Raw genomic sequence first — 56,523 nt, 5'->3', positions numbered from 1 at the left:
GGACGGCAGTGACGACGTGGCGGTGAGCCATGACCTCTCCTTCGGTGCTCGACAGATGGTGCGTCGGCGCCCGCACCGTCCAGCGTCCTCCCAGCACACGGCATACGACAAGGGTTTGGGTGCAACAGCAGGCCCAGTGGGGATGATGAGGACATGAGCAGCGACGCGGCGCAGGGATTCCGGACCGAGCACGACTCGATGGGCGAGGTGCAGGTGCCCGCTGACGCGCTGTGGGGCGCGCAGACGGCGCGCGCCGTCGAGAACTTCCCCATCAGCGGGCAGCCGGTGCCGCCAGGCGTGATCCACGCGCTCGCCCGGCTCAAGGCCGCGGCCGCCGACGTCAACGCCGAGCTCGGCGTCATCGACGCGGACCTCGCCGCCGCCATCGCCGCGGCGGCGGGCGAGGTGGCGGACGGCGAGCACGACGACGAGTTCCCCATCGACGTCTTCCAGACCGGCTCCGGCACGTCGACGAACATGAACGTCAACGAGGTCGTCGCCCGGCTCGCTCACCTCGCGAGCGACCTCGAGGTGCACCCCAACGACCACGTCAACGCCGGCCAGTCGAGCAACGACACCTTCCCGAGCGCGCTGCGCATCGCGGCGACCTCGGCCGCGGTGCTCGAGCTCGTGCCGGCGCTCGAGCACCTCGCGCTCGCCCTGGCCCGCAAGGAGTCCGAGCTCGCCGACGTCGTCAAGGCCGGCCGCACCCACCTCATGGACGCGGTGCCCGTGACGCTCGGTCAGGAGTTCGGCGGCTACCGGCGACAGGTCGAGCTCGGCGCCAGCCGGGTGCGCACCGCGGCCGAGGCGACGAGCGAGCTGCCCCTCGGCGGCACGGCCGCAGGCACGGGCCTCAACGCAGCGCCGGGCTTCGCGCGCAAGGTGATCGAGCGCGTCTCGGGCATCACCGGCATCCCGTTCCGCGAGGCGGCGAACCACTTCGAGGCGCAGTCGGCGCAGGACGCCGTCGTCGAGCTGTCGGGCGCGCTCAAAGTCGTGGCCGTGAGCCTGACGAAGATCTGCAACGACCTGCGCTGGATGAGCTCCGGGCCGCGCACCGGCCTCGGCGAGATCCACCTGCCCGACCTGCAGCCCGGCTCGAGCATCATGCCGGGCAAGGTCAACCCCGTCGTGCCCGAGGCGACCCTCATGGCCTGCGCCCAGGTCATCGGCAACGACGTCGTCATCACGACGGCGGGGGCCGCCGGCAACTTCGAGCTCAACGTCATGCTGCCGGTCATGGCCAAGAACGTCCTCGAGTCGATCCGGCTCCTCGCCTCGACGAGCCGGCTGCTCGCCGACCGGTGCATCGACGGCATCACCGCCGAGGTCGAGCACGCCCGCGCGCTGGCCGAGGGCTCGCCGTCGATCGTCACGCCCCTCAACCGCTACATCGGCTACGAAGCCGCAGCCGCAGTGGTCAAGCAGGCGGTCAAGGAGCGCCGGAGCATCCGCGAAGTCGTCATCGAGCAGGGCCACGTCGCGGACGGCAGGCTGACCGAGCAGCAGCTCGACGAGGCGCTCGACGTCCTGTCGATGACCCGGCCAGCGGCCGAGTCCTGACGCACCGTCGACCCGGCGGTCCTGACCAGCGGTCGGTCAGGACCGCTGGTCAGCCGAGGAACTGGCTCGCGGTGAGGACGGCGCCCTGCGGGTCGCGGACCACGACGGTGCGCGTCCAGTCGCTGTCACCCGTGCGCACGACGGAGCCACCGAGGCGAACGACGCGGTCGGCGGCCTCGTCACGGTCGGCCACCGTGAAGGTGACGTGCCACCCGGGCTCGTCGCCCGGAGCGACCGGCACGACCCAGCCGATGGCGTCGGCGAACCCGGGCGGTGCGCCGGCGTCCGCCTGCCGCTCCCGGATGTCCGGGTCCAGCGTCGCAGCCAGGTGGTCGCCGTAGCCCGGCACCTGGATCATCGTGGCGAAGCCGACGTCGGCGAACACCCAGCCGAACGCCTGCTCGTAGAAGCGCCGAGTGACCTCGGGCTCGTCGGTCTGCAGGTCGCTGAAGTTCCACGCCCCGGGCACGTTGGCCACCTGCGCGCCGAGGCGCCGGCGCGCCTCCCACAGCCGCAGCTCTAGCCCCTGCGGGTCGCGGACGACGACGGACCGTCCGCCCTCCCCCGCCGGGGTGGGCAGCTGCACCACCGCTCCCCCGAGCTGCTCGACGCGCTCGACCATGGCGTCCGCGTCGTCGACGGCGACGTAGGTGTGCCATCGCGCCGGGCCGCCGGCGGGGACGCCGACCGGCACCGTGGCGGGGCCGCCGAGACCGCAGACGTCCAGCCCGTCCAACTGGGCGATGACGTAGCGGAACGGCACACCCGACGGGGTCGCCTCGCTGAACGTCCAGCCGAAGAGGCCTCCGTAGAAGTCCAGCGCCGCGTCGAGGTCGCCCTGCTCGGTGTCGACCCACGAGGTGACGCCCTCGGGATAGGTCCTCGGCTGTGCCACGGCGGCCTCCTGGGTCTCGCGTCTCCCCCCACGGTAGGCCGGTTCGTCGCCTCTCGGGTCTGGTGTCGGACGATGACCCTCGACGACGCCGACGACCACCTGCGGAGGCTCGACGGAGTGCCATCTCTCGGGTGACGCCGACGCGATCAGGGACGCCCTGCGGCTCGCACGGGAACGACAGCGGACGGCACGCCGGGACGCCTGAGGGCGCACCCGGCATACGTCATCGGGCAGACGGCTCAGGAGCCGAGGACGCCGTCCAGGTAGGGGTTGGCGAAGCGCCGCTCCGGGTCGACGCGGTCGCGCACGGCGAGGAAGTCGTCGAAGCGCGGGTAGACGGTGCGGAGGTAGTCGGCGCCACGGGTGTGGATCTTGCCCCAGTGCGGTCGGCCGCCGTGGTTGACCGCGATCGCCTCGAAGGCGTCGAAGTAGGCGCCCCGCTCCTGGCGGTGGTACCTGTGGATCGCGACGTAGCAGCTCTGCCGCTCGTACGCCGTCGAGAGCCACACGTCGTCGGCGGCCGCCACGCGGCACTCGACGGGGAAGGAGATCCGCTCGTCGTGCGAGTCGACCCACTGGCGCAGCTCGAGCAGCACCTCGGAGAGGCTCGCGCGGGGGAAGGCCCACTCGGACTCCATGAAGCGCACCTCGCGCGCCGTGACGAAGACCCTGTGCGAGCTGTCGGTGTACTGCCGCTCGCTGAGGGCACGCGACGCGACGGCGTTGATGGTCCGCGTCGAGCGCGGCACCCGGGTCGCGACGCGGTTGGTCAGCTCGAAGAAACGGTTGCTCAGCAGGTCGTCGTCGAGCTTCTCGCGCCACGCCGGCAGGGGGCGTCTGGTCGTGCCCTCCGGGACGCGGTTGTTGCGCTTGGTCAGGACCCGGTCGGTGTGCGGGAACCAGTAGAACTCGAAGTGGTCGTTGGCCTCGGCCGAGACGTCCGCGTGGGCGAGCACCTCCGACAGCGTCTCGGGGCGCTCGACGGCGTGGAGCAGGAAGGCGGGAACGACCGCCACGGTGATCTCGGTGACGATGCCGAGGGCGCCGAGCCCCAGCCGGGCGGCCTGGAAGAGCTCGGGCTCGTGCGTCGGGGAGCACTCGACGACGGACCCGTCGGCCAGCACGATGCGCAGGCCGCGGACGCCGGCGGACAGTCCCGTCAGGCGCAGGCCGGTGCCGTGCGTGCCGGTGCCGATGGCACCCGCAAGGCTCTGCCGGTCGATGTCGCCGAGGTTGGGCAGCGCGCAGCCGAAGGCGGCCAGCTCCTCGTTGAGGACGTGGAGCGGCGTGCCCGCGCGGACGGTCGCCTCACCCCGCGTCGAGTCGATCGACGTGACGCCGGTCAGGGCGCCGAGACGCAGCTGCACGCCGTCGGTGACGGCGACACCGGTGAACGAGTGCCCGGCGCCGATCGCCTTGACCCGCAGGCCTCGTGCGGCCGCTCGGGTGACCTCCTCGACGACCTCAGCCTCGCTGCGGGGTGTCGCCACCCGTGCGAGCTTCGCGGACTCGGTGCCGGCCCAGTTGGACCAGTCGACGCTGCGCACGACGCGACCCGCCACACCACTAGCGCTGTCAGCCAAAACACTGCCCTTCCCCACGATAGGTCGCGGCCCGCCCGACGACCCGGTCGCCTCCGTCGCTGCTGACGAGCGCGAACTCCGTGAAGCGCTCTGCCAGCTCCCCTGCCTTGGCGTGCCGGAACCATATCCGATCTCCCAGTGAGAGCCGGTCGGCGCCGGACCCCTCGAGGGGCGTCTGCACCTCGCCGGCGCCTTCGCGCCGGATGAGCGAGAGGTCCTGCTCGGCGAGCGGGCTGGGCACCCGGGACCAGCCGGGCGGCCCGGACGCGACGTAGCCGCCGCCGTATGCCGTCACCATCCCTTCGCCTGGCCGCCGCACGACCGGGGCGGCGAAGTAGGCGGCCGGGCGCAGCGACAGCGCGTCGTAGCGGTCGAAGAGGGTGGGGGCGAACAGGCCCGATCCCGCGGCCAGCTCGGTGAGGGACGTGTCGAGGTGCGTGACGTGCAGGCTGCCGGTGCCGCCGCCGTTGACGACCTCGAGGTCGGCGAGAGCCCGCGCTGCGGCCACCACCTCGGCGCGACGCGTGCGCAGCTCTCCGTCGGAGATCTTCTTCATCTTCCGCATTGCCGGCCCCGAGTCGGGCAGGCCGGCGATCTGGGCGTCGTAGAACATCAGCCCCGCGACGACGAGGCCCCGCTCCTGGGCGCGACGGATGACGGCCTCCACGTCGGCCGGCGTGCGCGTCGGTGACCGGCGCACCCCCATGTGGGCCGGGCCGACGCGCAGTGAGGCATCGACGTCGATCGCGACGCGCAGGCCCTCGTGGCCCGGGACCTCTCGGGCGATGAAGTCGACGTGCTCGACGCTGTCGATCATGACGATGACGGCGCGCGTCAGGGCGGAGTCGGCAGCGAGCTCGGTCAGGGCCGGCACGTCGACGCTCGGGTAGGCGACAAGGAGGTCGTCGTGGCCGTCGCGGGCCCACCACAGGGCCTCGCGCACGGCGTAGCACATGAGCCCCTCGAAGCCGCCCCGCCCGAGGGCCCGCTCGATGAGCGGACGGCTGCGCAGCGACTTGGTCGCGATGCGGATCGGCATGCCGGCAGCGAGCTGGACCAGGGTGGCGGCATTGGCGTCGAAGGCGTCGAGGTCGACGACGGCGAGCGGGCCCGGCAGGTCGGCGGTCGCCGCCGAGAGACGCGCCGCGACAGGCGGCGACAGGCGACGATGCATGCCCTGCACCCTACCGAGCGTCACCCCCGAGGCAACCGTCCGCGGTCCCCCGTCCCACCTGCCGTGCAGACCGAGAAGTCCGAGGCGGAGCGCTCACTCGACGCCCAACTCCACACGAGTGGCCCCGCCGTCACAGGCGGTCGTGTGACGACGCGGCCACTCGAGTGAGCGGTCCGTCCCAGCCGCACCACCAGACGGGGCGAGACAGGTGAGACCGAGCGCTCACTCGACGCTCGATTGCACTCGAGTGAGCGGTCCGTCCCAGCCGCACCACCAGACGGGGCGGGACAGGTGAGGCGGAGCGCTCACTCGATGTGGCAGGAAGACCAGGCGTGTGACGACGGGGCCACTCGACGCGGGGTCGGGGGGTCAACCGACGCGGTCGACGACGCTCATCGCGAGCGCCTGCAGGGCCGTCTTGGCGTCGCTGTCGGGCAGCGGGTCGAGCAGGCCCTGCGCCTCGCGGGCGACGGCATACGTCTCCTCGCGGGCCTGCGCCAGGGCCGGGTGCGCGCGGAGCAGGCCGAGGGCCTCGGTCAGCGGGGCGTCGTCGGTGAGGTCGCCGTCAAGGAGCTCGAGCAGCCGCGCGTCCGTCGCGTCGGAGGGGTCGGCCTGGGCCCGGAAGCGCAGCACGGCGAGCGTGTCGACGCCCTCGCGCAGGTCGGTGCCGGGGATCTTGCCGCTGTCGTCGGCCTCGGACGCGATGTCGATGAGGTCGTCGGCGAGCTGGAAGGCGATGCCGACCTTCTCGCCGTAGGACCGCATGATCTCGACCGTCTCGGGAGAGCCGCCGCTGAACATGACGCCGTAGCGTCCGGCCGTCGCGATGAGCACGCCCGTCTTGTCGGCGAGCACCCCGAGGTAGTAGTCGACGGGGTCGACGTCGTCGGGGCAGGCCCGGTCGTCGCGGATCTGGCCGGAGCACAGACGCACGAAGGTCTGTGCCTGGATGAGCACCGCCTCGGCGCCGAGACCGGCGACGAGCTCGGACGCCTTGCCGAAGAGGAGGTCGCCGACGAGGATCGCCGTCGAGTTGTCGTATGCCGTGTTGACCGAGGGCACGCCGCGCCGCACCGTCGCCTCGTCCATGACGTCGTCGTGGTACAGCGAGGCGAGGTGGGTCAGCTCGACACCGGCAGCGGCGCTGACGACGTCGTCGTTGATCCCGTCACCGAGCTCCGCGGCGAGGAGAGTCAGCAGCGGCCGGAACCGCTTGCCGCCCGCCTCGACGAGGTGCGCCGACGCACCCGCGATGAACGGGTCGTCGTGGTCGACGACCTGCTCGAGCAGGGCGTCGACCCGGGCGAGCCCGTCGCGCAGGCGCTCCGACAGCTCCGCGGTGGCCCCGGGGATCCCGAGGACCGGCGGGGTGGCGTGCGTCGTCATCGAGTCCCGTGACCGTGCTGACGCGTGCGAGCCGTCATCGGACGAACTGCGACGCGCGGTCGGCGAGGTCGAGCAGGGCCGACGGCAGGACGCCGAGGGCCAGGGTGATCAGCGTGCCGATGGCGATCGAGAACGTCGTCGACACCGACGGCGTCACGACCTCGACGCCGTCGTCGGGGGCGTCGCTGAAGAACATCAGGACGATGACCCGGGCGTAGACGAACACCGTGATCGCGCTGCAGAGCACGCCGACGACCGCGAGCACCGTGCCCGTGGCGCCGCCCGTGCCAACGGCCGCCGAGAACACGCCGAACTTCGAGACGAAGCCCGAGGTCAGCGGGATGCCGGCGAAGGCGAGCATGAGGAAGGCGAACGCCGCGGCGACGACCGGGTAGCGCTTGCCGAGCCCGGCCCACTGGGACAGGTGCGTGGCCTCGGCGCCGTTCTGGCGCACGAGCGACACGATGGCGAACGCCGCGATCGTCGAGAAGCCGTAGGCGACGAGGTAGAAGAGCACCGCGCCGACGGCCTTGCGGTCGAAGGCGAGCACGCCGACGAGGATGAAGCCCGCGTGCGCGATCGAGGAGTAGGCGAGCAGGCGCTTCATGTCGGTCTGCGTGACCGACAGCACCGCGCCGACGACCATCGTCAGCAGCGCGACGAGGACGAGCGCGTTGGTCCACTCCCAGCGGCCGGTGTCGAGGCCGACGTAGGCCAGGCGCAGGATCGCGCCGAACGCAGCGGCCTTGGTGCACGCCGCCATGAAGCCGGTGACCGGCGTCGGGGCGCCCTGGTAGACGTCGGGAGTCCACGCGTGGAACGGCACCGCACCGACCTTGAAGAGCAGGCCGACGAAGACGAGGAACGCACCGGGCAGGAGCAGGCCGTTCATGGCCAGCGGGCCGGCGGCGATCGCCTTGGACAGGTCACCGAAGTAGACCGAGCCGGCGTAGCCGTAGAGCAGGGCCGTGCCGAAGAGGAAGAACGCCGAGCTGAACGCGCCGAGCAGGAAGTACTTCAGCGAGGCCTCCTGCGACAGGAGACGACGACGGCGCGCGAGGCCCGAGAGGATGTAGAGCGGCAGCGAGAGCACCTCGAGCGCGACGAACATGCCGATGAGGTCGTTCGTCGTCGGGAAGAGCATCATGCCGAAGATCGCGAACATCGTCAGCGGGAAGACCTCGGAGGTCAGCGCACCCGCACGGGCCGCAGCGGTCTCGACGGCCGAGCCCGGCGTCGACGCACCGCTGGGGGTGAACGCGTCGGGACCGACGCCACCGAAGCGCTCGGCCATCGTCAGGACGCCGAGGACACCCATGAGCAGGATCGTGCCCTGCATGAACAGGGCCGGGCCGTCGATGGCGAGGGCGAAGAGCTGGCGGTTGGTCGAGCCGTCCGTCAGGCCCATCGTCAGGCCCTGGTGCTTGGCCGCGACGATGATCGACGCGGCTGCCGCGAGCAGGCCCACGACCGAGAGCGTCACCTGGATGGCGTGGCGCCGCTCGCGCGAGGCGAACGCCTCGACGAGGACACCGATGAGCGCCGTGCCGAAGACGATGAGCAACGGCAGGATCGCGAGGTAGTCGACGTTCGACTGCTGGAACGCTGCGGGAAGCGTGGGCAGCGCCAGCGGAGCGACGGCGGTCACTTCGAGCTCCCTTCGGCCACGGTGCCGGCCGGGTTGAGGTTCGGAATGGCTTTCTGGACGTGCGACAGGGTCTGGTCGACGGCCGGGTTGATCACGTTGAGCGCGAGGTTCGGCAGGAAGCCGAGCACGAGGAACGCAGCGATCAGGGGCGCGGCGACGAGCTTCTCGCGCGTCGTCAGGTCACGCACGGCGGTGAGACCGCGGCGGGCCGGCTCGTCGAGCCGGTCGTGCTCACGCTCGCTCACGAGGCCCTCGGGCTTCGGGCCGGTCATGACCTTCTTGTACATGAGCAGGATGTAGAGCGCGGCGAGGATGATGCCGGCCGTCGCGATGACGGCGGCCACCGGCTGTGTCGGGAAGCTGCCCACGAGGACGGTGAACTCCGAGACGAAGCTCGCCAGGCCCGGCAGGCCGAGGCCCGAGAGGCCCGCGATGAGGAAGATGCCCGCGAGGGCCGGCGTGATCCGCTGCCACCCACCGAAGTCGGGGATGCGCTTGCTCCCGCGACGGCGTACGAGCATCGCCGCGAAGAGGAAGAGCGCCGCGGTCGAGAAACCGTGGTTGACCATGTAGAGCGTGGAGCCCGCGTGGCCGACGTTGGTGAAGGCGAAGATGCCCAGCACGATGAAGCCGAAGTGGCTGACCGAGGTGTAGGACACCAGGCGCATCATGTCGGTCTGGCCGATGGCGAGCAGCGCACCGTAGATGACGGAGATCACCGCGAGGGCCACGACGACGGGCGTCGCCCACTCGCTGGCCTCCGGGAAGAGCTGGAGGCAGAAGCGGATCATCCCGAACGTGCCGACCTTGTCGAGCACACCGACGAGCAGCGTCGCCGTGGCGGGCGAGGACTCGGTGGCGGCGTCGGGCAGCCAGGTGTGGAACGGCACCATCGGCGCCTTGACCGCGAAGGCGAAGAAGAAGCCGACGAAGAGCAGGCGCTCGGTGGTCGGGTCCATCTGCAGGCCGGTGAGACGCTCGATGAGGAAGCCGTCGCTGCCGCCGGGGCCCTGGAGGTACAGGGCGATGACGGCGACGAGCATGATGAGCCCGCCGGCCAGCGAGAAGAGCAGGAACTTCATCGCGGCGTACTGCCGGCGCGGACCGCCGAAGCGACCGATGAGGAAGTAGACCGGGATGAGCATGGCCTCGAAGAAGACGTAGAAGAGGAACACGTCGGTGGCGGCGAACACCCCGACCATGAACGTCTCGAGCACGAGGATCAGCGCGAAGTAGGACTTGACGCGCTGGCCGCCGCGGGGGCCGGCCTCCTCGGGCACGTCGTGCCAGGCGGCGAGCAGGCAGATCGGCGTCAGGACGAGCGCCATGAGGATGAGCACGAGCGCGATGCCGTCGACGCCGAGGGCGTAGGAGACACCGAACTGAGGGATCCACGAGTGCTGCTCACCGAGCTGGAACTGCTTGCTCGAGGCGCGGTCGAACTGCGTCGCGGCGATGATGCCGACGACGAGCGTGACGAGCGAGAAGCCGATCGCCATCCGCTTGGCGTTCTCGGCGCTCCCCGGCACGAAGGCGACGACGAGCGCCCCGACGAGCGGGATGAGGCCGAGGATCGTCAGCCAGGGGACGGTGGACATTGCGGTCATCAGGACATCACCCAAAGAGCACCGAGGATGGCGACGACACCAGCGAGCATCGTCAGGGCATAGGAGCGCGCGAAGCCGTTCTGCAGCTTGCGCAGGCGGGAGCTCGTCCCGCCGACGAGGGCGGCGAGGCCACCGGCCGCACCGTCCACGCCCTTGCTGTCGGCGAAGACGAGCGAGCGCGTGAGGTGGATGCCGGGTCGCATGAGGAGGGCCTCGTTGACCTGGTCCTGGTAGAGGTCCTTGCGGGCGGCCTGCGTGAGCAGCGAGCCCGCCGGGGCCTTGGCCGGGACGTCGTCGCGCCAGTAGCGCAGCCAGGCCAGGGCGATACCGGCCGCGACGAGGACCAGGGTCAGCACGACGAGCAGCCACGGCGGCAGCACGGGGTGGGCGCCCTCCGGCTCGGCCCCGGTGACCGGCTCGAGCCAGGTCGTGATGCCGCCGGTGGCGCCGAGCACGAGGCCGAGGAAGGCCGACCCGACCGCGAGGATCATCATCGGCACCGTCATGAGCAGGCCGGACTCGTGGGGGTGGACGTCGTCGGTCCAGCGCTTCTTGCCGTGGAAGGTCATGAAGAACAGGCGCGACATGTAGAAGGCCGTGATGCCCGCGCCGATGAGGGCGGCGAGACCGAAGACCCACGGGCGCCAGCCCTCGCCGATGAAGGCGGCCTCGATGATCTTGTCCTTGGACCAGTAGCCCGAGAACGGGGGGACACCGAGGATGGCCAGCCAGCCGAGGCCGAAGGTGGCCCAGGTGATCTTCATGGCCCCGGACAGGCCGCCGAAGCGGCGCATGTCGACCTGGTCGTTCATGCCGTGCATGACCGAGCCGGCGCCGAGGAACATCCCGGCCTTGAAGAAGCCGTGCGTCAGCAGGTGGAAGATCGCGAAGGCGTAGCCGACCGGGCCGAGGCCCGCCGCGAGCATCATGTAGCCGATCTGGCTCATCGTCGACGCCGCGAGGGCCTTCTTGATGTCGTCCTTGGCGCAGCCGACGATCGCCCCGAAGAGCAGTGTGATGGCGCCGACGATGACGACGACGAGCTGGGCGGTCGGGGCCGCCTCGAAGATCGCCGACGAGCGCACGACGAGGTAGACGCCGGCCGTGACCATGGTCGCGGCGTGGATGAGCGCCGACACCGGCGTCGGGCCGGCCATGGCGTCACCGAGCCAGCTCTGGAGCGGGAACTGCGCCGACTTGCCGCAGGCACCGAGGAGCAGCATCAGGCCGATGGCCGTCATGAAGCCCTGGTTGGCGTTGTCGCCGGCCGCGCCGAGCACCGTCTGGAAGTCGACGGCGCCGAAGTGGAAGAACATCAGCATGATCGCGATGGACAGGCCGAAGTCGCCGACGCGGTTGGCGACGAAGGCCTTGTTGGCCGCGGTCGCGTAGGCCGGGTTGTAGTTCCAGAAGCCGATGAGCAGGTAGCTCGCGAGACCGACGCCCTCCCAGCCGACGTAGAGCAGCAGGTAGGAGTTGGCCAGGACGAGCAGCAGCATCGCCGCGACGAAGAGGTTGAGGTAGGCGAAGAAGCGGCGCCGGTCGGGGTCGTGCTCCATGTACCCGAGCGAGTACACGTGGATGAGCGAGCCGACGAAGGTGATGAGCAGCACGAAGACCATGGACAGCTGGTCGACGAGCAGCCCCGCGCTCACCTTGAAGGCGCCCGCGGCGACCCAGTCGAACAGGTCGATGCCCACGGCGCGGTCCTCGGCGCCCCGGCCGAGCATCGCGAGGAAGACGAGCGCGCCGACGACGAAGGCGCTCCACGACAGGACCGTCGCGAGCACGGGCCCGAACTTGTCGGTGCGGCGGCCGCCGAGCAGCAGGACGGCGGCGCCGAGCAGCGGCAGCGCGACGAGAAGCCACGCGTATGCCGTCACCCCGCTGGCGGCGTGCGCCTCACCTTCGTGCGTGGCGAGGCCCACGGCATACGTGCTCAGCGTGCTCGGCGAGCTCGCGAGCGTCTGGACGAGAGTTCCCATTCTGGCCGGCGCTCCTTACAGCTTCAGCAGGTTGGCGTCGTCGACCGAGGCCGAGCGGCGGGCGCGGAAGATCGCCATGATGATGGCGAGCCCCACGACGACCTCCGCGGCTGCGACGACCATGACGAACAGGGCCATGACCTGCCCGTCGAGGGCGCCGTGCATCCGGGAGAAGGTGACGAGGGCGAGGTTGGTCGCGTTGAGCATGAGCTCGACACCCATGAAGACGATGATCGCGTTGCGTCGGATCAGCACGGCGGCCGCGCCGATCGCGAAGAGCAGCACCGCGAGGTAGACGTAGTGCATCGGGCTCACTTGGACCGACCCTCCTCGATCTCGCGCTCCATGTGGCGCTCGACGTCCTTGAAGCCGTCGGCGGTCGCGACCTGGTCGCGCGCCACGAGGACGCGCGAGACGGACAGGTCGCTCGGCGTGCCGTCGGGCAGCAGCGCCGGGGTGTCGACCGCGTTGTGGCGGGCGTAGACACCGGGCGCGGGCAGGCCGGCGACGTTCTTGTTGTCGCGGACGCGCTTGGCGGCCCACTCGGCCTGCGTGATGCGCGGCGTCAGGCGCTCGCGGTGCGCGAGCACCATGGCGCCGAGGGCGGCCGTGATGAGCAGCGCGGAGGTGACCTCGAAGATCCAGACGTACTGGCCGAAGATCAGCTCGGCGAGGCCGGTCACGTTGCCGGTCTCGGCGTTGGTCGAGACGACCTTGTCCATGCCGGCCTGCACGCTCTGCTCGTCGATGACGACGCGGCCGAGCGAGAAGACGAGGATGCCGGCGAGGCCGACGACGAGCAGCAGGGAGGCCCAGCGCTGGCCCTTGATCGTCTCGACGATCGAGTCGGAGGAGTCGACGCCGACGAGCATGAGGACGAAGAGGAAGAGCATCATCACGGCGCCGGTGTAGACGAACACCTGCACGATCCCGAGGAAGTCGGCCTTCTGCATGATGTAGAAGATCCCGAGGATCACCATGACGAGCGCCATGCCGAGGGCGGCGTGGACGGCCTTCTTGGCGAAGAGCAGGCCCAGCGCGGCGACGACCGCGATCGGAGCGAGCAGCCAGAAGCCGACGGCTTCGGCGGTGGAGGTCACGGGTTGGCCCCTTCCCTGGTCTGGGGTGCGGTCGGGTGCGTCACGTGCACGACGTCGTGCTCCCCCGGGGTGGCGGCCGCGACGTTGCCCGGCCCCTCGGCGTAGACGTCGTCATCGTCGTCGACGGCGTCACGCGCGTCGACGTAGGCGCGCTGCGCGGCGGTCGGCTCGCTGACCTTGCCCTGGTAGTAGTCGCGCTCCTCGAGCCCGTCGGACATCGGGAACGGCGGCGGGAGCATGCCGCTCTGCAGCGGCGCGAGCAGCTGGTCCTTGGTGAAGATCAGCTTGCCGCGGTCGTTGTCGGCCAGCTCGTAGAAGTTCGTCATCGTCAGGGCGCGCGTCGGGCAGGCCTCGATGCACAGGCCGCAGAAGATGCAGCGCAGGTAGTTGATCTGGTAGACGCGGCCGTAGCGCTCGCCGGGGCTGAAGCGGCCCTTGCCACCCTGCTCGAGCGGGGTGTCGTCGTTGTCGGCGCCCTCGACGAGGATCGCGTCCGCGGGGCAGGCCCACGCGCACAGCTCGCAGCCGATGCACTTCTCGAGGCCGTCCGGGTAGCGGTTGAGCTGGTGGCGGCCGTGGAAGCGCGGCGCCGTGGGGCGCGGCTTCTCGGGGTACTCCTCGGTGGCGACCTTGCGGAACATCGTCGAGAACGACACCCCGAAACCGGCCACGGGCGCGAAGAGCTCGGACAGGAAGCCCTTCTCGCGCTCGTCGCTGCCGGATCGCTGGTCACGCGGGGCGCCGACCTCCGAGCCCTTGCCGGTGGCGGGGCTCTGGGGCGACACGTCCTTGCCGACGGTGTCGTCAGCCATGGTCCTCCTCCTTGACGGCGGTCGAGGTGCTCGGGCTGGCAGTGCTTGAGGCGCTGGCGGTCGTCAGGACCGGCTCGCGCGACGACGCGAGGCGCGGCGTCGGCTCGGCGAGGCGCTGACCCGGAAGGGGCGGCACGGGGTAGCCGTCCTGGAAGGGGTCGATCTCCTCCGGCGGGGCCTCGTCCTCGGCGGCGGCGCGGGCCGCGCGCTTGTCGTCCCAGATCCAGGCGGCGGCGAGCGCGATGACGGCGACGATGCTGACGATGACGACGGTCGCGACGGACAGCTCGCGTCCGGCGAAGGTCAGCTTGCTGTCACCGAGGAAGCCGAGCTGCGCGCCACGGATGAACGCGACGGCGACGACCCAGGCCAGGGTGATCGGGATGAGGAACTTCCAGCCGAAGCGCATGAACTGGTCGTAGCGCACACGCGGCAGCGAGCCACGCAGCCAGACGAAGAGGAACATGAAGAGCCACAGCTTGGCGGTGAACCACAGCAGGCCCCACCAGCCGCCGCCGAACATGTTGTCGTTGATCGCCGAGATGAACGGCGGGGCCTGCCAGCCACCGAGGAACAGCGTGGTGGCCAGGGCCGAGACGGTGAACATGTTGACGTACTCGCCGAGGAAGAACATCGCGAAGCGCATCGAGGAGTACTCGGTGTGGAAGCCACCGGTCAGCTCCCCCTCGCCCTCGGCGAGGTCGAAGGGCAGACGGTTGGTCTCGCCGACCATGGTGATGACGTAGACGGCGAAGCTGAAGAACGCCGGCAGGATGTACCAGAGCGAGCTCTGCGCCGAGACGATGGCCGAGGTCGACATCGAGCCGCTGTAGAGGAAGATCGCGACGAGCGAGAGGCCCATGGCGATCTCGTAGCTGATGACCTGGGCGGTCGAGCGCAGGCCACCGAGCAGCGGGTACGTCGAGCCGGAGCTCCACCCGGCGAGGATGATGCCGTAGACGCCGACCGAGGCGACGGCGAGCACGAGCAGCACGGCGACGGGGACGTCGGTCACCTGCAGCGGCGTCTCGTGGCCGAACATCGACACGGTGCCGCCGACCGGGATGATCGCGAACGACACGAAGGCCATCGTCGCGGCGATGAGCGGCGCGAGGGTGTAGATGAGCTTCTCGGCGTTGGCCGGCGTGATGTCTTCCTTGAGCATCGACTTCATGCCGTCGGCGAGGGTCTGGAGCAGACCGAACGGGCCGTTGCGGTTCGGGCCCGGGCGCTGCTGCATGCGGCCGATGACGCGTCGCTCGAACCAGATGACGAGCAGCGTCGAGATGAGCAGGTAGACGAAGATGCCGACGGCCTTGATGAGGGCCAGCCACCACGGGGTGTCGCTGAAGTCCGCCGTGGGGTTCTCGGTCATGGGCAGCGCGGCCGCCACCCCGTATGCGGTCAGGCCGAGGCTCATGCCGCACCACCCTTCGTGACGTGGACGCGGCCACCGGCATCGGTGCCGAGGCCGGCTCGGACGGAGCAGTCCCTGGAGTTGGTCGGGAGCCACACGACGCCGTCGACCATGCCTTCGACGACCTCCGCCGGCAGCGTGACGCTGCCCGCCGGACCGGCGACCGTGACGTGGTCGTCCTCGGCCAGGCCGAGGGAGGCGGCCGACGCGGCCGACAGCCGGGCGACGGCCCGCGGCGCGGTGCCGGCGAGGAACGGCTCGCCGTCCTGCATGCGACCGGCGTCGAGGAGCGTCGCCCACGTGGACAGGACGAAGTCGCCGCTGCCGTCGGGCGCCCCGGCGGCACGGTGGCCCTCGGGAGCAGCCGTGGCACGGGCTCCGGCCCACGGGCCGAGCGCCTCGAACTGGGCGTGGATCTCGCGCTGGGTGCGGGTCTCGAGGAAGAAGCCCATCTCGCTCGCGAGCATGTCGAGCGCACGGTGGTCGCTCACGGCGTTGCTCTCGAGCGCCTCCTCGAAGGCGCGGACGCGGCCCTCCCAGTTGACGTAGGTGCCGGTCTTCTCGGCCTGCGGCGCGACGGGCAGCACGACGTCGGCGACGGCGGTCACGGGCGACTCGCGCAGCTCGAGGGAGACGACGAACGCCTTCTCGAGGGCAGCAGCGGCGGCCGGGTCACCGAGGTCGGACGGGTCGACGCCACCGACGAGCAGGGCCTCGATCTCGCCCGCGGCGGCGGCCGCGACGATGCCGGCCGTGTCGCGGGCCGGCGTGGCCGGGACGTGGTCGACGTCCCAGGCGCGGGCGACCTCGGCACGGGCCGCGGCGTCGGCGACGGGGCGGCCTCCGGGCAGGAGCGCACCGAGCGCACCGGCCTCCAGGGCACCGCGCTCCCCCGCCCGACGCGGCACCCACGCGAGGCGGGCACCGGTGGCGGCGGAGAGGTCGGCCGCGGCACGCAGCGCACCGGGCGAGGTGGCGAGGCGCTCACCGACGAGGATGACGCCTCCGCCGGCGAGGGCCTCGCGGGCGGGGCCCGCGAGGTCGGCCAGGGCAGCGGCCTCGTGGCCGGGGACGGTCGGCAGCAGGGTGCCACCGAGCTTGGTCAGGCCGCGCGTCGCGTGGGAGCCCACGGCATACACCTGCGTCTTGTGCTTGCGGAAGGCCTTGCGCAGGCGCAGGAAGACGATGGGGCTCTCGTCCTCGGGCTCGAAGCCGACGAGCAGGACGGCGGTCGCCTTCTCGAGGTCGGCGTAGGTGACCGAGCCGGCCTCGGGGCCGGTAGCGACGACGTGCTCGGCGAGGAAGGCGACCTCCTCGGCCGAGTGCGGGCGCGAGCGGAAGTCGACGTCGTTGGTGCCGAGCACGACGCGCGCGAACTTGCCGTAGGCGTAGGCGTCCTCGGCCGACACGCGACCGCCGACGAGCACACCGGCGCGCTTGCCGGCCAGGCCTGCCGCTGCGACGGCGAGCGCCTCGGGCCAGCCGACGACCTTGAGCTCGCCGTCGCCGTCACGCACCATCGGCAGCTCGACGCGGTCGGGCAGCGTGGCGTAGGTGAAGGCCCAGCGACCCTTGTCGCAGTTCCACTCCTCGTTGACCGCCTGGTCCTCGGCAGCCATTCGCCGCAGCACGACGCCGCGGCGGTGGTCGGTGCGGATGGCGCAGCCGCTCGCACAGTGCTCGCAGACCGACGGCGTCGACACGAGGTCGAACGGCCGGCTGCGGAAGCGGTAGGCGGCGCCGGTCAGGGCGCCGACCGGGCAGATCTGCACGGTGTTGCCCGAGAAGTAGCTCTCGAAGGGCTTGTCCTCGTAGATGCCGACCTGCTGCAGCGCACCGCGCTCGACGAGCGCGATGAAGGGGTCGCCGGCGACCTGGTCGGAGAAGCGGGTGCACCGGGCGCAGAGCACGCAGCGCTCACGGTCGAGCAGCACCTGCGAGGAGATGTTGATCGGCTTGGGGTAGGTGCGCTTGACGTCCTCGAAGCGCGACACGGCCCGGCCGTTGCTCATCGCCTGGTTCTGCAGGGGGCACTCGCCGCCCTTGTCGCAGACCGGGCAGTCGAGCGGGTGGTTGATGAGAAGCAGCTCCATGACGCCGTGCTGCGCCTTGTCGGCGACCTTGGAGGTGTGCTGCGTGTTGACGACCATGCCCTCGGACACGGTCATCGTGCAGGACGCCTGCGGCTTGGGCATCGGGCGGACGTTGCCCTCGCGGTCGGGCATCGCCACGTCGACGAGGCACTGGCGGCACGCCCCGACGGGGTCGAGCAGCGGGTGGTCGCAGAAGCGCGGGATCTCGATGCCGACGGTCTCGGCCGCGCGGATGACGAGCGTGCCCTTGGGCACGCTGACGGGCACGCCGTCGATCGTCAGGCCGACGTGGTCGGGGTTCGGGGGCACCTGTGCGTTGCCGCCCTTGTCGACGGCGTTGCCGCCTGCGGACGGGGAGGTCGTGACGGTCATGCGGACACCATCCCGCTGGACTCCTTGGTCTGGACCGGGGTCTGGACAGGGAAGAGGACCGACTTCTCCGGTGGGAACAGCTCGTGCGCCGGCGTGTGCATGCCGGCCTCGAACTCCTCGCGGAAGTACTGGACGGCCGAGGTGATCGGGCTCGTGGCCGCGTCACCGAGGGCACAGAAGCTGCGGCCGAGGATGTTGTCGCAGATGTCGACGAGCTTGTCGATGTCGTCCTGCGTCCCCTGGCCCGCCTCGATGCGGTTCATGATCTGGCGCAGCCACCACGTGCCCTCACGGCACGGGGTGCACTTGCCGCACGACTCGTGGGCGTAGAAGTCGGTCCACCGGGCGACGGCGCGCACCACCGAGACGGTCTCGTCGAAGACCTGCAGCGCGCGCGTGCCGAGCATCGAGCCGGCCGCTGCGACCGAGTCGAAGTCGAGCGGCACGTCGAGGTGCTCGTCGGTGAAGATCGGCGTCGAGCTGCCACCGGGCGTCCAGAACTTCAGCTTGCGGCCGCCGCGCATGCCACCGGCGAGCTCGATGAGCTCACGCATGGTGATGCCGAGCGGGGCCTCGAACTGGCCGGGGTTGGTGACGTGGCCGGAGAGGCTGAAGATGCCGAAGCCCGTGGACTTCTCGGTGCCCATGCCCTTGAACCAGTCGGAGCCCTCGAGGATGATCCCGGGCACCGAGGCGATCGACTCGACGTTGTTGACCGACGTCGGGCGGGCGTAGAGGCCGGCGGCGCCGGGGAACGGCGGCTTGAGGCGCGGCTGGCCGCGGCGACCCTCCAGCGAGTCGAGCAGGGCCGTCTCCTCGCCGCAGATGTAGGCGCCGGCGCCGGCGTGCACGGTGATGTCGACCTTGACGCCCTTGCCGCCGACGTTGTCACCGAGGTGACCCGCGGCGCGGGCCTCCTCGACGGCGCGCAGCAGGCGGCGGTAGACGTGGACGACCTCACCGCGGAGGTAGATGAACGCGTGCTCGCAGCCGATGGCGTACGAGGCGATGATGACGCCCTCGATGAGCGCGTGCGGGTTGGCCATCATGAGCGGCACGTCCTTGCACGTGCCCGGCTCGGACTCGTCGGCGTTGACGACGAGGTAGCGCGGACCGCCGTCGGGCGGGCTCATGAACGACCACTTCATGCCGGTCGGGAAGCCGGCGCCTCCGCGGCCACGGATGCTGGAGTCCTTGACGGCGTCGATGATCGCCTGCGGCTCCATGTCGAGCGCCTTGGTGAGGGCCTTGTAGCCGTCGTGGCGCTCGTACGTCGCGAGGGTCCAGGACTGTGGGTCGTCCCAGAACTTCGTGAGGATCGGGGTCAGGGTGTCGGTCACTTCGATCCGTCCTTCCCGTCGGCGCTGCCGGAGCCGGGGGCGACCCAGCCGCGCTCGTTGGCGATCCTGAGGCCGAGCAGGGACGCCGGGCCGGCGCCCACGCCCTCGTCGGCGCGGCCGTCCTCGAAGCCCGCGAGCACCCGCGAGACCTCCCTGAACGTGCAGACCTTGGCGGCGCCGCGCGTCGGCGCGACGTCCTTGCCGGCGCGGAGGTCCTCGACGAGGCCGATCGTGCTCTCTGGCGTCTGGTTGTCGAAGAACTCCCAGTTGGCCATGACGACGGGCGCGTAGTCGCACGCGGCGTTGCACTCGACGCGCTCGAGGGTGATCTTGCCGTCCTCGGTCGTCTCGTCGTGGCCGATGCCGAGGTGCTCGGAGAGCCGGTCGAAGATCAGGTCGCCGCCCATGATGGCGCACAGCGTGTTGGTGCAGACGCCGACGGTGTAGTCACCGTTGGGGTGGCGCTTGTACTGCGTGTAGAAGGTGGCGACGCCGCTCACCTCGGCCTCGGTGAGGTCGAGCACCTCAGCGCAGAAGCTGACGCCGCGGCCCGTGACGTAGCCGTCGACGGACTGCACGAGGTGCAGCAGCGGCAGCAGCGCCGAGCGCTTCTGCGGGTAGCGCGAGATGACCTCGGCGGCGTCGACGTGCAGCTTCTCGAGGACGTCGGCGGCATAGGGCGCCTTCGACTCCGGGCTGACGTGCAGGTGGCCTGAAGCGTCGTGGCCGCTCAACGGTCCACACCTCCCATGACGGGGTCGATCGAGGCCACGGCGACGATGACGTCGGCGATCTGGCTGCCTTCGCACATCGCGGCCACGGCCTGCAGGTTGTTGAAGCTCGGGTCGCGGAAGTGCGCGCGGTAGGGGCGCGTGCCGCCGTCGGAGACGACGTGGCAGCCCAGCTCGCCCTTGGGTGACTCGATGCCGACGTACGCCTGGCCTGCCGGCACCCGGAAGCCCTCGGTGACGAGCTTGAAGTGGTGGATCAGGGACTCCATCGAGGTGCCCATGATCTCGCGGATGTGGTCGAGGCTGTTGCCGAGGCCGTCGCTGCCCAGCGCGAGCTGCGCCGGCCACGCGATCTTCTTGTCGGCGACCATGACCGGGCCCTCGTTCGCCTGGAGGCGGTCGGTGGCCTGCTCGATGATCTTCAGCGACTCGTACATCTCGTCGATGCGGATGCGCAGGCGGCCGTAGGCGTCCTGGCTCGTGCGGGTCTTGACCTCGAAGTCGTAGGTCTCGTAGCCGCAGTAGGGGTCGAGCTTGCGCAGGTCGTGCGGCAGGCCGGTCGAGCGGAGCACCGGGCCGGTGATGCCGAGCGCCATGCAGCCGGCGAGGCCCAGCACACCCACGTCGACCGTACGGCCCTTGAGGATGGGGTTCTCGTTGAGGAGCGCCTCGAGCTCGCCGAGGCCGCGACGGACCTCGGGGACCATCTCGCGCAGCGCGTCGATGCAGCCGGGCGGCAGGTCCTGGGCCACGCCGCCGGGACGGATGTAGGCGTTGTTCATGCGCAGGCCGGTCACCATCTCGATGACGCGCAGCAGTCGCTCGCGCTCACGGAAGGCGACGGTCATGACGGTCGTCGCGCCCATCTCCATGCCACCGGTGCCGAGGCAGATGAGGTGGCTGCTGATGCGCGTCATCTCCATCATGAGGACGCGGATGACGTTGGCGCGCTCGGGGATGTCGTCGGTGATGCCGAGCAGCTTCTCGATCGCGAGGCAGTAGGCCGCCTCCTGGAACATGGGCGTGAGGTAGTCCATGCGCGTGCAGAACGTGACGCCCTGCACCCAGGTGCGGTACTCCATGTTCTTCTCGATGCCGGTGTGGAGGTAGCCGATGCCCGCGCGGGCCTCGGTCACCGTCTCGCCGTCGATCTCGAGGATGAGTCGGAGCACGCCGTGCGTCGACGGGTGCTGCGGCCCCATGTTGACGACGATGCGCTCCTCGCCGAGCGAGGTGGCCTCGTCGACGAGGTCGTTCCAGTCGCCGCCGGCGGCGTTGAAGACGTGGGCGCCCTCGCTGGCCTGCTCGTCGGCCACGGACGTGGCGTAGACGTCGTTGGCGCCGGGGTCCGGCACCTCGGTCTGGGTGAACTCGGTGTGCGTGCTCATCAGTTGTACGACCTCCGCTGGTCCGGCGGCGGGACGGTGGCGCCCTTGTACTCGACGGGGATGCCGCCGAGGGGGTAGTCCTTCCGCTGCGGGTGGCCCGGCCAGTCGTCGGGCATGAGGATTCGGGTGAGGGCCGGGTGGCCGTCGAACTCGATGCCGAACATGTCCCACGTCTCGCGCTCGTGCCAGTCGTTGGCCGGGTAGATCGAGACGATCGACGGGATGTGGCGGTCGTCGTCGGGGCAGCTGACCTCGACGCGGACCCGCCGGCCGCCGTGGGTGATCGACAGGAAGTGGTAGACCGCGTGCAGCTCCTCGCCGGCGCGGTTCGGGTAGTGCACGCCCGAGACGCCGGTGACGATCTCGAAGCGCAGCGAGGCGTCGTCGCGCAGGACGCGCGCCACCGCGGGCAGGTGCTCGCGGCGGACGTGGATCGTCATCTCGCCGCGGTCGATGACGACGCGGTCGACGGCCTCGGCGTAGGAGGCGGTGCCGCCCACGAGGCCACGCTCGAGGTTGTCGGCGATCTCGTCGAAGTAGCCGCCGTAGGGCCGCTCGGACACGCCGGCGACGAGGATCGGGCGGACGAGGCCGCCGTAGCCGGTCGTGTCGGCGCCCTGGGTCGCGCCGAACATGCCGTGGCGCACGCCGACGACCTCGGGCTCGGTGGGGGTGCGCTCCTGGGCCAGCTCGATCTCGTGCGGCGTCAGGCCCGAGGACTGGTCCTTGGTCGTGTCGGCGTTCACGGCGCCCTTGTCGTCGTTCTTGTCGCCGTCGCTCATGCGAGCAGGCCCTTCATCTGGTGCGTCGGGGTCGCGGAGAGCGCGGCGGCCTCGGCGGCCTTGGCGGCGTTCTCCCGGTTGACGCCCAGCGGAGAGGTCTCGATCTGGTGGTGCAGCTCGATGATCGCGTTGAGCAGCATCTGCGGCCGCGGCGGGCAGCCGGGCAGGTAGATGTCGACCGGGATGATGTGGTCGACGCCCTGGACGATGGCGTAGTTGTTGAACATGCCGCCCGAGCTGGCGCAGACGCCCATCGAGATGACCCACTTGGGGTTGGGCATCTGGTCGTAGACCTGGCGCACGACCGGCGCCATCTTCTGGCTCACGCGACCGGCCACGATCATCAGGTCGGCCTGGCGCGGCGTCGCCGAGAAGCGCTCCATGCCGAACCGGGCGATGTCGTAGTCGGGCGTGCCCACGGCCATCATCTCGATGGCGCAGCAGGCGAGGCCGAACGTGGCCGGCCAGATCGAGGCCTTGCGCATGTAGCCGGCGAGACCCTCGACGGTCGAGAGCAGGAACCCGGCTGGGAGCTTCTCTTCGAGACCCATTGCTTACTCCTTAACCTTCCTGATGAAACCCGGTGGACGCGCGCCGCAGGTGCGGCATGGTTCCCCGGGTCAGTCCCACTCGAGCCCGCCGCGACGCCACACGTAGGCGTAGGCGACGAACACCGTGAGGATGAACAGGACCATCTCGACCAGCGCGAAGAGGCCCAGCTTGTTGAAGGCCACCGCGAACGGATAGAGGAAGACGGACTCGATGTCGAAGATGATGAAGAGCATCGCCGTCAGGTAGTACTTGATCGGGACGCGACCACCGCCGGCCGCCTGCGGCGTCGGCTGGATGCCGCACTCGTAGGCCTCGAGCTTGGCGCGGTTGTAGCGCTTGGGCCCGACGACGAGCGAGGTGAAGACCGACAGCGCGGCGAACGCGAAGCCGAGACCCAGCATGAACAGGATCGGGACGTAGGAGTTCATCCGAGGTCACGTGCCTTCCGGTCGTGCGTGTCGTGCATGGTGAGAGCTGGGGCGCAGGTGCGCGGCGCACCCATCCTAGGGGCGTCGGTGACGATTGTGCTCGGCGTCACAAAGGCGTCGGCGCGCAGGGTGCTCATGCGCTCGGCGCCAGCCGGGAGAGGGTGGTGATGAGGCGGTCGCTCGCGCCCTTGCTCGAGGGGTCGGCGAGGTTGGCCATGATCTTGAGGAGCAACGGCATGAGCTTGGTGCGGGGCAGGCCGTACTTCGTCGCGAGGCGCATGACCTCGGGGTTGCCGATGGCGTGGGCGAACCAGCGTCCGAGCGTGAAGTAGCCGCCGAGCTCGTCCTTCATGACCTTGGGGTATGCCGCGAGCACCCTCTCGCGCGCAGCGTCGCTCGGGCGTGCCATCGCCTGCGCGACGAGCTCGGCGCCGAGCCGCGCGGCCTCGAGGGCGTAGTCGATGCCCTCGCCGTTGAAGGGGTTGACCATGCCGCCGGAGTCACCGACGAGCAACAGGCCGTCGGCGTAGAGCGGCGCGCGGTTGAAGCCCATCGGCAGCGCGGCTCCGCGGATCGGGCCGGCCGTCTCGTCGTGCTCGAGCTGCCACTCGGGGTTGATGTCCTCGACCCAGCGACGCATGACGTCCTTGTAGTCCGTCTTCTGGAAGGCCGAGGTGGTGTCGAGGGTGCCGAGGCCGACGTTGGTGCGGCCGTCCTCGAGCGGGAAGAGCCAGCCGTAGCCCGGCATGAGGATGCGCTTGCCGCTCTCGTCGCGGCTCCACAGCTCGAGGTGGCTCTCCATGTAGTCGTCGCGTCGCGGCGTGCGGTAGTACGCCCGGACCGCGACGCCCATGACGCGGTCCTCGCGCTTCGGTCGGCCGACGGCGGTGGCGAGGCGGGAGGAGACACCGTCGCTCGCGACGACGACGGGGGCGCGGTAGGTGACGGTCTCGCCCGTCGCGCGGCCGGCCTCGTCGAGGCGCTTGGCCGTGACGCCGGTGACGCGGCCCGAGGAGTCACGCACGGGGGCGGAGACGCTGGTGCGCTCGTGGAGGCGGGCGCCCTTTGCCTCGGCGTGGCGGGCCAGGGTCTCGTCGAGCTGGGCGCGGGTGCGCACCATGCCGTAGCCCGGGAAGGCGTCGGACTCGGGCCAGTCGAGCTGCAGGGTGTGGCCGCCGCCCTTGATCCGCAGGCCCTTGGTGCGCTGCCAGCCGGTCGTGTCGACGCCGAGGGAGATGAGCTCCTTCGTCGCGCGGGGGGTCAGCCCGTCGCCGCAGATCTTGTCGCGGGGGAAGGAGGACTTCTCGAGGAGGACGACGTCCAGGCCGTGGTCCGCGAGGTACGCGGCCGTCGCACTGCCACCCGGGCCGGCGCCGACGACGATGACGTCGGCCCGCTCGACGGGTGCAGCGCCAGAGCCCGAGGGGCTGGGCGCGACGCTCGAACTGGTCATGTCTCCTGCACGCTTCCGGACCGCTTGTGAAGATCTTCACGAACTAACTTCGGGAGTCTATTCCCGGGATTTCGCCCTTGTCAGATAAGGCATGCCTAACCCTGCACACGGGAGCTCACGGTCGCTGGGCGACCTGCGCCCCCGTGGACCCCGCCACGAGGGCTGCGGGCGGCATACGTGGTCGTGGCTCAGCGCTTGGTGGCGTGGTGCAGCGCGACGATGCCGCCCGTGAGGTTGGTCCAGCCGACCTGCTGCCAGCCGGCCGCCTCGATGACGCGGGCGAGCTCGCCCTGCGGCGGCCAGGCGCGGATGGACTCGGCGAGGTAGACGTAGGAGTCGGGGTTGCTCGACGTGCGGCGCGCCACCGGCGGCAGGGCCCGCATGAGGTAGTTGGAGTAGACCGTGCGGAAGACCTTGTTGACCGGCTGGCTGAACTCGCAGACGAGCAGGCGGCCGCCGGGCTTGGTGACGCGGAGGAACTCGCGCAGCGCCGTCTCGGCGTCGGCGACGTTGCGCAGCCCGAAGCTCATCGTCACGACGTCGAAACTCGCGTCGGCGAACGGCAGGCTCATCGCGTCGGCGGCCGTGAACGCCATGTCGGGGCGGCGGCGGCGACCGACGCGCAGCATGCCGAGCGAGAAGTCGGCCGGGACGACCTCGATCTCCTGGTCGGCCCACGGCTCGCTCGAGGTGCCGGTGCCGGCGGCGATGTCGAGGATGCGCTCCCCCGGCTTGGCGTCGACGGCCTTGACGACGGCCCGGCGCCACAGCCGGTCCTGGCCGAGCGAGAGGACGTCGTTGGTCACGTCGTACTTCTCGGCCACGGTGTCGAACATCGACGCGACGTCGACCGGCTTCTTGTCCAGCTGCGCACGGGTCATGCGCTCATCCTCGCACCCGCGCGGGTGTGGGTCGGGTCGCACCTGCGGCCACACGGCGGGGGTCGCGGTCGTTCGGTCGTAGAGTTGCAACCGATGTCCACGCTTCCCGCCCCTGGAGCGCCGTCCCCCGCCGCGGGACCGACGGTCGTCGTCCGCACGGTGCCCCTCGAGGCCGCGGACCCCCTGCTTGCCTACCTCCCGTCCGACCGGCCGCACGACGAGCTGCTGTCGTGGGTGCGCCGCGGCGAGGGCCTCGTCGGGTGGGGCTCGGCCCTGACGTTCGAGGCGACGGGCGCCGACCGCTTCGGCGAGGCAGAGGCGTGGTGGTGCGACATCGTCCGCCGCGCCGTCGTGCGCGACGAGGTCGAGCGGCCGGGCACGGGGCTCGTGTGCTTCGGATCCTTCCCCTTCGCCTCGGACTCCGCCGAGTCGGCCCGCCTCGTCGTACCGTCGACGATCGTCGGACGCCGTGACGGCCAGGGATGGCTCACCACCTTCTCTCTCGACCCGCAGCTGACGCTCCTCGAGCGCCCCTCTGTCGCAAGCGATCCCGAGCCTCCGCGTGACGTGGCCTTCGCGGACGGGCAGGTCTCCCCCGCCGCCTACGCCCATGCCGTCGCCGAGGCCGTGCAGCGGATCGGGGCGGGTGAGGTCGACAAGGTCGTCCTCGCCCGCGACCTCGTCGCGACGGCGTCCGCCCCCATCGACCCCCGTTGGCTGCTGCGCCGTCTCGCCGACCGCTACGAGAACACGTGGGTCTTCTCCGTCGCGGGCCTCGTCGGCGCGACGCCGGAGCTCCTCGTCCGGCGCGACAAGGGCCTGATCACCTCGCGCGTGCTCGCCGGCACGATCCGTCGCACCGGCGACGACGCCAAGGACCTCGCGCTCGCCGCCTCGCTCGCGCGCTCGTCCAAGGACCTCGAGGAGCACGAGTACGCCGTCCGCTCCGTCGCCGAGGCGCTGGCGCCGCACTGCTCGTCGATGAACGTGCCCGAGGCCCCCTTCGTGCTGCACCTGCCCAACGTCATGCACCTCGCGACCGACGTCGCCGCGGTCAGCGTCGACGACGCCTCGTCGCTGACGCTCGCCGCGTCGCTGCACCCGTCCGCCGCCGTGGGCGGCACGCCGACGGCCCGCGCCGTCGAGCTCATCGGCGAGCTGGAGCACATGGACCGGGGCCGCTACGCCGGCCCCGTCGGCTGGATGGACGGGCACGGCGACGGCGCGTGGGGCATCGCCCTGCGCAGCGGCGCCCTCGACGCCCGCGACCCCTCGCAGATCACGCTGTATGCCGGGTGCGGCATCGTCGCGGGGTCCGACCCCGAGTCCGAGGTCGCCGAGTCCGACGCCAAGCTCATCCCGATGCGCGACGCGCTCGCCAGCGACTGACGGGAGGCGGCCACGGTGACGGGTGACCGGACTGCGCCGGAGCTCGCCCTGCGCGTGCTGCAGCAGCTGTGGCAGGGCGGAGTGCGTGACGTCGTGCTCGCACCGGGCTCGCGCTCGGCGCCGTTCGCGCTGGCGCTAGACGCGGCAGAGCGTGACGGTGACCTGCGCCTGCACGTCCGCGTCGACGAACGGTCGGCCGGGTTCCTCGCCCTCGGGCTGGCCACGGGCTCTCGGCGGCCGGTCGCCGTGGTCACGACGTCCGGCACGGCCGTCGGCAACCTGCTGCCGGCGGTCATGGAGGCGCACCACACCGGCCGTCGGCTGGTCGTCGTCAGCGCCGACCGTCCGGACCGGCTGCGAGGCACGGGCGCCAACCAGACGACCGACCAGGCCGGCATCTTCGGGACCTTCGCACCGTGCCACGACCTCACCGCCGCGCTGCCGTACGAGGACCTCGAATCGGTTGTGGCGCAAGCGTGCTCGCGCCGTGGACCGACCCACCTCAACGTCCAGCTCGACGGTGACCTCATGCCGTCCGACCCCGACCCCGACACGTGGTGGCACCGCCCCGAAGCCCTCCAGAGCCACGACAGCTCCGCCCCGGCGGAGGTCCTGCGTCGGCAGGAGTCGTCGCCGGGAGTCGCGGGGAGCTCAGGGGTCGAGGCATCGGTGACCATTCCGACCGACGGGGAGCTGCTGACGCTCGGGCCGCGCACCGTCGTCGTGGCCGGTGACGACGCCGGACCTGCTGCACGGCTGCTCGCCGAGGCCGCCGGCTGGCCGCTCGTCGCCGAGCCCACCTCCGGCGCCCGCGTCGGTGGCCAGGTCCTGCGCACGGGCCGGCTGCTGCTGACGACCGACCTGCGGGACGACGTCGAGCGCGTCGTCGTGGTCGGCCACCCGACGCTGTCGCGGCCCGTCACGAGCCTCATCAGCGACCCGGGCCTCGAGGTCCTGTCGGTCCGCGGCCGGGACGGCGTGGCCACCGACCCCGGCCGGGTCGCCCGCATGCTCGACGTCGTGCCGCGAGTCGACGGTCCGGACGACCCGGCGTGGTTCGCCGCCTGGCGGGCAGCCGACGACCGGCTGTCGACCCTCATCGATGCGGGACTCGCTGCGCCCCACGGTGATCCGGCTCGACCACCGGGTGACGCGGGCCTGTCGCCACTGACCGTCGCGGCAGTCGTCGGGGCAGCTGTCGCAGCGGACACGAGCCTCGTCGTCGGCTCGTCGAACCCCGTCCGCGACCTCGACGTCATGGCCGCACCGTGGCCGCCGCACGAGCACCGCTTCGTCGTCGGCAACCGCGGTCTCGCGGGCATCGACGGCATGGTCTCGACGGCAGTAGGTGTCGCACTGGGCCGGCCGCGGGCGACCCGCAGCATCGCCTACCTCGGCGACCTCACCTTCCTCCACGACACGAACGGCCTGCTCATGGGCCGCGGCCAGCGCCGCCCGGACCTCACGTTCGTCGTCCTGAGCGACGATGGCGGCGCCATCTTCAGCACCCTCGAGCAGGGCGACCGTCGCTACGCCGGCGCCTTCGAGCGGGTCTTCGCGACCCCGCACGGCACGGACCTCGAGGCACTGTGCGCGGCGCACCACACGGCATACGAACGCGTCGACGACCTCGAGCGGCTCGCCGCGGCTCTCGCCGAAAGACCCTCTGGCACCAGGGTGCTCGAGGTCCCGGTCTCCCGCGCGGACCGTCGCGCGGAGGCCGCGTGGCTGCGCGAGCTCGCCCGACAGGTCAGGCAGCCGCGCGCCGCCCGACCCTGAGACGTCGACGACGGGTCAGGCGCCGGAGCCGGGCCAGCTCGCCAGCTCCCCACCGGGCATGCAGACGATGCGCTCGCCGGCCGGTCCGGTGATCTGCCAGGCCTCGTAGTCGGGCGAGGCGTGCCGCACGCTCAGCCGGGGGCGTCGGGGACCGGCCAGCGCGAGGGCGTGCTCGGCTCGGAACGGACGGCTGCGGCGACGAGCGCCGCGTTGTCGCGGGCCTCCCTGCCGTCCGGCATCAGGCGGGTGTCCTCGAGGCCGATGCGCACGTCGTAGCCGGCCGCCTGCGCCCAGCGCAGCACCGGCCAGGTCCACCGCTCCTCGCCGTGCACGAGGACGGGCACCGGCGACATCCCGAGCGCCGCGAGGATCCGCTCGGCAGCCCAAGGCCCGTCGGAGCCGGGTGTGACGCCGGGGATGAGCTCGACGAGCACCCGCTCGACCTGCCAGGGCCAGCCGGTGGCGACGAAGCTGCTGGCGGCCTGCGGCGTCCAGATGCCGGCCTCGACCCCGATCCCGTTGTCGCGCAGTGCAGCCGCGATCTCGACAGCGCCGTCCTCGTGCCAGTTGACGCTGGCGCAGTCCGGTCCGCCGAGGTCGGGCGACGGCCACTCGGAGACGTGGGCGAGCTTGCGCCGGGCACTGTCGACGATGCCGTCGCGGGTGCTCAGGCCGACGCGCAGTCCCGGTGTCGCGGCCCTGATCGCAGTGACGGCCTCGACGACGTGCCGGGTCTCGAGGGTCTCGCGACCCGAGTCGTCCCGGGGGTGCACGTGCACCATGAACGCGCCGGCCGCCACCGCATCGGCCGCGGCCCGTGCGAGCTCGTCGGGCGTCTGCGGCACACGCGGGTGCTGGCGTCGGGTGCGGTCGCCGTTGAGGCAGGCCTTGATCACCGCGGACTCCCGGCGGCGAGCACCGCGTGGCAGCGGACGAGCCGGTCACGCCACCACCGCTGCCGGTCGGCCGGGGCGGCGAGCGCCTCGAGGGTCGCGGGGTCGGGCACGGCGCGGCCGACCGTCAGCAGCCCGCCCGCGGGCCGCCACGGCGTCGCCGAGACGTCGCGTTCGAAGAGTCCGACGGTGCCGAGCCCGCAGGCGTGGTCGAGCGAGGGCAGCGCCGCCGCGAGGGCGACACCGGCCGCGATGCCGACGCTCGTGTCGAGGGCCGAGGACACGACGGCAGGGAGCCCGCACGCCTCGACGACCTCGAGCGCGGCCGCCACACCGCCGAGCGGGGCGACCTTGACGACGACGACGTCGGCCGCGCCGAGCCGCGCGACCCGGACCGGGTCCTCGGCCTTGCGGATCGACTCGTCGGCTGCGATGGGGACGTCGATCCCGTTGCGCGCCAGGGCGGTCCGCAGCTCGACGAGCTCCTCGACCGTGGCGCAGGGCTGCTCGGCGTACTCGAGGTGGTATGCCGCCAGCCTCCTCAGTGCCTCCGTGGCCGTGGCGACGTCCCAGCCGCCGTTCGCGTCGATGCGCACGTGCGCCCCGGCCCCCATCGCGGACCGGACGGCGGCCACGCGGTCGACGTCGTCGTCGAGGGACTGGCCCTTCTCGGCGACCTTGACCTTCGCGGTCGTGCACCCGTCGAACCGGGCGAGCACCTCCGGCACGCGGTCCGGACCGACGGCGGGGACGGTCGCGTTGACGGACACGGCGGTGCGCACGGGGGCCGGCCACACGGCATACGCGGCCTCGATGCCGGCGGCGAGCCATCGCGCGGACTCGGCGTCGGCGTACTCGACGAAGGGGCTGAACTCGCCCCAGCCCGAGGGACCCTCGATCAGCAGGGCCTCGCGCACGTCGACCCCGCGGAAGCGGACCCGCATCGGCAGCGAGACGACGTGGGCACCCGAGAGGAGGTCGTCGACCGGCGGCAGCGTCGTCATGCCCCCATCATCACCGACGACGCGTCACCGGTGACCGGTGACCGGGGACCCGCTCAGCGGGCCGGGAAGGCCTCGTGCCGGTCGCGGCTCGGGTCGGGGACCGGTACGGGCGCCGGGGCCGGCGCGACCGGGTCGCCCGCGCCGACGGCGTCGCGGCGGTGGCGTGCACCCGGCCCGCAGCCGTAGCGCCCCCAGCTGCCGAAGGCGAAGGTGAGGCCGACGAGCCACCACAGCCCGTGGCCGGCGGGGCCGAGCGCCATGGCGATGAGCGCGATGCCGGCGGCGATGAACCAACGAGGTGCGGACACGGGTGCCTCCTGGGGACGGGTGCGGGGCGGGTGCCCCGTCTGCTCCCTCGACGGTAGGAGCGCGCGAGCCCGGCGACCCGGCCCCTCTGTCAGCACCTCCCCCTGACAGATGTCATGCCCCGCGCGCGCCCGAGGCGACCGGACCGAGGACGACGTCTGCGGGGTTGTCGACGGCGATCGCGATGCGGTCGCGGAAGACCTGGCGCATCTGCGGCAGCGCGTCGAGCGGGAACCAGCGCGCGTCGGTCGACTCGTCGTCACCGGGCCGCGGCTCCCCCGAGACCCAGCGGCAGCGGAAGGTGTGGTCGAGGTACTGCCCGAGATCGCCGTTGAGGTGCGTCACGACGCCGCTCGCCGACACCCAGACGAGGCGCTCGACCTCGGCGACGACGCACGCCTCCTCCTCGACCTCGCGGGTCGCGGTGACGTGCGGGTCCTCACCCGGGTCGACGATCCCGGTGACCGGGGTCCACTCTCCGTTGTCGCTGCGCCGCACGAGGAGCACCTCTTGGGCACCCCCCGCCACCTCGCGCAGCACGACGGCCGTGACCCCGGGCATCCACAGCAGCTCGGTGCCGACCATGGTGCGCAGGTGGGAGACGTAGGGAGGGATCGGCATACGGCCGACCCTAGCCCCGCCGATAGGGTCGGTCCGTGAGCAGCGAGCCGAGCCAGAGCGCCGTGTCAGACATCTTCGACCCGAGCGAGTGGGCGCCCGTCGAGGGCTTCGACCTCACCGACATCACCTACCACCGCCGCCGTCCCGTCGAGGGCCGCCCGCACGCCGAGTCCGGCGTCGTGCGCATCGCCTTCGACCGGCCCGAGGTGCTCAACGCCTTCCGGCCGCACACCGTCGACGAGCTCTACCGCGCGCTCGACCACGCCCGGATGACGCCCGACGTCGGTGTCGTGCTCATCACCGGCAACGGCCCGAGCCCCAAGGACGGCAAGTGGGCCTTCTGCTCGGGCGGCGACCAGCGCATCCGCGGCCGCTCGGGCTACCAGTACGCCGAGGGCGAGACCGCCGACACCGTCGACGCGGCACGCACCCGGGCGCAGGGCGGCCGCCTGCACATCCTCGAGGTGCAGCGCCTCATCCGCACCATGCCCAAGGTCGTCATCGCCGTCGTGCCCGGCTGGGCGGCCGGCGGCGGCCACTCCCTCCACGTCGTGTGCGACCTGACGATCGCGAGCCGCGAGCACGCGCGCTTCAAGCAGACGGATGCCGACGTGGGCAGCTTCGACGCCGGCTACGGCAGCGCCTACCTGGCCAAGATGGTCGGCCAGAAGTTCGCCCGCGAGATCTTCTTCCTCGGCCGCACGTACTCCGCCGAGGACATGCAGCGGATGGGCGCCGTCAACATCGTCGCCGACCACGCCGACCTCGAGCGCGAGGCGCTGCAGGTCGCGACCGAGATCATGGGCAAGAGCCCGCAGGCGCAGCGCATGCTGAAGTTCGCCTTCAACCTCACCGACGACGGCCTCATGGGCCAGCAGGTCTTCGCCGGCGAGGCGACGCGTCTCGCCTACATGACCGACGAGGCCGTCGAGGGCCGTGACCAGTTCCTCGAGAAGCGCGAGCCCGACTGGTCGCCCTTCCCCTGGTACTTCTGAGCCGGTACTCCTGAGCTGATACTTCTGAGCCGTCACATCCCGTCGAGCAGCGCGACGGTCGCGTCGACGATCTGGCGCTGGGCCGTGGCCCGGTCGACCGTCGGGGTGCCGTCGCCGGGCTGCTCGCCGTAGTCACCGAAGAAGGAGTGCACCGCCCCCGCGACTGCGGTGTATGCCGTGTCGCCGGGGAGAAGCGACCGGCTCGCCTGCACGTCGGCCGGGGTCGTGAACCCGTCACGGGTGCCACTGACCGACGCGACCGCGAGGTCGGTGTGGTCGGCGAGCGAGCCGACCGGATACGACGCCCAGAGCACGAGGCCCTTGACGACGCCGGGGTGGTCGTGGGCGAAGGTCGCCGCGACGACGCCGCCGAGGCTGTGCCCGCCGATGGCCCACGAGGTGACCTCGGGGTGGCAGTCGATGAAGGCGTGCGGGGCCGTCATGGCGAGGAAACCGATGTTGAAGGGCTGCTTGACGACGACGACGAGGATGCCCTGCCGGCTGACCTGCGTCAGCATCGGCACGTAGGCGCGGGGGTCGACCCGGGCACCGGGCTGGAAGATCAGCCCCCGGGTGGGCGTGCCGCTCGTCGGGGTGATGACGATGTGGGCCGGGGCATCCGTGATGCGGACCCCGGCGCCGCCCGACACGGAGGCCGCTGCTGCCGGGGTCGCCGCGAAGGGGCGGAGCCAGACGAGCGCCCCGAGCACGACGAGGGTGAGGAGCACGCCGACACCTCGGCCGACGACGCGCACCCAGGCGCGGTGGTGCGCCTCACGCGGCTCGTCGCCGCGGTCCCGGGCGAGGAGGACGACGCCGATGAGCCCGCTCGCCGCGAGCGCAATGACCTGCGCGGGGTTGCCGGCGAGCAGGACCGACCGGTCGAGGAGGAAGAGCACGAGCGGCACGACGAGCCAGAGGATCCCGAGCGCGACGGCGAAGCGGGCCCGCGGGCGGCGGCCTGCCCGGTCGGGGCCGAGCACCTCCTCGTCCGGCACGCTCGTCACGTCCCGAGACTAACCACGCGGGCAGGGCCAGCGGTGCCCGAGGACGCCGGCATTCCGCGGGCTGGACGCGGGACCTGCAGCGGGACATGCAGCGGACCTGCGGCGACCTGCGCGGACCTGCGCGGACCCGCGCGGAAGCCGGTGTCGGTCGCACCCGGGACACCCGGACAAGGCAGGATGTTGGGGTGGAACCGAGCGACGACCGCCGCGCCAGCGCTGCCGCCGGCGGGCCCGACGTCCCGGAGGGCGGCCGGCCCGCGGACTTCCGCCAGCCGCCGCGCACCACCGCGGCCAACGCGACCCGTGCCGTCGGGCGCGGACTCGGGCGCGCCGCCACCGGTACGGCACGCCTCACCGCGCGCTCGGGGCGCTTCGCCGCCGCCAAGGCCCACGCGTACACCCACTCCGGCGGGGCCGGCGAGAGCGGGCTGGCCCGCGTCACCGAGCTGCACGCGAGCAACACCGCGGGCGACACGATCATGACGCTGGCCCTGGCCGGCACCCTCTTCTTCAACCCCCAGACCGCGCAGGCCCGCAGCGACGTCGCGACCTTCCTGCTGCTGACGATGGTCCCGTTCGTCCTCGTCGCGCCGCTCATCGGGCCGCTGCTCGACCGCTTCTCCCACGGCCGGCGCTGGGCCATCGGCACGACCCTCGCCCTGCGGGCCTTCCTCTGCTGGGTGCTCGGCGAGGCCATCAACAACGACAGCAGCTGGCTCTTCCCCGCCGCCCTCGGCTGCCTCGTCGCCTCCCGCGCCTACACGATCACGCGAGCCGCGGCCGTGCCCCGCCTCCTGCCGCCGGGCACCACTCTCGTCAAGGCGAACTCGCGCGTCTCCATGGCCGGCGTCGTCGGCGCCGTCGCCGGTGGCGCCCTCGGCGCCGGGGCCATGCTCGCCGGTCCGGCCTGGGCCCTGCGGCTCGCCTTCGTCGTCTTCGTCGTCGGCACTGTGCAGGCCATCCGGCTGCCCGCCCGCGTCGACTCCTCCCTCGGCGAGGTGTCCATCGAGGACACGACTCCCATCCCCGTGCGCGGCGCCGGCGAGGGCGCCACCGCGAGCGCGCCGCCTGCGAGCTCGCTCCGCGGCACCCAGCGCGGGTGGTCCGACTCCCCCGCGAGACGGCATACGCCATCGGGTGACGACGCGCTCACGGTCGACTCCCTCGGCCCGTTCGGGCGCTTCCGCCGGCGCAAGCAGGCGATCCCGTGGCCCGTCATGCACGCCATGTGGTCGACCGGCGGCACCCGAGTGCTGACCGGCTTCCTCATCCTCTTCATGGCGTTCCTCGCCAAGGAGCACCCCATCGACGGCATCCGCGGCGAGGTCGTGCTCGCGATCATCGCCGTGGCCATCGGGATCGGCAACGGCCTCGGCAGCGTCGTCGGCAACGTCGTGCGCGACCAGCGGCCCGAGCGCATCGCCATGCTGTCGGTGCTCGCCGCGACGGTCTGCTGCATCGCGACCGGCATCTGGTACGGCGTGTGGACCCTCGCGCTGCTCGGCTTCGTCCAGGGCCTGTCGGCGCAGCTGTCCAAGCTCTGCTTCGACGCGCTCGTGCAGCGCGAGGTCCCCGAGAACGTCCGAACGTCGGTCTTCGCCTGGTCCGAGACGATGCTCCAGGTGCTGTGGGTCGTCGGCGGCGCGCTCGGCATCGTGCTTCCCCTCAACCCCTACGTCGGCTTCCCCGTCTGCGCCGTCGTGCTCGTCTGGACCGTCGCCATGGCGGCCCGGCAGCGCCGACGCGCCGCCCCCACCGCACGACCGAGAGCGAGACCCGCCTGATGGCCGCGTCGTCCCCCCGTCCACTGGCGATCCCCGCCGGACCCGCCGTCCTCGACGTGCTGCCCGACCTCGAGGCGGCCCTGACCGGCCGCTCCCCCGTGCTGCCGTATGCCGCCGACGCCCAGCCGCCGTCCGTGCCGTCGGTGCCCGCCCACGACCCGGGCGAGCTGCCCGACGGGCTCGCCCTCGCGATCGGCACGTCCGGCTCGACCGGCCGTCCCAAGCGCGCCCTGCTGTCGGCCGACGCGCTCGAACGCTCGGCGTGGGCCACCCACCAGATCCTGGGCGGCAGCGGCGCGTGGCTGCTCGCCATGCCGGCCCACCACATCGCCGGCATCCAGGTGCTGCTCCGCTCGATCGCGGCCGGGGTCACGCCGGTCGTGCTCGACCTGCGCGAGGGCTTCTCGGCCGGGGGGTTCGCCGACGCCGCCGCCCGGGTGCACCCGACGGCCGCGGCCGCGCGCCGCTACACCGCTCTCGTGCCCACGCAGCTCGCCCGGCTCGTCGACGACGAGGCAGGGCTGGCGGCCCTGCGCACCTTCGACGGCGTGCTCGTCGGCGGCGCCGCCACGCCGGCCGCGCTCGTCGAGAAGGCGCGGGCGCTCGGGGTGGTCCTCAGCCTCACCTACGGCATGAGCGAGACGGCCGGGGGCTGCGTCTACGACGGCATCCCCCTGCCGGTCAGCCGGGTCCACGTCGACAACGACCGGCACGTCGTCCTCGGCGGCGACACCGTGGCGCACGGCTACCTCGGTGAGCCGGGCCTCAGCCGGGACGCGTTCACCGTCGACCCCGACGGCGTCCGGTGGTTCCGCACCGATGACCTCGGCCACTTCGACGACGAGGGCCTGCTCGTCATCGACGGCCGTGCCGACGACGTCATCAACACCGGCGGCCTCAAGATCAACCCGGGTGTCGTCGAGGACGCCATGAGCCGGCACCTCGACGAGGTCCTCGACGTCGTCGTCATCGGCGTGCCCGACCCCGAGTGGGGTGAGTCCGTCTGTGCCGCAGTGACGCTCGCGGACCCAACCGCCCACCTCACCACGCGCGAGGTGCGCGACCGGCTGCGCGGCATCCTCCCCGACGCTGCGCTGCCACGTCGGGTCCTCGTGCTCCCCGCGATCCCGCAGCGCGGGCCGGGCAAGCCCGATCGGGCCGCGATCCGACGCACCGTGCAGGACCGCGCCTGAGCGGTGGCAAGATAAGGGTGTTCCCACGCTCGTCGAAGGAGGTCGCCGTGCTGCGCGTCGTGCTCGTCGCCCTCGTGGTGTTCGCCTCGATCTACGCCTTCGTCGACTGCGTGCAGACCGACCGCCGCGTCGTGCGGACCATGCCCAAGCCGGTCTGGCTCGTCGCCGTGCTCGTGCCCGTCCTCGGCCCCGTCGGCTGGCTGCTCACCGGTCGCGCCAGCGCCCGGGGAGGGCCCGCGCCGCGTGGCCCGGGTCGCCGCCCGCAGAATCCGCGCGGGCCTCGTGGCCCGCTGGGACCCGACGACGACCCCGACTTCCTCCGCAAGCTGTAGAAGGACGCCCCCAGAACCTCATGGCCACCTTGTCCCAGTGGATCGAGGGCGCCCGCCCCCGCACGCTGCCCGCCGCCGTCTCCCCCATCCTCGTCGGCACCGGCGCCGCCTACCAGACCGGTCACATCGTCTGGGCGTATGCCGTCCTCGCCCTCGTCGTCGCCCTGGCCCTGCAGGTCGGGGTGAACTTCGCCAACGACTACTCCGACGGCATCCGGGGCACCGACGAGGTGCGCGTCGGACCGGTGCGCCTCGTCGGCCAGCGCCTCGCCGCTCCCCGCTCGGTCAAGATCGCGGCCTTCGCGTGCTTCTTCTTCGCCGGCCTCGTGGGGCTCGCGCTCGTCGCCCTGTCGGGGCTGTGGGTCATGATCCCGATCGGTGCGGCCGCCATCGTCGCGGCCTGGTACTACACCGGGGGCAAGCGCCCGTACGGCTACCTCGGACTCGGCGAGGTCTTCGTCTTCGTCTTCTTCGGGCTCGTCGCGACGCTCGGGACCATGGCCACCATGACGCCGCCGACCGCGGCCGGCTGGTGGGGTGCGATCGGCGTCGGGGCCCTGGCCTCGGCGATCCTCGTCGCCAACAACCTGCGCGACATCCCGACCGACCGCGAGCACGGCAAGCGCACGCTCGCGGTGCGGATGGGCGAGTCCGGCACCCGGATCTTCTACGTCGTGCTCGTCGCCGTCGCGTTCGTGATGACGGGCCTCGCCTCGTTCACCTCGCCGTGGGCGCTGCTGACCCTGCTGGCCGCGCCCCTCGTCATCCGGCCGATGCAGGCCGTCGTCGGGCGCGCCACCGGGCGCGGCCTCATCCCGGCGCTGGCCGGCACGGGCCAGTTCCAGCTCGCGTGGTCGCTGCTGCTCGCCGTCGGCCTCGCCCTCGGCCGCGCCTGACCTCCTCGGCTTGCTCGACCTGCGGGACCTCCTCGGCATGCGGGGACCTGCAGGACCTGCTGACAGCCTGCCCGGCTGTCCCCCGGAGTCGAGTGGCCTCGTCGTCACTCCGGTCACACCAGAGCTGGTACGCGTGGGGCCGGGAGGCCACTCGACGGGGATCTCCGGGCGAGTGGTGTCTCAGGCCGGCATGCCCAGGCGGTTGGCGATGCGGGTCGCGGTGACGGCGGCGTCGGCCCCGACTCCGAAGAGCAGCGCCGAGGAGCGGCGCCGCAGGTAGTGGACCCCGACGAAGTGCAGGTCCGGCGCCACCACGCTCTCGCCGTCGTCGTGCACCGGGAAGCCCTGTCCGTCGACGAGGCCCGGGATCTGAACCCATGACGTGTAGTCGGGCCGGAAGCCCGCGGCCACGAGCACCGACCCGAGCTCGCGCACCGGCACGGACTCGACTCCGGGCCGACCGAGTGGCGCCGGGTCGGGCAGGTCGGGAGGCTCGACGCCCTGCCGGGCACAGACGCCGAGGACGAGGCCACGGAGGAGCCGGTAGCCGTCGTCGCCGGCGGCGACCGATGCCTCGAGGTCGGGCGCAAGGCGTACGACCCCGTCGTCGGCCCCGACGAGGTGGCCGCCGAGCCGCACCCCGAGGGCGGCGAGCGTGCGGTAGTTGAGGTCGTGCCCGCCGGCGGCGCCGCTCAGCTGCGGGTTGGCCCCGAGCCGCGCGGCCTCCGTCGGCAGGTCCTCGACGCGCTGGTCGAAGAACGGCGAGTCGAGCAGCCACTCGAAGACGTCACGGTCACCAGCACGTCGCGGGAACCACGGCGCACGCCCGCACGCCATGACGACCTCACGCCCGGCGAGCACGAGCTCCTCGGCGACCTGGCAGGCGCTCTGGCCGCTGCCGACGACGAGGACCGGCCCGTCCGGCAGGGAGCCGGGGTTGCGGTAGCCGGTGAGGTCGACGACCGGGAGCCCCGCGGGCAGGCTCGCGGCCGCGGGTGGCCGGTGTGGGCGCTGGTAGGCCCCGGTCGAGAGGACGACGACACGGCTGACGACGGTGCCCGAGTCGGTCTCGAGCGTGAACCCGCCGCCGTCACGCGCCTGCAGCCGGCGCACGGGGCAGCCGGAACGCACCGGGGCGCGCAGCCGGCCGGCCCAGGCGTCGAGGTGCCCTGCGATCTCGGTGCGCCCCATGAAGCCCTGCGGGTCGCCCCCGGCATACGGCGCTCCCGGAAGTCGCACGGTGTGGTTCTGCCCGACGAGGGTGAAGCTGTCCCACCGGCGAAGCCACGCCGATCCCGGCACGTCGGCCTCGAGGACGACGTGCTCGACGCCGCGCTGCTCGAGCTCGTGGCTCGTCGCGAGACCGGCCTGGCCGGCCCCGACGACGACGACGTCGATCTCCTCGGCCACCCGTCCACGGTGGCACCCCTGCCCGGCCCCGTCAGCCGAATCCCTCAGGCCGGGTGGACGTATGCCGTCCCGCCCGCTCCCCGGGCCTCACCCAGACCCATCCGCACCCACTCCCCTCCCGTCGAGTGAGCGCCCAGCCCCACGCGCACTACCCACTCGTGGGACACGAGACACGCAGCGCTCACTCGACGGCGTGGGGCGCGGACCGGCCGCCGACCAAAAACAGTCGAGTGAGCGCCCAGCCCCACGGGCACCACCCGCGCGTGGGACACCAGGGACGCAGCGCTCACTCGACGAAGACACGAGCAGCCCTCGTCGGACGATCGAGTGAGCGCCCAGCCCCACGCGTACCACCCGCGCGTGGGACACCAGGGACGCAGCGCTCACTCGACTAACCCGGCCACATGCGTACCACCCCAGGGTGGGGCTGGAGTGACGACGAGGCCACTCGACGTGGAAGCTCAGCGGTCGGCGTTGCGGGGGTCCTCGGCCGCGGCACCCGTGGCGTCGGCGTCATGCACGGGGCGCTCGTCCTCGGCGTCCTCGGCGAACTCGTCGCTCGTCGGGTCGACCTGCTGCTTGGCCTCGAGCTTGGCCTCGTGGCGGTCGACGAGCTTGGCCGTGATCTCGTCGCGCATGCCGCGCAGCAGGATGTAGGAGGCCGCGGCCGACGCGATGGCCGACGCGCCGAGCAGGAGCACCGGGTTGTCGCGCAGCCCGATGAGCCAGAAGAGGAAGAGGAACCCGAAGAAGATCAGGATCCGCAGGAGCGAGTAGCGGACCACGGTCACATCCCCGAGTAGTTGTGCATGCCCACGAAGGTCGAGACGAGGTTGACCAGCGTGAAGTTGATGATGACGGCGACGTAGCCGGCCAGCGCGATGTACATCGACCGGCGGTGGTCGACGCCCGCCGTGGCGCGGCTGTGCATGTAGGCGGCGTAGACCGTCCAGATGACGAAGGTCCAGACCTCCTTGGGGTCCCACTGCCAGTAGGCGCCCCAGGCCTGCTTGGCCCAGATGGCTCCGGCGATGAGCGTGAACGTCCAGAGGATGAAGGCGACCATGTTGAGGCTGTAGGCGGTGCGCTCGAGCGAGGCGGACGTCGGCAGCGACTCGATGAAGCTGGGCTTGGCCGGCGGCTTCTCCTCGCGGCGCAGCCGCACGAGATAGAGCAGACCCACCGCGAACGCCAGGGTGAAGAAGGCGACCGCGAGGAAGGCGACCGAGACGTGGATGCCCAGCCAGTAGGACTTCAGGGCCGGCATGAGCTCTCCGGCCTCGGTGTAGAGGACGGTGAGCGCGAGGCCGAGCACGAGCAGGATCGGCGTGACGATGAAGACGCCGAGCCACTGCCAGTTGTTGCGCTTGGCGAGCACGCTGTAGGCAGCGCCCACCGCAGCCGCCGCTGCGGTCGCGAACTCGAACATGTTGCCCCACGGCGGCCGGCCGACGGCGAGGCCTCGCATGAGGACCGACGCCACGAGGAGCGCGGACGCGAGGTAGGTCAGCATCAGCGCGATGCTGCCGCGCTGGCGGCTCTTGAGGCTCTCCTCGAACCCGGGCCCGGCGGCGTACGGCATGGACGGGCGGCGCTCGGTCGTCGAGGGCGCGCCGGCGCCGACGAGGACGCTCTCGCGCTCGGTCGCGGCGACGTCGGCCACCTGCTTGGAGTCGGCCACCTTGGGGGCGCGCGCCGCCAGGTGCCACGTGAAGGCGAGCATGGCGAGCGTGTAGACGATCATCGACGCGTAGAGCGCGGCGTTGGCGTTGGCTGCGAGGTTCACGAGCGGTCGGTCCGTTCTGCAAGGCGGTCGGTCACGCCGGTCGTGATCGCGGTGACGATCGCGGCGAGGCCGGGGTCGGAGTCCTTCGAGAGGCCACCGATGGTGACCACGGTAGCCGGTCGCCCGTCGGCGCCGGGAGGGCTGTCAAGGGTGCTGTCCAGGGTGCTGCCGGCGCCGTGACCGGTGTCACCCGGCGGGCCGTCGGCTGCGGTCGCGGGGCGCACCCGCACGAAGACGCGGCGGCGCTTGATGGTGAGGCCGAGGATGAGGCCGAGCGTGGCGAGGATCGCGCTGACGAGGCTGATCGGGGCGCCGGGGTCGGTGCGCACCGACAGGCCGGCGAAGCGCTTGACGCTGTCGAAGGTGATCGAGCCGCGGCCGCCGGGCAGCTCCTTGGTCTGGCCGGGCTTGAGCCGGAAGAGGGCCGGCGAGCCGTTGGACTGCAGCACCTGCTTCATCTGCTCGGTGTTGAGCGTGTAGACCGACTGCGGGGCGCCGCCCGGGAAGAGGTTGCCCTCCCACAGCGACATCGCGATCTCCGGGTTGTTCGCATCCGGGAAGAGCGACACCGGGCCGTTGGTGAAGGTCGGCTCGGCCGTGGGCAGGAAGAAGCCGGTGAAGCCCAGCTGCTTCGGCGAGGCCGACGGCACCTTGATGACGCCGACGGACCGGTAGTTCGGGTCCTGCGGGAGGAACGGGGTGGCCTCGCGGTAGAGCACGTTGCCCTTGGCGTCCCGCACCGTGATGACGGGCGTGTAGCCGTTGCCGAGCAGGAAGATGTCGGCGCCGTCGACGGTGATCGGGTGGTTGACCGAGACGTTCTCGTCGGTCTTGGGCGCGCCGGGCGAGCTCTGGAGCGTCGTCTGCGCGTCGAAGAGGCGCGGCTTGCCGAAGTCGCGGCCGGGCGTCTCGTTGAACTCGACGTGGAGCTTGTCGAGCGACAGGACGAAGGGCGGCAGCGTCTCGGTGTCGACCCACGGGCCGGGCGAGATGGTGTTGTAGGTGCCGGCCGACGAGGCGAACTTGTCGCCCTCGGCGAGGATGATGTCACCGCGCCAGCCGAACAGGTGCCCGACGGCCATGCCGATGATGATGCCGGTCAGGGCCAGGTGGAAGAGCAGGTTGCCGGTCTCGCGGAGGTAGCCGGACTCGGCCGACACGCTCGTGCCGTCGTGCGAGTGCAGCCGGAAACGCTTGCGCTTCAGGACCGCTCGCGCCGCCTCGAGGGCCTCCTCGGGCGGGAGGGTCGTCGTGAGCTCGGTGTGCTCGTCGAGCCGCTTGAGCCGTGCGGGTGCCCGCGGCGGGGTGGAGCGCAGTGCCTGCAGGTGCACCTTGGTGCGCGGCACGATGCAGCCGACGAGCGAGACGAAGAGCAGCAGGTAGATCGCCGAGAACCACGGCGAGGCGTAGACGTCGAAGAAGCCGAGCCGGTCGAGCCACGGCGAGCTCGTCGGGTTCTGGGCGATGTAGTCGGCGACCCGGCCGGCGTCGATGTTGCGCTGCGGGAAGATCGAGCCCGGCACGGCCGCGATCGACAGGAGCAGCAGCAGGAAGAGCGCGGTGCGCATGCTCGTCAGCTGGCGCCAGCCCCACCGGAGCATGCCGAGGGCCCCGAGGGTCGGCAGGGTCGGCTCCTGCCGCTCGGGTCGCATCCCCTTGCGTATGCCGCGGGCGTCCGTGGTGCCCGCCGTGGCCTTGCCGCCGGGAACCGAGCCGTCGGGAGCCCTGTCGGTCGTGGGGCCGGTGTCGGTGCTCATGTCAGATCGCCACCTGGAAGCCGTTGACGAGGCGCACCTGGATCCAGACGATGACGTCCTCCCAGACACCGGTCAGCATGAGCAGGCCCACCGCGACGAGGAGCAGGCCGCCGACGTTCTGCAGGGCGCGGCGGTGCCGGCGCAGCCAGTCGCTCGCCCTGCCGGCGCGCTCCCAGAGGGCGGCCATGAGGACGAAGGGCAGCCCGAGGCCGATCGAGTAGACCCCGGCGAGCGCCAGGCCACGGACGATCGAGCCGGACTCCGCCGAGATCGGCGCAGCCATGGCCTGGATCGCCCCGAGGGTCGGGCCCATGCACGGCGACCAGCCGACGGCGAAGGCCGCTCCGAGCAACGGAGCCCCGGCGAGACCGGCACGCGGTCGCCAGCTGACCGGCACGGCATACGACCGGCCGACGCCGAGGAAGAGCAGGCCCATGACGAGGACGACCGCCCCACCGATGCGCAGCAGCGCGCTCTGGTGCTCCCGGAAGGCCAGGCCGACGGCCGAGACGGCCGCAGCGGCGACGAGGAAGACGACCGTGAAGCCGAGGACGAAGAGCAGCGCCCCGACGACGAGCCGGCCCCGCGACCGCTTCTCGAGCGAGACGTCGGACAGGCCGGTGACGTAGCCGAGGAAGCCCGGCACGAGGGGCAGCACGCACGGCGAGGCGAACGAGACGAAGCCGGCGACGAGCGCGACGAGCGCCGCCGCGAGGAGCGACCCGGTGGCGAGCTCGGTACCCATGCCGGCCTCAGGCCTTCTCGGCGAGGACGTCGTCGATGAGCCCGAGCAGCGTCGTGGTCGACACCGGACCGGAGACGCGGGCCGCGATGCGGGCCTCGCGGTCGAGGACGAGGGTCGTGGGTGTGGCGGACGCCTTGCCCTGCAGCGCGAGGATCGGGACGCCCCCGTCGTAGGCGAGCGAGGGGTAGGTCACCTTGTTGGCGGTCTGGAACGCGAGGCCGGTCTCGGGGCCCTCGAGCTTGTCGAGGCCGATGAACTCGACCTTCTTGCCCTTGGCCTGGACCGACTCCCACGCCTTCTGCAGGTCGGGCGTCTCCTTGATGCACGGCGGGCACCAGGAGCCCCAGACGTTGACGACGAGGACCGTGCCGGCGCGGTCGGCGCTGCTCCAGGGCTTGCCCTCGAGGGTCGTGCCCTCGAGCTTCACGGGCTCGCCGCGGTCGGTCACGGGCAGCTGCTCGATCGAGCCGTCACCGGCGACGTAGCCCTTGCGGTCACCCGAGCGTGCCTGGTCTGCAACGGAGTTCGGGTCTGACGAGCAAGCCGCCGCGAACGTCACGAGCCCTCCGGCCATGGCGACAGCGCCCCAGCGCAGCACGGCGCGTCGGTCGAGGTGGTCCATCAGGCGCCCACGCTCCTGCTCGCCCGGGCGAGCAGCTCGGCGGCCGGCTCGGAGTACGTGATGGAGGCGAGCTCGTCACCGTGGTAGGTCAGGGAGGTCAGCGACGCGAGGGTGCACTCACGCTTGCGGGGGTCGTGCCACAGGCGCCGGCCCTCGAGCTTGTTGCGGACGGTCCACACGGGCAGCTGGTGGCTCACGACGACGGCCTCGTGACCGCGCGCCGCGTCGCGGGCGTCGGCGATGGCCGCGAGCATGCGCACCGCGATCTGCTCGTAGGGCTCTCCCCACGAGGGCTTGGTGATGTCGGTGAACAGATGCCAGTTGCGCGGGTGGAGCAGGTCGAGCTTGCTGACCGTGCGACCCTCGAACTGGTTCTCGGACTCGATGACGCGCACGTCGGTGGTGATCGAGACCTCGTGGTCGGCGGCGATCGGGGCCGCCGTCTCCTGAGCCCGGTCGAGCGGGGACGCGACGACGTGGGTGATGTCGTTGGTCTCGAGGTGGGCCGCGACGAGGTGCGCCATCTCGTTCCCGAGCTCCGAGAGGTGGAAGCCGTCGAGGCGGCCGTAGAGCACGCCCCCGGGGTTGTGGACCTCGCCGTGCCGCAAGAGGTGCACGACCGTGAGGTCGTCGGCGCCCGGCGCCGCCCCGCTCGTGCTCTCACCCATGGTCGACAGTCTCTCAAACGTCGTGCTCAGGACCGAATCCGCACCCGAGCCTGTGCACCCCCTGTGACGTGCGACGACGTCGGTGGAACGGCCGGCACCTCCCGGCCGGCCCGACCTACACTCCGGGACGTGTCATGGTCCCTGTGGCTGACGCTCGTCGCGACGGGCGCGCTCATCTCCCTCACGCCCGGCGCCGGGGCGGTCAACACGATGGCCACCTCGCTCGGCTCCGGGTGGTCCCGCTCGATCTGGGGCATCCTCGGCCAGCAGGTCGCGCTGCTCACCCACCTGGTCGTCGTCGCCGCCGGGGTCGGGGTGCTCGTCGCCGGCTCCCCCGTGCTCTTCAACGTCATCCGGTATGCCGGTGCCGCCTACCTCGTCTACCTCGGCGTGCGCCAGTTCCGTTCGAGGGCCGCCGCGACTCGGGTCAACGAGCTCCAGCGCGAGCCGGCGTGGTCGATGTTCCGCCGGGGCCTGCTCGTCAACCTCACCAACCCCAAGGCCGTCGTCTTCTTCCTCGCCTTCACCCCGCAGTTCATCCGGCCGGATCAGCCGCTGCTGCCGCAGTACGCCGTGCTCGCCGCGACGATCGTCGCCATCGACGTCATCGTCATGTGGTTCTTCTTCGCCGCGGCGGCACGCGGGCTCGGGCGGCTGACCCAGCGAGAGTCGGGCCAGCGCACCCTGAACCGCGTCTTCGGCGGACTGTTCGTCGGCGTCGGCGTGCTGCTCGCCGCCGTCCACTAGCAGCGCGACGGACTGGAAAGACTCAGAAGCTCAGACGAGCTCGGGCACGTCGAGGTGCGCGATGGCGAGGGAGAACTCGCCGATCTCGGTGACCTTCATGCCGGTCTGCTGCACGAGATCGGCCCGCAGTCCCATCGCCGCGTTGCGCGTCGCCATCATCGCCTCGGGCGAGTCGTAGGTCACCGTGAGGCAGGACCGCCCGGCAGCTCGGTCGACGAAAAGGCTTGCGCTGCAGAAGCCCTCGAGCTGCTCGACCTTCGGCATGATGCCGTCGCGGAAGGCGTCGATGACGCTGTCGACCATCGCGGGGTCGGCCTCGGACCACGTGATCCGGGCGCAGCAGCCGTCGGCGACCCGGTGGTCGCGGTGGAGGTAGGCGATCTCCCACGCGTCGACCGTTGCCTCCCCGCCGAGGAGGTCCGCCGCCTGCTGGCGCATCGGCATGACGCTCCCGGCGGTGGCACGCATCGCGGACTCGTCACGCCAGGCCGTCGTGACGATGCACCGGCCGGTGACGCGGTCGGCGACCATCGAGAGGCCGACGCAGCCGTCCATCGCCCTGACCTGCGGCATCACCACGTCCTGGATGTGCGCGATGCCCGTCTCGATCATGCCGGGACGGCCCATGACCGTCGTGGAGCGTGCGTGCACGACCCCACCTCCTCGGTTCGGGGCGGCACCCCGACGGCGCCGCCGTCACCGACCAGCCTCCTCCCCGCGCGCGTGGGCGGCAATGCCCGAGCAGGTATGCCGTGTGGCCGCCTCCGCGCGCCCCGTTCGAGGTGATCGCGGTGGGCACACAGGCCACGCGATCACCTCGAACCGGCTTGGTCTCAGTCGGGGGTGGCGGCGGCACGGGCTGCGGCCGGCAGTGCGGCGATGACGTGGTCGACGGCCTCGTCGTCGTGCGAGGCCGAGACGAACCACGACTCGAAGGCGCTCGGCGGCAGGTGCACGCCCTGGCTCAGCATCGAGTGGAAGAACCGGCGGAAGGCGCTGGTGTCCTGGTCCTTGGCGTCGTCGTAGCTGCTCACCGCGCCGTCGCGGAAGAAGACGGAGAACATCGAGCCGGCCCACTGGATCGTGTGCGGCACGGACGCCGCGGACAGCTCGGCGGCGACGGCGTCGGCGATGGCGTGCGAGACGACGTCGAGCCGCTCGTAGACGGCCGGGGTGCAGCCCTGCAGGGTCGCGAGGCCGGCGGCCGAGGCGACGGGGTTACCGGACAAGGTGCCGGCCTGGTAGACGGGGCCCTGCGGCGCGAGCAGCGCCATGACGTCGGCGCGACCGCCGAAGGCCGCGGTCGGGAAACCGCCACCCATGACCTTGCCGAAGGTGAAGAGGTCAGGTGCGCCCGCGGCATACGGCCCCTCCAGGCCGTAGAAGCCGGACGGGCTGCAACGGAAGCCGGTCATCACCTCGTCGGAGACGAGCAGCGCGCCGTGGGCCTTGGTGATGCGCAGCAGGCCCTCGGTGAAGCCGGGCGCCGGCGGGACGACGCCCATGTTGCCGGCCGCGGCCTCGGTGATGACGGCCGCGATCTCATGCCCGCGCTCCGCGAACGCCGCCTCGAGGGCAGGCAGGTCGTTGTAGGGCAGGACGATCGTCTCGCCGGCGCTCGAGCGCGGGACGCCGGCCGAGTCGGGCAGGGCGAAGGTGGCGACGCCCGAGCCGGCCGAGGCCAGCAGCGCGTCGACGTGGCCGTGGTAGCAGCCGGCGAACTTCACGACGACGTCACGCCCGGTGAAGCCACGGGCGAGGCGGATCGCCGACATCGTCGCCTCGGTGCCCGAGTTGACGAGGCGCACCTGCTCGACGGGCTCGACGCGGGCGACGATCTCCTCGGCGAGGCGCACCTCGTTCTCGCTGGGCGTGCCGAACGAGAAGCCCTTGGCCGCGGCCTCGGTCACGGCCGCGAGGACGTCCGGGTGCGCGTGCCCGAGGATCATCGGGCCCCACGAGCAGATGAGGTCGACGTAGCGCTTGCCGTCGGCGTCGGTGAGCCAGGGCCCGGACCCGCTCGCCATGAAGCGCGGCGTGCCACCGACGGCACGGAAGGCGCGCACCGGGGAGTTCACGCCGCCGGGGATCACCTCGCTGGCGCGCGCGAGGAGCGCTGCGGACGCGGGTGCGTCGGAGGCGGTCTGGACGGGAGGCGGCTGCGAGCTCATGGGCACCATTGTCGCTGCCCGCGGCGACCCGCCCGACGCCACCCCGTGCGGTTGCCGTCGCGGACGCGCGACGCGTCCGCACGTCCGGGCCGCAACCACACGGCATACGCCATCGGTCGGGGACGCTTCTCAGCGGCCGCTGAGACTCGTCGGGTCGAGGTGGTCGCGCACGATGGCCATGGCGTCACCGATCGCGGTGAACTGGGCCGGGCTCATGATGTCGACGAGGTTGTCGCGCACGCTCTCGACGTGGACGCGCGCGATGTCGTCGACGGCCGCGAGCCCGCCCGAGGTCAGCACGAGCTCGACGCCGCGCTTGTCGTCGGCGCACTGCTCGCGGGTGACCCAGCCACGGTCCTCGAGCCGCTTGGCCGTGTGCGTGAGGCGGCTGCGCGACTGGACGACCATCGCCGCGAGCTCGCTCATCCGCAGGCGGTGGTTCGCGCTCTCGGAGAGCATCGAGATGATCTCGTACTCGCTGAGCTGCAGCCCTGCGTCGCCGAGCGCGTCGTCGAGCGCACGCTCGAGCAGCCTCGTGCCGCGCAGGATGGCCCGCCACGACGCCTGCTCGGCATCACTGAGCCACCGCACGCCGTCGTCCCCTGTACCTGACATGTCAACCTCCTGCGGTTGCCCAGATGGTAGTGCCGTCAGGCGGTCCATTCGGTCACGTCGAGTGCGAAGTAGGTCAGCACGACCTGCGCACCGGCGCGGCGGATCGAGACGAGCGACTCGATCGCCGCCGCCTGCAGGTCGATCCAGCCGTTGGCCGCGGCCGCGTGGATCATGGAGTACTCCCCCGACACCTGGTAGGCCGCGACCGGCACCGAGGCGCGCTCGGCGGCTGCCGCGACGACGTCGAGGTAGGACATCGCGGGCTTGACCATCACCATGTCGGCGCCCTCGGCGATGTCGAGGTCGATCTCGCGCAGCGACTCGACGACGTTGGCCGGGTCCTGCTGGTAGGTGCGGCGGTCACCCTGCAGGCTCGACTGGACGGCCTCGCGGAACGGGCCGAAGAACGCCGAGGCGTACTTGGCGGCATACGCGAGGATCACGGTGTCGGTGAAGCCCTCGGCGTCGAGCGCCTCACGGATGACGGCGACCTGGCCGTCCATCATCCCCGAGGGCGCGACGACGTGGGCGCCGGCGCGGGCCTGGGCCACGGCCATCTCGGCGTAGAGGAGGTTGGTCGCGTCGTTGTCGACCCGGCCGCGCTCGTCGAGCACGCCGCAGTGGCCATGGTCGGTGAACTCGTCGAGGCACGTGTCGGCCATGACGACGAGGTCGTCGCCGACGGCGTCGCGCACGGCGCGGAGCGCGACGTTGAGGATGCCGTCGGGGTCGACGGCGCCGCTGCCCGTGGCGTCCTTGTGCTGGGGCACGCCGAAGAGCATGATCCCGCCGACGCCGGCCGCGACGCAGCGGTGCGCGACCTCGACGACGCTCTCGAGCGTGTGCTGGTCGACGCCGGGCATGCTCGTGATCGGGCGCGGCTCGGTGATGCCCTCGGCGACGAAGACCGGCAGCACGAGGTCACGCGGGTGCAGCCGGGTCTCGGCGACGAGTGAGCGCAGGACGGGGTTCTGGCGCAGGCGACGAGGACGCTCGATCATCGGACGCTCCTCAGCGGGCGCGGCGGCGCGAGGCCGGACGCTTGTCGCTGGGACGCTGGACGGGCTGTTCCGCCTCGGCAGCGGCGACGGCGAGTCCGACGCCGTGGCCGGCGAGGGCGTCGACGAGGCTGAGGGCAGAGGCCTCCGGCGCGAGGACGTCGACACGGAGCCCGTGCTCCTGCGCGGTCTTGGCCGTGGCCGGACCGATGCAGGCGACCACCGTTGCGGCGTGCGGCTTCCCGGCGATGCCGACGAGGTTGCGCACCGTCGAGCTCGACGTGAAGAGCACGGCGTCGTAGTCGCCGCCCTTGATGGCGTCGCGGATCGACGCGGCCGGCGGCGCGGCGCGCACGGTGCGGTAGGCGGTCACGTCGTCGACCTCCCAGCCCATGTCGCGCAGCCCGGCGACGAGCGTCTCGGTGGCGATGTCGGCGCGCGGCAGCAGGACGCGGTTGATCGGGTCGAGCATCTCGTCGAACTCGGGCCACGACTCGAGCAGACCGGCCGCCGACTGCTCACCCGCGGGCACGAGGTCGGGGTTGATGCCCCACTCGCGCAGGGCGGCGGCGGTGACACCACCGACCGCGGCGACCTTGAGGCCGGCGAAGGCGCGTGCGTCGAGCCCGAACTCCTCGAAGCGCTCGCGCACGGCACGCACGGCGTTGACCGACGTGAAGCCGATCCACTCGTAGCGGCCGGTGACGAGGCCCTTGACGGCCTTCTCCATCTGCTGCGGGGTGCGGGGCGGCTCGACCGAGATGGTCGGCACGACGTCCGCAGTGGCGCCGTAGCCGGCGAGCCGCTCGACCATCGAGCCGGCCTGGGCCTGGGTGCGGGGCACGAGGACCTTCCAGCCGAAGAGCGGCTTGGACTCGAACCACGAGAACTCGTCGCGCAGGGCGACGTTGGGCGAGACGACGGCGAGCGAGACCTCGAGCGGCTCCTTGCCGGCGAAGACCGCGTCGGCCTCGCCGAGGCTCGTCGCGACGGAGGACTGGCGCACCGTGGTGCCGTGGGCCGACAGGGCGACGAGCGAGTCGGCCGGTCGACCGGCGGCGCGCAGCGCGGCGAGGGCGGTGCGGATGCCGTCGGTGCCACCGAGGAGCACGAGGGTGTCGGTATCGGCGGCGTAGGCCGACCAGTCGATGCCCGAGCGGTCGACACCGACGACGTGGACGGCGCCGGTCGACTTCGACGTCAGGGGCACACCGGCATACGTCGGCCCGGCGGTCAGGGCGGAGACGCCCGGGACCACGTCGTAGGTGATGCCGGCCTTGCGGCAGGCGCGCACCTCCTCGACGAGGCCGTTGAAGGTCGCGGGGTCGCCGTCCATGAGGCGCACGACGAGACCGCCCGGCGCCACGGACTTGGCCGCCTTGACGACGAGCTTGGCCCGGACGGCGTGCGTGAGCTCCTGACCCTGCTCGCCGTGGCCGGCGTCGATGATCTCGACGTCGGGACGGGTGTGCTCGAGCACGACGTCGTCGCGGGCGATGCGGTCGAGCACCACGACGTCTGCGGCCGCGAGCAGGTCACGACCGCGCAGCGTCATCAGGCCGGGGTCGCCCGGGCCGGAGCCGACGAAGGCGACCCGCGCCGGCGTCGTGGCGTGGGTGGGAGTCGAGTCCGTCTGCTCTGACGGCTGGCGGGAAGGAGTCACGAAACTTGCTCCGGTTGGTGTGGGGCGTGGTCTGGGACAGGTCCAGCTGACGTGGCGACCTGGAGGTCGGCGGCGCCGTCCTCCAGCAGGATCCGGGCGAGCCGCGAGCCGAGGTCCTCCGGCTCGTCGTAGGGCCCGACGAGCGAGCGGCGCAGCTCGACGCTGCCGTCCTCCGTGCCGGCGAAGGCACGCAGCGACAGCTCGAGGCCGTCGTCGCCTTCGACGACCTCGGCGAGCGCCCCGACGGGAGCGGTGCACCCGGCTTCGAGCGTCGAGAGGAGCGACCGCTCGGCGATGACGCAGGTCCGGGTGTCGGGGTCGTCGAGCACCGAGACCGCGGACACGACGTCGTCGCGGTCGGAGCGGCACTCGACGGCCAGGGCCCCCTGCCCGGGGGCGGGCAGCACCTGGATGGGGTCGATGATCTCGGTGGCCTCGCCGAGGCGGCCTAGGCGAGCGAGACCCGCCCGGGCCAGGACGACGGCGTCGAGCACGCCCGAGGAGACGAATCCGATTCTCGTGTCGACGTTTCCGCGGATCGGCCGGATGTCGACACCGAGCCCGAGCGCGGCGATCTGGGCCGTGCGGCGGGGCGAGCCGGTGCCGATGACCGAGCCGGCGGGCAGCTCGCCGAGCGTCAGGCCGTCGCGGGCCACGAGCACGTCGCGGCTGTCCTCGCGCACCGGGACGGCAGCGACGACGAGGCCCGGCTCGGGAGCCGTCGGGAGGTCCTTCAGCGAGTGGACGGCGACGTCGATGCGGCCGTCGAGCAGCGCCCGGCGGATGGCCGCGGCGAAGACGCCCGTGCCGCCGATGGCGGTGAGGAGCTCGCCCGACACGTCACCCTCGGTCGTGATCTCGACGATCTCGACCTCGTGGCCGGCCTCGCGCAGGCGGTCGGCCACCCAGCCGGACTGGGTGGTGGCGAGGGCCGAGCGGCGCGTGCCGAGGCGCAGGGCGGTCATGGCTGGGCCCGCTTCGGGGGCGTGGACACGTTGGCGACGTCCTTGGGCTCGAGGTCGAACAGCTCGCGCAGGGCCGCGGCGTAGTCGTCGCCGCTGCCCTCCATGGCGAACTCCTTGACGCGCATCGTCGGCGTGTGGAGCAGCTTCTCGACGATGCGGTGCACGGCGAGACCCACCTCGGCGCGGGTGGTCTCGTCGAGACCCGGCAGGCGCTGGTCGAGGCGGTCCATCTCGGTGGCGACGAGGTCGGCGGCCCGGGCGCGCAGCGCGGCCACCGTCGGGGCGACGGACTTCTCCATCCGGCGCGTCAGGTAGTCGGCGACCTCACCGGTGACGAGCTCGCGGACCCGGACGACCTGGGTCGTGTCGGCGCGGCCCTCGAGGAGCAGCCCGAGCGCCTGGAGGTCGACGAGGGTGACACCGGGCACGGGCTCGGACCAGGAGTCGACGGGCTCGACGTCGCGCGGGAGGGCGAGGTCGACGACGACCTGCGGGCGACCGTCGCGGCGGGCTGCGCTCTCGGCGAGCATCTCGGCGGTGATGACGTGCCCGACGGCGCCGGTGCAGGTGATGACGAGGTCGCTCTCGGCGAGGACGTCGGGCAGCTCGCCCCACGGGCGGGCCGTGCCGCTTGTCGTCACGGCGAGGCGCTCGGCGCGCTCGGGCGTGCGGTTGACGATGGTCAGCGACTCGACTCCCTGACGGCGCGCCGTGGCGGCGGCCAGGCCGCTCATCCCGCCGGCGCCGACGACGGCCGTGGAGGCACCGACGAGCGGGCCGAGAACGGCGGTGGCCTCCTCGAGCGCGATCTGCACGAGCGAGACGCTGTGCTGGTCGATGTCGGTCTCGGCGTGCGCCCGCTTGCCGACGCGCAGCGCGCCCTGGAAGAGCGCGTTGAGCGACTCGCCGACCTGGCCGCGCCCCTGCGCTCCGGCGAGGGAGTCGCGCATCTGGCCGAGGATCTGGGCCTCGCCGACAGCCATCGAGTCGAGCCCGCAGGCCACGGTGAACGCGTGGGCCACGGCGGCGTCGTCGTAGCGGACGTAGAGGTGGTCGGCGAGCGCCTCGGCGCGGGCGGCCAGCGCGTCGGCCGGGTCGCCCGGCGGTAGCTCGGCGACCGGACGCGCGCCCTCGGGCTCCTCGATGCCGGCGGCGATCGCGAGCGCCTCGCCGATGGCCGCGACGGCGGGGTGGAAGGCCGGGACCGAGGCGTAGACCTCGAGGCGGTTGCACGTCGAGAGCACGACGGCCTCGGTGGCGGTGGCCGAGCTCAGCACCGAGGCGGCGATGGCCTCGGCCCGGTCGGGACGCTCGGAGAGCGCCTCCAGCACCGAGAGCGGTGCGGTGTGGTGGGACAGGCCGATGACGAGCAGGCTCACGGGACCACCACCGCCGAACGGAGGGCGCCCGCCGCGAGCGACTTGCGCTGGGCGTGGAAGGCGAGGATCTGCAGCTCCGTCGAGAGGTCGACACGGCGTACGTCCACGCCGCTGGGCACGGACAGCACGGCCGGTGCGAAGTTGAGGATCGAGCTGATGCCGGCGCCGACGAGGGCGTCGCAGACGGCCTGGGCGGCCGGGGCCGGCGTCGCGATGACGCCGATGGCGATCGGGTCGACGGCGTGGTGGGCGCTCAGCTCGGCGAGCGGACGGATCGCCACCCCGACGACGCGTTCGTCGGCGAGCGCCGGGTCGTCGTCGTAGAGCCCGACGATGCGGAATCCCTTGGTGACGAAGCCGGAGTAGGAGGCGAGCGCGTGGCCGAGGTTGCCCATGCCGACGATGGCGACCGGCCAGTCCTCGGTCAGGCCGAGGGCCCGGGAGATCTCGAGGGCGAGCGTCTCGACGTCGTAGCCGACGCCGCGGACGCCGTAGGAGCCGAGGTGGCTGAGGTCCTTGCGCAGCTGCGCGGAGCGCACCCCGACCTCGGCGGCCAGCTCCTCGGACGAGACCGACAGGACGCCGTCCTCAGCGAGGCGGGAGAGCGTTCGGAGGTACTCGGGGAGCCGCGCGACGGTTGCGTCGGGGATCTCGCGACGCAGTGCAGGGTCGGCGGACACTCTTGCTCACCGGCTCCTCTCAAAAGAGGCGTTTCTCCCCGGACGCGGAGCACGTGGGGACCAGTTCAGGCTAGACGTTTGTGAACCCATGCACAAAGTTGACTTCGGCGGCCTACCACGGCATGGGACGCGCCCCGGAGGCAGGTCACCCGAAGGCTCAGCTCAGGGCGGCGCGGAGGCGGGCCTCGTCGACCCGCCAGAAGTCGTGGCGCCGACCGTCGACGAAGGTCACGGGGATCTGCTCGGCGTAGCGGCGCAGCAGCTCGGGGTCGTCGTCGACGGACTGCTCCTGCCAGCCGACACCCAGCTCACCGGCCACCCGGGCGACGACAGCGCGCGCCTCGTCGCACAGGTGGCAGCCGGGACGGCCCAGCAGGACCACGCGAGGGGGCGACGACGGATCGGCACCGCCTGGGACCCCTGAGGGCGGCTCGCTGGAAGGACCCGTGGGCTGGTCACTGCTCATGACTCCACTGTAGGCAGCGCCCCGCGTCCCGACCCCCTCCTCCGGCCGCATGCGTCGGGTGGGCCACCAGTCGTAGGCGTCGGGTGGGCCACAAAAGGTCGTGGAGGTCCCATGTCGTCGCGCATTCAGACAGACTGTCCCCGATGCGCGCGAACAGGACGCCGGGCCACCGGCACCGACCTGTCACCGCACCGGGAACGAGCCCGGCGCGAGTGCCGTTCGGCGCTGCCCGCACAGGTGTCACGCACGTCGTGCCCGGCGCCCTCCCGCTCGCTCTGCCGGCCCTCGTTCTCCCCGGCCTCGCCGGTGCCCCCGGACTCGCCCACCGGCCTGTGCTGCCCACGTGGCGCTCGGCGTTCGATGCCGTCTGGGCGGCCTTGGCCAACGAGGGCGCCGAGGGCGCCGAGCTCACTCGGGCCGGGCCGTCCTCCCCCGGCGCCGGACCGCGGCGCCACCCCGAGCGCGACGCCGACGAGCAAGCCCGCATCGCCGCCCTCGTCGAGCTCGCCCAGGGCGGCGACAAGGAGGCGTTCGCGCAGCTCTACGACGTCTACGTCGACACGGTCTTCCGCTACGTCCTCGTCCGCGTCGCCAACCGCGCCCTGGCCGAGGACCTCACGTCCGAGACCTTCCTGCGGGCGATGCGCCGGATCGACTCGTTCACCTGGCAGGGCAAGGACATCGCGGCCTGGTTCGTCACCATCGCGCGCAACCTCATCGCGGACCACGTGAAGTCGGCGAAGTTCCGCTTCGAGGTGGCGACCGCCGACATGCGCGACGCCGACGAGCGCGTCGACGCCCCCGACACGGAGGTGCTGACGCGGCTGCGCGACGAGCGGCTCGTCTCGGCGATCCGCGAGCTCGGCTCCGACCAGGCCGAGTGCATCACCCTGCGCTTCCTGCAGGGACTCAGCCTCGCCGACACGGCGCGGGTGCTCGGCAAGTCCGAGGGCGCGGTCAAGCAGCTGCAGCTGCGGGCGACGCGCGCCCTGCGCAAGGCCCTGGACGGAGTCGAGCTGTGATCCGCGTAACCCAGCCGGCACCCGCGTCGTTCTCACGACGTAGGGACGGCGCGTGTGGGCCCGCCCCGACGCTCGGAGCGCCGACCGGTGCCTCCGTGGAACGCGTGAACGCAGGTGGCGGGGTGGCAGCGACGACGGTGCTCCGGCCCCTGCGCGACGACCTGCACCACCCACCCCTCGCTGTGGACCGGGCCGCTCTCCGGCTCGTCGGCCGTGTCGTGCCCGAGGGCGTATGCCGTGTGGCGGGCACCCCTCGGCCGCCCGGCCAGGTGGGGAGACCCTTCCCGCGCTGACCGGCCCCTGGTGGCACGACGCACGACCCGACAGACGCAAGACAGAGACGATGGACGCGAGAGAGGAAGGAGGCGCCATGGACCTCGGTGCGAACGCCGACGGCGAGCTGCTCCAGCGCGCCCTCGACGGCGAGCCCGTGTCCGAGCCGGGCATCCTCGAGCTCGTCGCCGTGCTCCACGCCGTCCAGGCCGTCGACCAGGCGGGCCTCGCACCGCGCGCCGAGTTCGTCTCCGACCTTCGCGCCCGTCTGCTCGACGACGACGGGAGCGCGGCAGCCCCCGTCCCGCCGATCGCGCCCGTCCCGTCGGGTGACGACGGCTCCAGCGGCGCGTCGGTGTCGGTGCTGCGCGTTGCGGCCCGGCCGCTCAAGCTCGTCGCCGCGGCCGCCGCCAGCATCCTCGTCATCGGCGGCGCCCTCGGGTTCGCGTCCCGGTCGGCGGTGCCGGGCGACGCCCTCTACGGCGTCAAGCAGCTGCTCGACCGGGCGGCGATCCAGCTCGCGGGCTCCCGCTACGACGAGGGTCTGACCTACCTCGCGCAGGCGCAGGAGCACATCACCGAGGCGCGCGAGCTGCTCGACGGGGGTTCCCCGTCCACGCACGACCTCGACACGGCATACGACGCGGCGACCGACGCTGCCGGCCGCGCGCAGACGATCCTCATGGAGGTCTACCGCACGGAGCAGCGCGCCGATGCCCTGACCGAGCTGTCCGACTTCTACACGCGGGCCATCCCGCAGGTCGACGCGATGCGGCCACGAGTGCCGGCGCCGTCGCTGCCGGCCTGGCAACGCCTGCGAGACCTCTTGGGGGCCGGCGAGGTCGCCACCCTGCGGGGCCTGGCCGAGTGCGGCGCCTGCGGTGAGCGCGCGACGGCGGCGAGGCAGCTGCTCGCCGGGCTGACCGGGACGGTCACGCCCACGAGCCCGGGTAGCGGCACGTCCGCCCCGGGCACACAGCCGTCCCGTGGCGCGACCCTGCGCCCCACCACGACCGCCCCGCGCCCGCCCGCGACGTCGACGCCCGCCGGTGGTGGGCTGCCGGGCGTCTCGGTCACCGGCGGCGTCACGCTGCCCGGGGGCACGATCAACCTGCCCGGTGTCGGGGTGACGTCCTCGTCCGTCGGCGTCGGTGGGGGCGGTGT

General features: G+C 72.1%; 54 protein-coding genes (2 of these 54 only partly in view). 11 read left to right on the top strand and 43 right to left on the bottom strand.

Annotated features, from left to right (window positions below; translation table 11 throughout):
- Positions 1 to 31: the 5' portion of a sialidase family protein gene (locus IEY30_RS11650; RefSeq protein ID WP_030195993.1), read on the bottom strand. The gene continues 1,706 nt to the left of window position 1, outside the view; the window shows 31 of its 1,737 coding nt (coding positions 1–31); it begins with the start codon at positions 29 to 31; its stop codon lies off the left edge, out of view.
- A 122-nt stretch (positions 32 to 153) separates the two neighbouring features.
- Between IEY30_RS11650 and IEY30_RS11645 the strand changes: the two genes are divergently transcribed.
- Positions 154 to 1,566 carry a class II fumarate hydratase gene (locus IEY30_RS11645; protein ID WP_030195990.1) on the top strand — a complete coding sequence of 471 codons (1,413 nt, stop codon included), beginning with the start codon at positions 154 to 156 and terminating at the stop codon, positions 1,564 to 1,566.
- Positions 1,567 to 1,615: 49 nt separating this feature from the next.
- On the opposite strand, the gene IEY30_RS11640 is transcribed toward IEY30_RS11645, so the two are convergent.
- The 20 genes from IEY30_RS11640 to IEY30_RS11545 all read right to left on the bottom strand — a co-directional run bounded on the left by IEY30_RS11640 (position 1,616) and on the right by IEY30_RS11545 (position 25,193).
- Positions 1,616 to 2,461 carry a VOC family protein gene (locus IEY30_RS11640; RefSeq protein ID WP_030195986.1) on the bottom strand — a complete coding sequence of 282 codons (846 nt, stop codon included), beginning with the start codon at positions 2,459 to 2,461 and terminating at the stop codon, positions 1,616 to 1,618.
- 239 nt (positions 2,462 to 2,700) lie between these two features.
- The gene (locus tag IEY30_RS11635) at positions 2,701 to 4,008 is read right to left on the bottom strand and encodes a D-arabinono-1,4-lactone oxidase (protein ID WP_030195983.1); all 1,308 of its coding nucleotides are present in this window, start codon (positions 4,006 to 4,008) and stop codon (positions 2,701 to 2,703) included.
- A 28-nt stretch (positions 4,009 to 4,036) separates the two neighbouring features.
- Positions 4,037 to 5,218: an alanine racemase gene (locus IEY30_RS11630; protein ID WP_030195982.1), complete on the bottom strand. Its 1,182-nt coding sequence runs from the start codon at positions 5,216 to 5,218 to the stop codon at positions 4,037 to 4,039.
- Positions 5,219 to 5,587: 369 nt separating this feature from the next.
- Complete coding sequence (locus IEY30_RS11625; RefSeq protein WP_030195981.1) at positions 5,588 to 6,604, bottom strand: polyprenyl synthetase family protein; 1,017 nt, start codon at positions 6,602 to 6,604, stop codon at positions 5,588 to 5,590.
- 34 nt (positions 6,605 to 6,638) lie between these two features.
- Positions 6,639 to 8,252 (bottom strand): NADH-quinone oxidoreductase subunit NuoN, encoded by a 1,614-nt coding sequence (nuoN, locus tag IEY30_RS11620; protein WP_030195980.1) that lies wholly within the window; start codon positions 8,250 to 8,252, stop codon positions 6,639 to 6,641.
- Positions 8,249 to 9,850, bottom strand: coding sequence for an NADH-quinone oxidoreductase subunit M (locus IEY30_RS11615; protein WP_030195976.1), 1,602 nt, complete (start codon positions 9,848 to 9,850; stop codon positions 8,249 to 8,251). The genes nuoN and IEY30_RS11615 overlap by 4 nt, the downstream gene beginning before the upstream one ends.
- Before the next feature lie 8 nt (positions 9,851 to 9,858).
- Positions 9,859 to 11,844, bottom strand: coding sequence for an NADH-quinone oxidoreductase subunit L (gene nuoL / locus IEY30_RS11610; RefSeq protein WP_030195974.1), 1,986 nt, complete (start codon positions 11,842 to 11,844; stop codon positions 9,859 to 9,861).
- Between the two features lie 15 nt (positions 11,845 to 11,859).
- The gene (gene nuoK, locus IEY30_RS11605; protein WP_373286712.1) at positions 11,860 to 12,150 is read right to left on the bottom strand and encodes an NADH-quinone oxidoreductase subunit NuoK; all 291 of its coding nucleotides are present in this window, start codon (positions 12,148 to 12,150) and stop codon (positions 11,860 to 11,862) included.
- 5 nt (positions 12,151 to 12,155) lie between these two features.
- On the bottom strand, positions 12,156 to 12,944 hold the full coding sequence (locus tag IEY30_RS11600; RefSeq protein ID WP_030195963.1) for an NADH-quinone oxidoreductase subunit J: 789 nt from the start codon (positions 12,942 to 12,944) through the stop codon (positions 12,156 to 12,158).
- Positions 12,941 to 13,756 carry an NADH-quinone oxidoreductase subunit NuoI gene (nuoI, locus tag IEY30_RS11595; RefSeq protein WP_030195950.1) on the bottom strand — a complete coding sequence of 272 codons (816 nt, stop codon included), beginning with the start codon at positions 13,754 to 13,756 and terminating at the stop codon, positions 12,941 to 12,943. The genes IEY30_RS11600 and nuoI overlap by 4 nt, the downstream gene beginning before the upstream one ends.
- Entirely contained in the window at positions 13,749 to 15,176 is a 1,428-nt protein-coding gene (gene nuoH / locus IEY30_RS11590; RefSeq protein WP_030195933.1) for an NADH-quinone oxidoreductase subunit NuoH, read from the bottom strand. The genes nuoI and nuoH overlap by 8 nt, the downstream gene beginning before the upstream one ends.
- Complete coding sequence (locus IEY30_RS11585) at positions 15,173 to 17,638, bottom strand: NADH-quinone oxidoreductase subunit G (RefSeq protein WP_030195930.1); 2,466 nt, start codon at positions 17,636 to 17,638, stop codon at positions 15,173 to 15,175. Before IEY30_RS11585 ends, nuoH begins: the two co-directional genes overlap by 4 nt.
- Positions 17,635 to 18,978, bottom strand: a complete 1,344-nt coding sequence (gene nuoF / locus IEY30_RS11580) for an NADH-quinone oxidoreductase subunit NuoF (protein ID WP_030195926.1) — start codon at positions 18,976 to 18,978, stop codon at positions 17,635 to 17,637. Before nuoF ends, IEY30_RS11585 begins: the two co-directional genes overlap by 4 nt.
- Positions 18,975 to 19,712, bottom strand: coding sequence for an NADH-quinone oxidoreductase subunit NuoE (nuoE, locus tag IEY30_RS11575; protein ID WP_030195921.1), 738 nt, complete (start codon positions 19,710 to 19,712; stop codon positions 18,975 to 18,977). Before nuoE ends, nuoF begins: the two co-directional genes overlap by 4 nt.
- The gene (locus tag IEY30_RS11570) at positions 19,709 to 21,097 is read right to left on the bottom strand and encodes an NADH-quinone oxidoreductase subunit D (protein WP_030195917.1); all 1,389 of its coding nucleotides are present in this window, start codon (positions 21,095 to 21,097) and stop codon (positions 19,709 to 19,711) included. The genes nuoE and IEY30_RS11570 overlap by 4 nt, the downstream gene beginning before the upstream one ends.
- Positions 21,097 to 21,879 carry an NADH-quinone oxidoreductase subunit C gene (locus IEY30_RS11565; protein ID WP_030195908.1) on the bottom strand — a complete coding sequence of 261 codons (783 nt, stop codon included), beginning with the start codon at positions 21,877 to 21,879 and terminating at the stop codon, positions 21,097 to 21,099. The genes IEY30_RS11570 and IEY30_RS11565 overlap by 1 nt, the downstream gene beginning before the upstream one ends.
- Positions 21,876 to 22,430, bottom strand: a complete 555-nt coding sequence (locus tag IEY30_RS11560; protein WP_030195906.1) for a NuoB/complex I 20 kDa subunit family protein — start codon at positions 22,428 to 22,430, stop codon at positions 21,876 to 21,878. The genes IEY30_RS11565 and IEY30_RS11560 overlap by 4 nt, the downstream gene beginning before the upstream one ends.
- Positions 22,431 to 22,499: 69 nt before the next feature.
- The gene (locus IEY30_RS11555) at positions 22,500 to 22,859 is read right to left on the bottom strand and encodes an NADH-quinone oxidoreductase subunit A (RefSeq protein WP_020145018.1); all 360 of its coding nucleotides are present in this window, start codon (positions 22,857 to 22,859) and stop codon (positions 22,500 to 22,502) included.
- A 133-nt stretch (positions 22,860 to 22,992) separates the two neighbouring features.
- Positions 22,993 to 24,312, bottom strand: a complete 1,320-nt coding sequence (locus tag IEY30_RS11550; RefSeq protein WP_030195905.1) for a geranylgeranyl reductase family protein — start codon at positions 24,310 to 24,312, stop codon at positions 22,993 to 22,995.
- A gap of 188 nt (positions 24,313 to 24,500) precedes the next feature.
- Positions 24,501 to 25,193 carry a demethylmenaquinone methyltransferase gene (locus tag IEY30_RS11545; RefSeq protein ID WP_030195904.1) on the bottom strand — a complete coding sequence of 231 codons (693 nt, stop codon included), beginning with the start codon at positions 25,191 to 25,193 and terminating at the stop codon, positions 24,501 to 24,503.
- 93 nt (positions 25,194 to 25,286) lie between these two features.
- Between IEY30_RS11545 and IEY30_RS11540 the strand changes: the two genes are divergently transcribed.
- A complete protein-coding gene (locus IEY30_RS11540; protein WP_030195902.1) occupies positions 25,287 to 26,582 on the top strand; it encodes an isochorismate synthase in 1,296 nt (431 codons plus the stop codon).
- Between the two features lie 15 nt (positions 26,583 to 26,597).
- The gene (menD, locus tag IEY30_RS11535) at positions 26,598 to 28,361 is read left to right on the top strand and encodes a 2-succinyl-5-enolpyruvyl-6-hydroxy-3-cyclohexene-1-carboxylic-acid synthase (RefSeq protein WP_030195897.1); all 1,764 of its coding nucleotides are present in this window, start codon (positions 26,598 to 26,600) and stop codon (positions 28,359 to 28,361) included.
- Positions 28,362 to 28,376: 15 nt separating this feature from the next.
- On the opposite strand, the gene IEY30_RS21900 is transcribed toward menD, so the two are convergent.
- From IEY30_RS21900 to IEY30_RS11515, 5 genes are all read right to left on the bottom strand, one after another.
- Entirely contained in the window at positions 28,377 to 28,490 is a 114-nt protein-coding gene (locus tag IEY30_RS21900; protein WP_229674958.1) for a DUF6188 family protein, read from the bottom strand.
- A 2-nt stretch (positions 28,491 to 28,492) separates the two neighbouring features.
- Positions 28,493 to 29,257 carry a 3-keto-5-aminohexanoate cleavage protein gene (locus IEY30_RS11530; protein ID WP_030195892.1) on the bottom strand — a complete coding sequence of 255 codons (765 nt, stop codon included), beginning with the start codon at positions 29,255 to 29,257 and terminating at the stop codon, positions 28,493 to 28,495.
- Entirely contained in the window at positions 29,254 to 30,258 is a 1,005-nt protein-coding gene (locus IEY30_RS11525) for an o-succinylbenzoate synthase (protein WP_030195888.1), read from the bottom strand. The genes IEY30_RS11530 and IEY30_RS11525 overlap by 4 nt, the downstream gene beginning before the upstream one ends.
- A 53-nt stretch (positions 30,259 to 30,311) precedes the next feature.
- Entirely contained in the window at positions 30,312 to 30,566 is a 255-nt protein-coding gene (locus IEY30_RS11520; RefSeq protein ID WP_030195885.1) for a hypothetical protein, read from the bottom strand.
- A gap of 112 nt (positions 30,567 to 30,678) precedes the next feature.
- Positions 30,679 to 31,185: an NUDIX hydrolase gene (locus IEY30_RS11515; RefSeq protein ID WP_030195880.1), complete on the bottom strand. Its 507-nt coding sequence runs from the start codon at positions 31,183 to 31,185 to the stop codon at positions 30,679 to 30,681.
- 35 nt (positions 31,186 to 31,220) lie between these two features.
- Here IEY30_RS11515 and IEY30_RS11510 point away from each other — a divergent pair, with 35 nt between their 5' ends.
- Positions 31,221 to 32,180 carry a 1,4-dihydroxy-2-naphthoyl-CoA synthase gene (locus IEY30_RS11510; RefSeq protein WP_030195877.1) on the top strand — a complete coding sequence of 320 codons (960 nt, stop codon included), beginning with the start codon at positions 31,221 to 31,223 and terminating at the stop codon, positions 32,178 to 32,180.
- Between the two features lie 32 nt (positions 32,181 to 32,212).
- Here IEY30_RS11510 and IEY30_RS11505 read toward each other — a convergent pair whose 3' ends face one another.
- Positions 32,213 to 33,187 (bottom strand): alpha/beta hydrolase, encoded by a 975-nt coding sequence (locus IEY30_RS11505; protein ID WP_081920400.1) that lies wholly within the window; start codon positions 33,185 to 33,187, stop codon positions 32,213 to 32,215.
- Positions 33,188 to 33,372: 185 nt separating this feature from the next.
- Here IEY30_RS11505 and IEY30_RS11500 point away from each other — a divergent pair, with 185 nt between their 5' ends.
- The 4 genes from IEY30_RS11500 to IEY30_RS11485 are packed head-to-tail and all read left to right on the top strand — an operon-like array spanning position 33,373 to position 37,392.
- On the top strand, positions 33,373 to 34,971 hold the full coding sequence (locus IEY30_RS11500; RefSeq protein WP_052358409.1) for an MFS transporter: 1,599 nt from the start codon (positions 33,373 to 33,375) through the stop codon (positions 34,969 to 34,971).
- Positions 34,971 to 36,164, top strand: coding sequence for an o-succinylbenzoate--CoA ligase (gene menE / locus IEY30_RS11495; protein ID WP_030195865.1), 1,194 nt, complete (start codon positions 34,971 to 34,973; stop codon positions 36,162 to 36,164). Before IEY30_RS11500 ends, menE begins: the two co-directional genes overlap by 1 nt.
- 47 nt (positions 36,165 to 36,211) lie before the next feature.
- Positions 36,212 to 36,496, top strand: a complete 285-nt coding sequence (locus IEY30_RS11490) for a PLD nuclease N-terminal domain-containing protein (protein ID WP_030195860.1) — start codon at positions 36,212 to 36,214, stop codon at positions 36,494 to 36,496.
- A gap of 20 nt (positions 36,497 to 36,516) precedes the next feature.
- Positions 36,517 to 37,392 (top strand): 1,4-dihydroxy-2-naphthoate polyprenyltransferase, encoded by an 876-nt coding sequence (locus IEY30_RS11485; protein WP_030195857.1) that lies wholly within the window; start codon positions 36,517 to 36,519, stop codon positions 37,390 to 37,392.
- Positions 37,393 to 37,572: 180 nt separating this feature from the next.
- Here the strand turns inward: IEY30_RS11485 and IEY30_RS11480 are convergent, their stop codons facing one another.
- The 7 genes from IEY30_RS11480 to IEY30_RS11450 form a co-directional block, all read right to left on the bottom strand.
- Positions 37,573 to 38,802 (bottom strand): flavin-containing monooxygenase, encoded by a 1,230-nt coding sequence (locus IEY30_RS11480; RefSeq protein ID WP_043416457.1) that lies wholly within the window; start codon positions 38,800 to 38,802, stop codon positions 37,573 to 37,575.
- A 461-nt stretch (positions 38,803 to 39,263) separates the two neighbouring features.
- Complete coding sequence (locus tag IEY30_RS11475; RefSeq protein WP_030195848.1) at positions 39,264 to 39,587, bottom strand: DUF4229 domain-containing protein; 324 nt, start codon at positions 39,585 to 39,587, stop codon at positions 39,264 to 39,266.
- Between the two features lie 2 nt (positions 39,588 to 39,589).
- Positions 39,590 to 40,588 (bottom strand): c-type cytochrome biogenesis protein CcsB, encoded by a 999-nt coding sequence (ccsB, locus tag IEY30_RS11470; protein ID WP_030195845.1) that lies wholly within the window; start codon positions 40,586 to 40,588, stop codon positions 39,590 to 39,592.
- Positions 40,585 to 42,345, bottom strand: coding sequence for a cytochrome c biogenesis protein ResB (gene resB, locus IEY30_RS11465; RefSeq protein WP_030195841.1), 1,761 nt, complete (start codon positions 42,343 to 42,345; stop codon positions 40,585 to 40,587). Before resB ends, ccsB begins: the two co-directional genes overlap by 4 nt.
- Position 42,346: 1 nt before the next feature.
- Positions 42,347 to 43,090, bottom strand: coding sequence for a cytochrome c biogenesis CcdA family protein (locus tag IEY30_RS11460; protein WP_030195836.1), 744 nt, complete (start codon positions 43,088 to 43,090; stop codon positions 42,347 to 42,349).
- A 7-nt stretch (positions 43,091 to 43,097) separates the two neighbouring features.
- Positions 43,098 to 43,712: a TlpA family protein disulfide reductase gene (locus tag IEY30_RS11455; RefSeq protein WP_030195833.1), complete on the bottom strand. Its 615-nt coding sequence runs from the start codon at positions 43,710 to 43,712 to the stop codon at positions 43,098 to 43,100.
- Positions 43,712 to 44,380, bottom strand: coding sequence for a histidine phosphatase family protein (locus tag IEY30_RS11450; RefSeq protein ID WP_030195828.1), 669 nt, complete (start codon positions 44,378 to 44,380; stop codon positions 43,712 to 43,714). Before IEY30_RS11450 ends, IEY30_RS11455 begins: the two co-directional genes overlap by 1 nt.
- Positions 44,381 to 44,509: 129 nt before the next feature.
- Here IEY30_RS11450 and IEY30_RS11445 point away from each other — a divergent pair, with 129 nt between their 5' ends.
- Positions 44,510 to 45,127, top strand: coding sequence for a LysE family transporter (locus IEY30_RS11445; RefSeq protein WP_030195824.1), 618 nt, complete (start codon positions 44,510 to 44,512; stop codon positions 45,125 to 45,127).
- A gap of 30 nt (positions 45,128 to 45,157) precedes the next feature.
- Here the strand turns inward: IEY30_RS11445 and IEY30_RS11440 are convergent, their stop codons facing one another.
- The 9 genes from IEY30_RS11440 to IEY30_RS11400 form a co-directional block, all read right to left on the bottom strand.
- Positions 45,158 to 45,778 carry a hypothetical protein gene (locus tag IEY30_RS11440; protein WP_030195821.1) on the bottom strand — a complete coding sequence of 207 codons (621 nt, stop codon included), beginning with the start codon at positions 45,776 to 45,778 and terminating at the stop codon, positions 45,158 to 45,160.
- Positions 45,779 to 45,960: 182 nt separating this feature from the next.
- Entirely contained in the window at positions 45,961 to 47,298 is a 1,338-nt protein-coding gene (gene hemL, locus IEY30_RS11435; RefSeq protein WP_030195810.1) for a glutamate-1-semialdehyde 2,1-aminomutase, read from the bottom strand.
- Positions 47,299 to 47,427: 129 nt separating this feature from the next.
- Positions 47,428 to 47,913, bottom strand: coding sequence for a MarR family winged helix-turn-helix transcriptional regulator (locus tag IEY30_RS11430; RefSeq protein ID WP_030195806.1), 486 nt, complete (start codon positions 47,911 to 47,913; stop codon positions 47,428 to 47,430).
- Between the two features lie 35 nt (positions 47,914 to 47,948).
- Complete coding sequence (hemB, locus tag IEY30_RS11425) at positions 47,949 to 48,914, bottom strand: porphobilinogen synthase (RefSeq protein WP_030195802.1); 966 nt, start codon at positions 48,912 to 48,914, stop codon at positions 47,949 to 47,951.
- Positions 48,915 to 48,924: 10 nt separating this feature from the next.
- Entirely contained in the window at positions 48,925 to 50,574 is a 1,650-nt protein-coding gene (locus IEY30_RS11420; protein ID WP_030195799.1) for a bifunctional uroporphyrinogen-III C-methyltransferase/uroporphyrinogen-III synthase, read from the bottom strand.
- Entirely contained in the window at positions 50,571 to 51,539 is a 969-nt protein-coding gene (hemC, locus tag IEY30_RS11415; RefSeq protein WP_043416451.1) for a hydroxymethylbilane synthase, read from the bottom strand. The genes IEY30_RS11420 and hemC overlap by 4 nt, the downstream gene beginning before the upstream one ends.
- On the bottom strand, positions 51,536 to 52,918 hold the full coding sequence (hemA, locus tag IEY30_RS11410) for a glutamyl-tRNA reductase (protein ID WP_030195793.1): 1,383 nt from the start codon (positions 52,916 to 52,918) through the stop codon (positions 51,536 to 51,538). Before hemA ends, hemC begins: the two co-directional genes overlap by 4 nt.
- The gene (locus IEY30_RS11405; protein WP_030195790.1) at positions 52,915 to 53,598 is read right to left on the bottom strand and encodes a redox-sensing transcriptional repressor Rex; all 684 of its coding nucleotides are present in this window, start codon (positions 53,596 to 53,598) and stop codon (positions 52,915 to 52,917) included. The genes hemA and IEY30_RS11405 overlap by 4 nt, the downstream gene beginning before the upstream one ends.
- Positions 53,599 to 53,755: 157 nt before the next feature.
- Positions 53,756 to 54,064 (bottom strand): glutaredoxin family protein, encoded by a 309-nt coding sequence (locus IEY30_RS11400; RefSeq protein ID WP_081920397.1) that lies wholly within the window; start codon positions 54,062 to 54,064, stop codon positions 53,756 to 53,758.
- A gap of 143 nt (positions 54,065 to 54,207) precedes the next feature.
- Between IEY30_RS11400 and IEY30_RS11395 the strand changes: the two genes are divergently transcribed.
- Together IEY30_RS11395 and IEY30_RS11390 are read left to right on the top strand one after the other, a co-directional pair.
- Positions 54,208 to 55,086, top strand: coding sequence for an RNA polymerase sigma factor (locus IEY30_RS11395; protein WP_081920396.1), 879 nt, complete (start codon positions 54,208 to 54,210; stop codon positions 55,084 to 55,086).
- A 370-nt stretch (positions 55,087 to 55,456) separates the two neighbouring features.
- Positions 55,457 to 56,523, top strand: the 5' portion of a protein-coding gene (locus IEY30_RS11390) for a DUF5667 domain-containing protein (RefSeq protein WP_030195782.1). 184 nt of this gene lie beyond the right edge of the window; 1,067 of the gene's 1,251 nt are visible here — the first part of the coding sequence; it begins with the start codon at positions 55,457 to 55,459; its stop codon lies off the right edge, out of view.

The sequence above is a fragment of the Terrabacter tumescens genome (assembly GCF_014646815.1).
In the GTDB taxonomy this organism is placed as follows: Bacteria; Actinomycetota; Actinomycetes; order Actinomycetales; family Dermatophilaceae; genus Terrabacter; species Terrabacter tumescens.
This window is presented reverse-complemented; position numbering and strand designations above follow the sequence as displayed.

Coding starts and splice junctions, on each gene's coding strand:
- IEY30_RS11645 (WP_030195990.1), top strand. CDS start 154: ATGAGCAGCGACGCGGCGCAGGGATTCCGGACCGAGCACGACTCGATG.
- IEY30_RS11630 (WP_030195982.1), bottom strand. CDS start 5,218: ATGCATCGTCGCCTGTCGCCGCCTGTCGCGGCGCGTCTCTCGGCGGCG.
- IEY30_RS11625 (WP_030195981.1), bottom strand. CDS start 6,604: ATGACGACGCACGCCACCCCGCCGGTCCTCGGGATCCCCGGGGCCACC.
- IEY30_RS11615 (WP_030195976.1), bottom strand. CDS start 9,850: ATGTCCACCGTCCCCTGGCTGACGATCCTCGGCCTCATCCCGCTCGTC.
- nuoL (WP_030195974.1), bottom strand. CDS start 11,844: ATGGGAACTCTCGTCCAGACGCTCGCGAGCTCGCCGAGCACGCTGAGC.
- nuoK (WP_373286712.1), bottom strand. CDS start 12,150: ATGCACTACGTCTACCTCGCGGTGCTGCTCTTCGCGATCGGCGCGGCC.
- nuoI (WP_030195950.1), bottom strand. CDS start 13,756: ATGGCTGACGACACCGTCGGCAAGGACGTGTCGCCCCAGAGCCCCGCC.
- nuoH (WP_030195933.1), bottom strand. CDS start 15,176: ATGAGCCTCGGCCTGACCGCATACGGGGTGGCGGCCGCGCTGCCCATG.
- IEY30_RS11585 (WP_030195930.1), bottom strand. CDS start 17,638: ATGACCGTCACGACCTCCCCGTCCGCAGGCGGCAACGCCGTCGACAAG.
- IEY30_RS11570 (WP_030195917.1), bottom strand. CDS start 21,097: ATGAGCACGCACACCGAGTTCACCCAGACCGAGGTGCCGGACCCCGGC.
- IEY30_RS11565 (WP_030195908.1), bottom strand. CDS start 21,879: ATGAGCGACGGCGACAAGAACGACGACAAGGGCGCCGTGAACGCCGAC.
- IEY30_RS11560 (WP_030195906.1), bottom strand. CDS start 22,430: ATGGGTCTCGAAGAGAAGCTCCCAGCCGGGTTCCTGCTCTCGACCGTC.
- IEY30_RS11555 (WP_020145018.1), bottom strand. CDS start 22,859: ATGAACTCCTACGTCCCGATCCTGTTCATGCTGGGTCTCGGCTTCGCG.
- IEY30_RS11550 (WP_030195905.1), bottom strand. CDS start 24,312: ATGACCAGTTCGAGCGTCGCGCCCAGCCCCTCGGGCTCTGGCGCTGCA.
- IEY30_RS11545 (WP_030195904.1), bottom strand. CDS start 25,193: ATGACCCGTGCGCAGCTGGACAAGAAGCCGGTCGACGTCGCGTCGATG.
- IEY30_RS11540 (WP_030195902.1), top strand. CDS start 25,287: ATGTCCACGCTTCCCGCCCCTGGAGCGCCGTCCCCCGCCGCGGGACCG.
- IEY30_RS11525 (WP_030195888.1), bottom strand. CDS start 30,258: ATGACGACGCTGCCGCCGGTCGACGACCTCCTCTCGGGTGCCCACGTC.
- IEY30_RS11515 (WP_030195880.1), bottom strand. CDS start 31,185: ATGCCGATCCCTCCCTACGTCTCCCACCTGCGCACCATGGTCGGCACC.
- menE (WP_030195865.1), top strand. CDS start 34,971: ATGGCCGCGTCGTCCCCCCGTCCACTGGCGATCCCCGCCGGACCCGCC.
- IEY30_RS11485 (WP_030195857.1), top strand. CDS start 36,517: ATGGCCACCTTGTCCCAGTGGATCGAGGGCGCCCGCCCCCGCACGCTG.
- resB (WP_030195841.1), bottom strand. CDS start 42,345: ATGAGCACCGACACCGGCCCCACGACCGACAGGGCTCCCGACGGCTCG.
- IEY30_RS11460 (WP_030195836.1), bottom strand. CDS start 43,090: ATGGGTACCGAGCTCGCCACCGGGTCGCTCCTCGCGGCGGCGCTCGTC.
- IEY30_RS11455 (WP_030195833.1), bottom strand. CDS start 43,712: ATGGACCACCTCGACCGACGCGCCGTGCTGCGCTGGGGCGCTGTCGCC.
- IEY30_RS11450 (WP_030195828.1), bottom strand. CDS start 44,380: ATGGGTGAGAGCACGAGCGGGGCGGCGCCGGGCGCCGACGACCTCACG.
- hemL (WP_030195810.1), bottom strand. CDS start 47,298: ATGAGCTCGCAGCCGCCTCCCGTCCAGACCGCCTCCGACGCACCCGCG.
- IEY30_RS11430 (WP_030195806.1), bottom strand. CDS start 47,913: ATGTCAGGTACAGGGGACGACGGCGTGCGGTGGCTCAGTGATGCCGAG.
- hemB (WP_030195802.1), bottom strand. CDS start 48,914: ATGATCGAGCGTCCTCGTCGCCTGCGCCAGAACCCCGTCCTGCGCTCA.
- hemC (WP_043416451.1), bottom strand. CDS start 51,539: ATGACCGCCCTGCGCCTCGGCACGCGCCGCTCGGCCCTCGCCACCACC.
- IEY30_RS11400 (WP_081920397.1), bottom strand. CDS start 54,064: ATGAGCAGTGACCAGCCCACGGGTCCTTCCAGCGAGCCGCCCTCAGGG.
- IEY30_RS11395 (WP_081920396.1), top strand. CDS start 54,208: ATGCGCGCGAACAGGACGCCGGGCCACCGGCACCGACCTGTCACCGCA.